Raw genomic sequence first — 56,619 nt, forward strand, 5'->3', positions numbered from 1 at the left:
CCGCCGAGGGCGACGAGGATGAAGTCGGGCAGGCCCGTCTGATACTGGTGCGGCCAGGACGTGTCCACGGTGATGTAGGCGACCAGCGAGAGCACCGCGAACGCCGCCGTGCCCCACACCCCGCAGATCGCCGCCGCGATACCGGGCACCAGCACGATCCAGGAGATGATCCGGAACTCGCCGGAGGTCTTCCAGTCGAGCACCGCGATGGCGAGGAGCAGCAGCAGCGGTGGCAGCCACGCGACGCTGCGGCCGTGCACCAGCAGCAGTTTCTGCTGTTGGACGGCGTCCGCCCGCCGCGCGCGCAGCAGTTGGTCGAGTACGGATCTGCGCCCGCCCACCTCGCCGTACCACCTTCGTTCTCGTCCTCGCCGGCCCGCGACGCGAGTCGCCGCGACCGGCATCAGTACGCGACCGACATCCGGGCGCGCGGGTGGGCGTGCTCCTCCAGCTCGTCGACGAAGGCGATCGCGTAGTCCTCGGCGCTGATCCGGCTGTTGCCGTGGTCGTCGGTGAGCATCAGGTCGCCGCCGACACGGAACGTGCCCGTACGTTCACCGGGGCTGATCTCGGCGGCGGGCGAGACGTAGGTCCAGTCGAGGTCCTCGTCGTCGAGGGTGCGGTAGAACGCGAGGACGTCGCGGTGGGCGAGGGCCTCCGGCAGATAGGCGTCGGGGAAGCCGGGCTGGTCAACCACTGCCTGGCCGGGCGCGATCTCCAGGCTGCCCGCTCCGCCGACGACCATGAGCCGCCGCACTCCGGCCTGCCGTACGCCCTCGACCAGCGCCTTGTTGAGGGCCATGAAGGGCTCGCGCGGGTCCGAAAGGTCTCTCGGCGGCACGCACGCGGAGGCCACCGCGTCCGCGCCCGACGCGACCCCGGCCACCTTCGCCGGGTCCGAGGCGTCCGCCGCCGTCGCCGTGACCCCGGGGATCGGGGACTGCCCGGACCGGCTCACCGCGATGACCTGGTGTCCGCGCGCCGACGCCTCCGTGGCGATTCGGGTCCCGACCATGCCGGTGGCGCCGAAGAGAACGAGCTTCATGAGATTCAGCGAAACACGGGGCCAAAGCCGCCGCATCCCGACTTGCCAGGCGCCCTGGCGAGGTGTGCCCTGGAAGGCGGGGGGCGAGGAGAGAGGAGTGCTCCCATGGCTCATGCGGCACCGGCGTCACCCGTCCCGAAGACACCACGCATACCAACACCCAGCACACCCGATGTCTTCGACGAGCGCACCCACGCCATCGCCCACTGGGCGATACCCATCGGCGGCGGGCTCGTCTACGGCTTCTGGGCCGCGGCCATCAACCGCAGCGGCGGCCCGATCACGGGCTGGAACGTCCTGTTCGGCTTCGTGTCCGCCATCGGGTTCGCGGCTCTCTACATCGGCGTACGCATGGTGGCGCCGTTGTTGAAGCGCGAACTGCACGCAGTGCTGTGGACCGCGTTCGCGGGCATCACGTTCGGCTTCCTGTACAGCCAGACCGGCGCGAGCGTCCTGCGGTCCATGTTCATGGCACTGGGCGTCGCGGCGGGCGTTTTCGTGGTGGCCTTCTACCGCTACTACACGCACGAGGACGCGGAGGGGCACCCCGATCCGCACTAGCGCGCGGGCTGATCCGCACCAGCGCGCGGGCGCTTTTTTCGGCAAACGGCGCTCCGCACCGGCGCGCGGGCGCTGTCGGCAAACGGCGCACGAGGCCCTGGCAAGCTGCCGGGGCCTCGTGCGTCTCCCTCACTCACCTACTGCCACCTGGGACCCAGTCCCAGGAGCCCGAGGAGGAGCCGTTCAGGTCCCGGCCGAACGAGCCGGAGACGCTGAAGCTCCAGGTTCCCGAGCCGGAGGAACTCCAGCCGGGTCGTCACAGGGGTCGCCGTACCCGGACGAGTTGTGCCCGTTGGAGTTGTCGCTCCGGCCGGAGTGGTGCGCCTATCGCCTCCTTCTCCCCAGATCCAGGAAACACCCGTTCGGGTGAGTGCTCCACCGGAGAGCCTCCCGGCCCGTGATTACTGGGGTGTCGGGCCACACGACGGTCGAACCGCGGCCGAGGCCCGGGTGAGTGACCCGCAGGCCCCGTTCGGCTTGCCCTATGCGCCCATTTGCAGGCGAACCGCTCGCGCGAGGCGGCCTGGACGCCTTGCCTGGTGGAGTGTCCCAAGGTCTCCGGAGCGCTCTGTCAGCCGCGCTGATCGTGCTCGCCTGCCTGCTCGCGCCGCTCGGCGCGCTGTCGACCTGGGCGATGTACGGGCTCGGCGACCCCGTGCGGTTCGAGGCCATGATGGCGCCGCTCGCCGCTGACGCCGACGTACGCGACGCGATCGCGGCCGGCGTGACGGACGGGATCCTGCGCGAAGTCCACGTACGGCCCCGGCTGCAGGGGCCGGTGAACCACTTCGTGCGGGACGCGGTGCGCTCGTTCACCGAGACCGAGGCGTACCGCACGGCGTGGCAGGCCGCGAACATGGCCGCGCACGACGCCGTGATGCGGGCGCTGCGCGAGGACCGCGCGGAGGCGGTGACCGTCGACCTCGCGCCGGTCACCGAGCAGGTGAAGCATCAACTCGCCGATGATCACATGCCGTTGGCGGACCGGATCCCCGTCGAACACACCGAGATCACCGTGCTGGAAGCCGAGGATCTGGCCCAGCTCCGGAAGGGGTTCCACATGCTCGAAGTCGCCGGTTTCTGGCTGCCGGTCGCGGCGGTGGTCTTCGCCCTCGGGGGCATCCTCCTGGCGGTGTGCCGCCGCCGGGCGGTGTTCGCGACCGGGCTCGGCACCGCGTTGGGCGCCGCGCTGCTCGGCGCCGGGATCGCCCTGGGGCGCCGGCTCACCCTCGCCGATCTGCCGCCCGACCTGTCGCGCACGGCCGCGGGCGCGGTGTACGACGCGCTCACGGACACCCTGCGGCTCGTCTCCTGGGGGCTGCTGGCACTGGGCCTCGCCGTGGCCCTGGGCGCCTTGCTCACGGGCGCGTACGCGCGACACCGGCGAGCGTCCGCAGAGCACCGGCAAGCTCCCGCGGAGCAGTCGACGCGAGTCCGAGCCTGACGGAGGTCCGGGCACGGGCGTCCTGCAAGCTCTCGTAGCCGTGGGCATGCGTGCCGCCAGGGGCGGGACCCGTCCCCAGGAGAGCGGCACCCTGCGAGCGCCGGTGAGCACCCCCAACGGCGAAGGCCGAACCTGGGGTGATCGCTATCCCCCGGTCCGCAGCCGCCGCCGTGAAGGTGTCCGCCCGCCAGGGATACGGCAGCTCCCACCAGGCGTAATACCCCCGCGGGTCGGAGCGCACCGTGTACTCGCCCAGGTGCTCGGTGACCAACTGCTGCCGCAGCGCCGCATCCGCCCGCTTGGCGCGGACCAGGTGGTCCACCGTGCCGTCGGCGATCCAGCGCACCGCCGCCTCCAGCGCGAACCGGCTCGCGGTCCACGCGCCCGAGCGCAGGGCCGCCGCCACCTGCTCCGCCCGCCCCTCCGGGGCGACGAGGAAACCCACCGTCAGACCCGGTGCGACGCGCTTGGAGAGGCCGTCGACGACGTACGTGCGCTCGGGGGCGTACGCGCCGAGCGGGTCGAGGGGCCCCTCGTGAAGGAAGGACCAGATGCGGTCCTCGACGACGGGGAGGTCCAAGTCCGTTATCACGTCGGCCAGTTGGCGCCTGCGCCGCTCACCCGTCGTCACCGACGTCGGATTGTGCAGGGTCGGCTGGACGTACACGGCGGAGAGCGGTGTCGAGCGGTGGGCGGACGCGACCGCCTCCGGGCGGAGCCCCTCCGCGTCCATGGGCAGCGGGACGAGGGTGATGCCCAGGCGCGTCGCGATCTCCTTGACCAGGGGATACGTCAGGTACTCGGTGCCGACGCGGCCGCCGGGCCGGACGAGCGAGGCGAGCGTGGCCGCGATCGCCTGACGGGCGTTGCCCGCGAAGGCCAGCCGGGACGGGGCGGGGCGCCAGCCCGGGGTGGCGAGCAGAGCGGCGGCAGCCTCGCGGGCGGCGGCCGTGCCGGTGGCGGGAGCGGTACGCAGGGACTCCGCGAGAACGTCGGGGCGCAGCAGCGGGGCGAGGGCGGGGGCGAGAAGCTCCGACTGGCCCGGTGCGGAGGGATAGTTGAGCTCCAGGTTGATCGGAGATGTGGTCGCCGGTTCGGCGAGTGCGTGGCCCGCGGCGGGCGGCGCGGCCCGGACGAACGTGCCCCGCCCGACCTCGCCGACGACCAGTCCGCGCCGTACCAGCTCGGCGTACACCCGCCCGGCCGTCGATCCGGCGATCCCGCGCCGCCGCGCGAACACCCGCTGCGGGGGCAGCCGTTCACCGGGCTTGAGCCGTCCGGCGGCGATGTCGTCGGCGATCCGGTCGGCGATCCGCCGGTAGTCCTCCACCATGTGGGCCCCCTGTTCCGCGCCCCGGAACAGGATTGCACCGAGGGCAATGATCTTATTGCACCGAGGAGTTGGACGAGCCTAGGGTCGTGGCCATGGCACCCTTCCTCGCGTACGAGGACCAGGGGGGCGCCGACTCGACGGCGCTGCCCCTCGTCCTGATCCACGGCCACCCCTTCGACCACACCATGTGGGCTCCGCAGATCGCCGCGTTCTCGGCGGGGCGCCGCGTGATCGCCCCGGACCTGCGCGGTTACGGCACGTCCCCCGTGGTCCCCGGGGTCACTCCGCTCTCCACCTTCGCCGAGGACATCGCGGCGCTGCTGGACGAGCTGGGGGTGGCGGAGTTCGTCGTGGCCGGGCTCTCCATGGGCGGCCAGATCGCCATGGAGTGCTACCGGCAGTTCCCGCAACGGATCCGCGGACTGGTCCTCGCCGACACCTTCCCGGCCGCCGAGACGCCCGAGGGCAAGAAGACACGGAACGACGTGGCGGACCGTCTCCTGCGCGAGGGAATGCGCGGGTACGCCGACGAGGTGCTGCACAAGATGGTCGCGCCGTACGCGGACGCGCGGGTCACGGCCCACGTGCACCGCATGATGACCTCGACGCCCGCCGAGGGAGCGGCGGCCGCCCTGCGGGGCCGGGCCGAACGCCCCGACTACCGCGAACTGCTGACCCAAGTCACCGTCCCGTCCCTGGTCGTCGTGGGCGCCGACGACGAGTACACCCCGGTCTCCGACGCGCAGGCGATGCACACGGCACTCCCCGACTCCACGCTCCACGTGATCGATTCGGCGGCCCACATGCCGAACCTGGAGCGGGCGGAGGAGTTCAACGAGGTGCTGGCGGCCTTCCTGGCGCGGCTCGAAAGCTGAGCCCCCCACGGCTCGAAATCCGACCCCTCGGCGGCTCGAACCGACCCCGTCGCAGCTTCGAAACCGACCCGCCGCGGCCGGGAGCCGACCCGGGCCGCCTCCCATGGGCAACCCTCCACCGCACCGCCCCGTCTTTGAGGGAGGATTCGGGCACCCCCACGGACGAGCGGAAGGCCGGGACTTGGACACTGCGGCGGCCGAGTGGACGGGCTCGGAGAGACCGGTCGGGGGGCGGCGGGCCGGGCGGGTGGTCGGCGCCTGGGCGGCGGGGTTGCTGCTGGCCGGGGTGAGCGTGGTCGTCGGGTGCCGGGCGGCCGACAGCGACGGGATCACGCCCGTGCCGCAGTTGCTGGCGTTTCTGCCCTGGCTGCTGGCACCCACCGGGCTCGCACTGCTGCTCGCGCTGCTCGCGCGATGGCGGCTCGGGATGGTGTGGGCGGTGCTGTTGCTGGGGGTCGTCGCGTGGTTCATCGAGCCGTACGGGAAGACCAGTGAACCCGCTGGGGCTTCGCTGGCCGAGCTGCGGGTGATGACCTCGAACGTCGAGTTCGGGCGGGGGACCGGCGCGCTGATTCCGGTGGTGCGGCGGGAGAAGCCCGACATCCTGTTCGTGGAGGAGTGCGAGTACGGGTGTTCGCGGGCGTTGCGGGACGCCTTCGGGGGGAGGGGCGGCGTGTATCCGTACCGGGAGGCGGTCGAGGGGACCGGATCCGACGGGTCCGTCATCATGAGCCGGTTCCCGCTCACCGGGGCCGACGGCGTGCGCGGGACCATGGGCATGCCGGGAGCCGTCGCCGACGTGCGCGGGCACGACGTACGGCTGCAGCTCGCGCACCCCATGCCCCCGCTCCCCGGCCAGCTCGGCGTCTGGCGGCGCGAACTCGGCGAGCTGCGTGACTACGCGGCCCACGGCAGCGGTCCGGTCATCATGGCCGGGGACTTCAACGCCTCCCAGGATCACGCCGCGTTCCGCAGCATCCTCGACACCGGCCTGCGCGACAGCGCCCGTCTCGCCGGAGACCCCCGCACCCCGAGCTGGCCCGCGAGGACCACCCCGACGCTCGGCGCGCAGATCGACCATGTCCTGGTCTCCGAGGACTTCTCGGCGAACGAAGCGACGTTCCCGCGCATCACCGGTACCGACCACCGCGCGCTGGTCGTCGATCTCACCCTCCACCAGCGCCGATGAGCCAGGGGGCGGCGCCCGGCACGGCCGTCATACTTGGTCCATGTCCCGAGAGTTCCCCATCGGCCTCACCCCTCCCGACTGGCTGGTCAGGAACCTCCAACCGCAGCAGGCGTCCGTCAATTGGGCCGCCGTCGTCCGCGCCGCGATCGCCCTGGCCCTCCCGTTCGCCATCGGCCTCGCCGCCGGCGAGCCGGGCTACGGGGCGCTCGCCTCCATGGGCGCCCTGTCCGGGGTCATCGGCGACACCGCGGACGCCTACCGCCTGCGGATCCTCCATATCGCCGTACCGCAGCTCTTCGGCGCGATCGGCGTCACGATCGGCTCGCTCGTGTTCGGGCACGGCTGGGTCGCCGTCGCCGCCGTCACCGGGGTCGCGCTGGTCTCCGGAATGATCTCGACGATCGGCGCCGTGGCGTCCGTGTCCGGACTGCTGCTGCTCCTGAACTGCTCGATCGGCGCCGGACTTCCGCTGCCGGGCCAGTGGTGGCTGGCACCGCTGCTGATGTCCGGCGGCGGGCTCCTCGTCCTCGCCCTGGCGCTGCTCGCCTGGCCGTTGCGGTCGGGAGTGCCGGAGCGGGCCGCCGTCGCGAGCACGTACCGCACGGTCGCGGACCTGCTCGCCGCGAGCGGGACCGACGCCTACGACGACCTCCGCTACACCGTCACCCAGTCCCTCAACCAGTCCTACGACGTCGTCCTCGCCCGGCGCGCCTTCCACCACGGCCGCAGCCCCGACCTCGTCCGGCTACTGGCGCAGTTGAACGCCGTCACGCCCGTCGTCGAGGCCGCCCCCGCCGCCCACCAGCACGGCAAGCCGCTGCCCGCCGAGATCCCCGCCGCCGTACGCCATCTCGCCGAGGCCGTGGAGACCGGCTACACCGGACCGATAGGGCTCCGACTGCCCGCACCGGCCAACGAGACCGCGCGCGCCGTCGACCACGCCCTGCGCTACGCCGCCGACGTCGTGACCGGCCAGGCGCCGGACCTGCACTCCATCGACGACCGCCTCGGCCGGCCCGCCGCCCTCCGCATCCGCGCCGCGCGCGCCGCCCGCAATGTCCTGCTGTCCGGCGCCTCCTGGCGCTACGGACTGCGCCTCGCCCTGTGCATCGGCCTCGCCCAGGTGCTGGTCTCGATCATCCCGGTACCGCGCTCGTACTGGGTCACTCTCACCATCACCTTCGTGATGAAGCCCGACTTCGGATCGGTCTTCTCCCGGGCGCTGCTGCGCGCGCTGGGCACGGTGGCCGGGCTCGTCGTCGCGGCCGCGGTCCTCTCCGTCGTACCGCGCGGCTGGTGGGACGTGCCCGTCCTGCTCGTCCTCGGGCCGCTCATCCCGGCGTTCACCCCGCGCGGCTACGGCTACCAGACCGCCGCCATCACCCCGGTGATCCTCCTCCTCTCCGACGCCCTCAACCACCAGGGCACGGCCCTCCTCGTCCCTCGCCTGGTCGACTCCCTGATGGGGTGCGCGATCGCGCTCGTCGTCGGGTACCTGCTGTGGCCGGAGAGCTGGCACACCCGGGTCGGCGACCAGCTCGCGGACGCGGTCGGGGACATGGCCGGCTATGTGGAGCTGGCGTTCGGGGCCGATGTCGATCCCGCCGCCCGCGCCCGCAGACGACGACGGCTCTACCGCGACCTCTCGTCCATCCGTACGGAGTTCCAGCGCGCCCTGACCGAACCGCCGCCGATCGGGCGCCGCGCCGCCGCCTGGTGGCCACTCGTCGTCGCCGTCGAACGGATGGTGGACGCCACGACCGCGGCCCGGGTCCGCGTCAAACAGGGCGCGCCCGAGCCGTCCGCTGCCGAGATCGCCCACGTCGTCCTCCAGCTGCGGGAGTTGTCCGAGGGGTTGCGCGAGACCGACGTGCTCGTCGCCGTCCGTACGGATCTCACCGGGCCCTCGGGCTCCGTCCTCGAACCGCTCCGCCAGGAGGTCGCGGCGGCGCGGGCGATCGCCTCACCGCACTGACGGGACGTTCGTCCCACACCGCTCCGAGAGCACGTCGTGGTCCCGCGGCACGGTGAAGCCGTGGGTCGAGGGAGCGAAGAAGGTACGGGGATGGGGGCGCCCTTCGAGTCGAAGTGCGCCCCCATCCCCGTATGCACGTGTACCGCTACCGCTAGACCCCTACGTCGCAGCCGTCCGCGCGCCACACCGCGACCACGGCCGGGCGGACGATCTTCCCGGGGCCGTCGGGCCAGACGCTCGCCGGCTTCTCGACGGACGCGCCGTCGATCTCGCCGGGGTGCTGCACGGCGACGAGCACGCGCCGCTCCTGGACGAGCGGGCCGCAGGTCTCCGCGCCGGTCGGCACGGTCAGGAACTGCTTCAGCTCACCGCGCCGCTCACCCTTGGTCGCGACACCGAACAGGCCGTCGTGCGAGCCGAGTTGGTTGCCGTCGGTGGAGATCCACAGGTTGCCGTATGAGTCGAAGGCGACGTTGTCGGGGCAGGAGATCGGGCTGACCTTGTCCTTCGGGAAGCCCGCGAAGTAAGTGGCCGGGTCGGCCGGGTCGCCCGCGACGAGGAACAGCGACCAGGCGAAGGTGGTGCTCTCGGCGCGGTTGCGGCGCTCGGTGAGCTCCAGGATGTGACCGTGCTTGTTGGAGTTGCGGGGGTTGGCCTCGTCGGCGGCCGCGAACCCGGTCTTGCCGCGGTTGGTGTTGTTGGTGAGGACGACGTACACCTTGCCGGTGTGCGGCGAGGGCTGGATGTCCTCGGGCCGGTCCATCTTGGTCGCGCCGACCTTGTCACCGGCGAGCCGCGTGAAGACGAAGACCTCCTCGGCCGTCATCCCGTCGACGTGCGAGACGGCGCCGTGGGCGGTCGCGGTGGCCAGCGGGATCCACTCCCCGCTCCCGTCGAACTCGCCGTCGGCCGGCAGCTTCCCGCTGCCGTCGATGTCGGTGGCCGGGGAGTCGCCGGTGAGCTTGGCGACGTACAGCGTGCCCTCGTCGAGCAGGGAGAGGTTGTGCTCGCGGACGGCCCTGCCCGCCCCCTTCTTCATCCGCTTGCTGCCGACGAACTTGTAGAAGTAGTCGAAGCGCTCGTCGTCACCGGTGTAGACGACGGGCCTGCCGTCCTCCGTCAGACGCACCGTCGCCGCCTCGTGCTTGAAGCGGCCGAGGGCGGTGTGCTTGCGGGGCGTGGACGTCGGGTCGTACGGGTCGAACTCGACGACGTACCCGAAGCGGTGCACCTCGTTCGGCTCCTGGGCGACGTCGAACCGCTTGTCGAAACGCTCCCACTTGCGCTCGGTGGCACCCGTGCCGATGCCGTACCGCTTGTCCGTGGCACGGCTGCTGTTGGCGAAGTACTGGTTGAAGTTCTCCTCACCGTGGAGGGTGGTCCCCCAGGGGGTCGTGCCGCCGGAGCAGTTGTTCAGCGTGCCGAGGACCTTGCGGCCGGTCGGGTCGGCGGAGGTCTTCAGCAGATCCGATCCGGCGGCCGGTCCGGTGAGCCGGAACTCGGTGGTGGCGGTGACGCGGCGGTTGAGTGGGTGGCGGGGGACGGCGGTGAGCTTGCCGGTGCCGTGGTCGTTCTGGACGACGACGGCGGACAGGCCGTGCGCGGCCCAGGCGACCTCGACCTGCTCGCGGGTGGGGTTCTCGGCGTCGTAGCCCCGGAACATCAGGATCTCGTCGGTGTACTCGTGATTGGCGACGAGGACCTGACGGCCCTGCTCGCCCGGCAGCGGGAGGAGAGCGAGGAAGTCGTTGTTGTAACCGAACTGGGCCGCCTGGGCCGCGGCGGTCTGGTTCTCCGGGTCGAAGTCGGGGGCGCCGCGGAGGATGGGCTCGCCCCACCGGATGACGACGTTCTGGCGGTAGCCGTCGGGTATGACGACGGCGTCGGTCGTGTTGGGAGCGACGGGCGTGAAGCGCAGCCCACGCGCCCCCTTTTCACCCTTATACGCCGTCTCGGTCGCGGCTCGGGCCTGCGGGGCGCCCGTGCCGACGACCGCCGCACCCGTCGCCGTGGCCACCGTCACGACGGCTGCGGCCCGCATCATCGAACGACGGCTGAGCGCACCGGCGATGACGTCACCGACGTAGGCGTTGTCGCTGGTGTTGGGCACCTCGTGGAAGCAGGCGTCACCACAGCGGAACCGACAGGTTATGGCGGAGCGCCCGCCGGGATGCGTTCCTGATGTCCCCGGCGTTCCGATCAACGGCAGCAGTTTGCGCACTTTACTCTCCCCATACGAACCCTTGGTGTCAGCGTGACGCTAGGGGGGCGCGCATGCAGGAACGCTGCACTCCGATGAACGAAGAGTGAACCTGTGGGAGCCGAGGGGGTATTGACACGGCGGCATCACGGCCCCCCGCCCCTGCCCAAGATCACCGGCGGCGGCCGCTAACCTTACGTGTCCGTCCTGGCCAGGGATTGACGGGCATCAACTCACGCGAAGGGTTGCGCACATGGGCATTCTCACTCTCCTGCGGAACGCGTTCGGCCGCTCACGCAAGGGTCGTGACGCCGACGCGGAGACCTCGCGAGAGGCTTCGGCTCCGACGGTTCCGGCCCCGGCCGCCGAACCGGTTCCCGCCTCCGAGGAGGCCGAGCGGGTTCCCGTACAGGAGTCCGCCGCCGAGCCGAAGATTCCGTCTCCTTCATCCGAGCCGGAGCCGACGCCGGAGGCCAAGCCGTCCGTGGTGGACGAGCTGGTGTCGGCGGCATTCGACAACGTAACGGTCCCGAAGCCGACGCCGGCGCCTCCGGCGGAGACGTTGGAGGAGACACCGGAGGCGACGGAGCCCGCGGTGGCGGAGGTGACGCCGGAGGCTGAGGCCGAGGTGGAGCCGGAGGCTAAGCCGGAGCCCGTGGCCAAGGCCGCGGCCGTGGTCGAGGCTGAGCCAGCCACCGAGGCTGAGCCCGTGGCCGAGGCCGAGCCCGTGGTCGAGGCCGAGCCCGTGGCCGAGGCCGAGCCCGTGGCCGTGGCCGAGGCTGAGCCCGTGGCCGTGGCCGAGGCTGAGCCCGTGGCCGTGGCCGAGGCTGAGCCCGTGGCCGTGGCCGAGGCTGAGCCCAAAATCGAGGCCGAGGTCGAGGCCGAGCCCGAGGCTGAGCCCGCGGCCGAGGCCGAGCCAGCCGCCGAGGCCGAGCCCGCGGCCGAGGTAAAGGCTGCAGAGCCGGAGCCGGAGCCTGTCATCGCCGAGGAGCCCGCTCCACTCGCCGCACAGGCGGACGAGCCCGCGGCCGCCGACGGCGATCAGGCTCCACAAGGGCCACCCGCAGCCGACGACGAGAGCAGCACGAGTGGTGCGGGCGGGAACGACACGGCCGAAGGCGAAGCCGAGGCCGAGCCCGAACCGACGGCCGAGGAGACCACGGAGCCGGAACCGGAACCGGTAGCCGCCGAAGGGCCCACGGCCGACGGCGAGGCCGAGGCGCCCCGCAGCCCCGCCACCCCCCTCACCCACGTCAAGGCCCACGCCCCGAGCCTGGTCACCGCGTACAGGGAAGCGGGAACCGCGCTGAAGAAGCGGGACCTCACCGGCACCCGAGCCCACCTCTACCTCGTCCTCGACCGCTCCGCGAGCATGCGCCCGTACTACAAGGACGGCTCCGCCCAGGCCCTCGGCGAACAGGCCCTCGCCCTCGCCGCGCACCTCGACCCGGAGTCCACCGTCCACGTCGTCTTCTTCTCCACGGAGCTGGACGGCACCGGCGAGCTCACCCTCACCGAGTACGAGAACAAGATCGACGACCTGCACGCAGGGCTCGGCCGCATGGGCCGTACCAGCTACCACGCCGCCGTACAGGAAGTGCTCACCCACCACGAGAAGCACCGCCCGGACTCGGAGCGGGCCCTCGTGATCTTCCAGACGGACGGCGCCCCCGACGCCAAGACCCCCGCCACCCAGTCCCTCACGGACGCGGCGAAGGACCACCCCACCGTCTTCTTCTCCTTCATCGCCTTCGGCGAGCACGACAACAAGGCCTTCGACTACCTCCGCAAGCTGAAGACCGACAACACGGCCTTCTTCCACGCGGGCCCGACCCCGCGCGAGCTGACGGACGCGGAGATCTACGACGGCGTACTGGAGAACTGGCGCCCGTAGCCGCCCCGCCCACGACGAACCGGGCCGCCCCCTTCCCACCTCTTAAAACGGGAAGCGGGCGGCCCGCCCATGTCGGCTACGATTTCAAGGTTCGTAAGACGACCGACGACACGACCTGAACCGACGATCGTCACCCCACGTAGCGACTTGGGAGCAGCCCGCGATGGCTCGACACCTCATCACCAGCGCCCTTCCGTACATCAACGGGATCAAGCACCTGGGCAACATGGTGGGGTCCATGCTCCCGGCGGACGTGTACTCCCGGTACCTCCGCCAGCGCGGTCACGACGTTCTCTACATCTGCGCGACGGACGAGCACGGCACCCCGGCCGAGCTGGCGGCCAAGGAGCAGGGCCTGCCGGTCGACGAGTTCTGCGCGCAGGCGCACGACGCGCAGAAGGCCGTGTACGACGGCTTCGAGCTGGCCTTCGACTACTTCGGCCGCAGCTCCAGCCCGGAGAACCGCGAGATCACCCAGCACTTCGCACGCCGCCTGAACGAGAACGGCTTCATCGAGGAGCGCTCGATCCGCCAGGTGTACTCGCCCGCGGACGGCCGCTTCCTCCCGGACCGCTATGTGGAGGGCACCTGCCCGCACTGCGGCTACGACAAGGCCCGCGGCGACCAGTGCGAGAACTGCACCCGAGTCCTCGACCCCACGGACCTGATCAACCCGCGCTCGGCGATCTCCGGCTCGACGGACCTGGAGGTCCGCGAGACGAAGCACCTCTTCCTCCTCCAGTCGAAGCTTCAGAGCGAGGTCTCGGAGTGGGTGGCGCGCCACGAGCACGAGTGGCCGCAGCTCGCCTCCTCCATCGCCCGCAAGTGGCTGACCGAGGGCCTGCACGACCGTGCGATCACCCGTGACCTGGACTGGGGCGTCCCGGTCCCGGCCGACACATGGCCGGAGCTGGCCGCCGAGGGCAAGGTCTTCTACGTCTGGTTCGATGCCCCGATCGAGTACATCGGCGCGACGAAGGAGTGGGCCGACCAGGACCCGGAGAACCGCGACTGGAAGTCGTGGTGGTACGAGGCGGACGACACGGTCCGCTACACGGAGTTCATGGCGAAGGACAACGTGCCCTTCCACACCGTCATGTTCCCGGCCACGGAACTCGGCGTACGTGAGCCCTGGAAGAAGGTCGACTACGTCAAGGCCTTCAACTGGCTGACGTACTACGGCGGAAAGTTCTCCACGTCCCAGAAGCGCGGCGTCTTCACCGACCACGCGCTGGACATCCTCCCCGCCGACTACTGGCGCTACTTCCTGATCGCCAACGCCCCCGAGTCGGACGACTCGTCCTTCACCTGGGAGCACTTCACGGCCACGGTCAACAAGGACCTGGCCGACACCCTCGGCAACTTCGTCAACCGCGTCCTGTCCTTCTCCAAGAAGCGCTTCGGCGAGGAGGTCCCGGCGGGCGCGGACGCGGGCGAGCCGGAGGCGAAGCTCGGCGAGGAGATCGCGACCCTCCTGGCCGAGTACGAGACCCAGATGGAAGCCCTCCAGTTCCGCAAGGCGGCGGCAGCCCTGCGCGCCCTGTGGTCGGCGGGCAACTCCTACCTGGAGGAGAAGGCCCCCTGGCTGGAGATCAAGACCAGCCCCGAGGGCGCGGCCCTGACCCTGCGCACGGCGATGAACCTGATCCACCTCTACGCGGTGGTCTCGGAACCCTTCATCCCCGCGTCCTCCCGCGCGATGCGCTCGGCCTTCGCCCTCACGGACGACACGGCCACCTGGGTCACGACCGACGAGGCCAGGTCCCTGAACTCGGTCCCGGCCGGCACCTCCTTCACGGTCCCCCCGGTCCTCTTCGCCAAGATCACGGACGAGGACCTGGAGGCGTACAAGGAGCGCTTCGGCGGCGCACCGGAGTAGCGCCAGCCACGCGACCGAGGGCCCGGGAACGAACAGTTCCCGGGCCCTCGGCGTCAGAACCTCGGAACAGCCCTGTCCGGACGGGCCTACTGCACGTCGACGTAGTCGCCGGTCGCGTTGACGGCGGGGGTGGTGGAAGTGCCGGCGAAGGACCAGCGCCAGTAGCCGTCCTCGGACGCGGTGGCCGTGGTGCTCAGGACGCCGGTGCTCGAGGTGTTCACTGTCTTGACCGTCGTATAGGTGGTGGAGCCCGCCTTGCGGAACTGAAGCTTGACCGGCTGGTTGGCGTAGCCCCGGTAGTCGAGGGTGTCCCAGTCGGCGCGGGTGAGACTGCCGCTGACGGTGAGGGTTTTGCCCTTGACGACCGGCTCCGGGCTCGCGTTGACGGTGAGCTTGGATGTGCGCTTGAGGCGGGTGGTCGCGGCGGCCCACCGCTCGGCCCGGCTGTCGTCGTTGGCCCACACCTGGACACCGGTCTTCCAGGTCCCGGCGTCGGCGCTGGTGAGCCACGAGTCCGGTTCGAAGGTAAAGGTCTTCGAGCACGTGGACGTGGTGGCACTGGAGGCGACGCAGTCCGCGGGGGTGGTGTCCTCGTTCGGCAGCACGTAGGCGGTGGCGCTGTCGTGGGGGTCGGCACCGGCCGGCCCCCGCCACAGGTAGAAGTCCGCGTCCCAGATGCCCGACGGGTCGGTGGCGGTCACGGAAACCGTGACGGTCCTGTCGGCCGTGCCGACCACGATGTCCTTGCCGCCGTTGACCAGGACCTGGTTGATCTGGATGTCACCGACGGTCTCGTCCGCCAGCGCGGCCGGAGCGGCGAAGCCGCCCAACGCGGTGGCGGTGGCGAGCACGGCGAAGATCGCGCGCCTGCGCATCTTTCTCCCTCATGTAGCGAAGAGGCACCCGCCGGGAACCGGACACGGCGGGCGGAGGAGGCCCCACTCTAAGCACGCCGCGCCCCCGCCGATTCGGCAGCCCCACCGCCGGTTCCCCCTACGCGCGGTCCACGCGCGGTGGCGGCAACAGCGGAACTATCTGGAACCACCTGCTCCTCTGTGCACACCACCTCCCAGGCTGTATACATTGCGAAGATCATGTGAAGCCATTGGCTTACTGGGACACGAGTGGACATGTGAGTCCACTGAGTGGGGGGGTTCATCCATGGCACTGTTCGGCAACGCGAGCACCATCGACCCGGCCTCGGCACAGCAGGACTTCGCGCGCCTGCTGGGTCAGAACGAGCAGGTCCACGCCGCGTACCTGCTGATACGCGACTCCATCCTGTTCACCGACCGCCGCCTCATCCTCGTCGACAAGCAGGGCATCACGGGCAAGAAGGTGGAGTACCACTCCATCCCGTACCGCAGCATCACCCACTTCGCGGTGGAGACCGCCGGCACCTTCGACCTCGACGCCGAGCTCAAGATCTGGATCTCCGGCACCGCGGCCCCCGTCGAGAAGACCTTCACCAAGGGCGTCGACATCTACGAAGTCCAGGCGGTCCTCACGCAGTTCGTGGCGAAGTAGCGCCGCGCGCCGCGACCCGGCGCGTTCCGGCTCCACCTGCGACGACGCGGCGCCCTCCCCGCGATGACCCCGCCAACCCCTGCTAGCATCCGCACACTTGTGCGAGGGTGGGGACCCTCGCGGGGAGGGAAACTTCACGTGGGCAGACACGCCCTGAGACGGGGCGGGCCGACCGCCCTCGTCTCCGCACTCGTGGTCGCCGTCGCGGCCGGATCCATCACCTTGTTCTCCGGTACGGAGGACGGCGGCGGCGCCGCGCGGGCCGCCACCACGGCAGCCACGGCCGATTCCCCGGCCGGGACCACGGAGATCGTCCTGGACGATCCGCGCACCGCGAACATCCGCAGCGACCGGCTGCTCGCCGCGGGCGAGACCGGCTTCCTGCACCGGCAGGGCGGTGTCGCGGGGCTGCTCTGGACGGACTACGACGACGGAACGACCGTCACGGTCGAGGGCCCGTCCGGGGTTTACAAGCCGACCACCACCACCTGCTGGGACATCTCGATGCGCTGCGCCTCGGGCATGTACGGGCAGTCCGCCGACACCGTGGCCCTGCCGGACCGTACCTACGGCGACCCGGTGTCGCTGTGGAGCCCGGACGGCAGTGCGCTCAGGACCGTCGACCTGCGGCAGTCGGCCGACTACATGGGCACGTACGGCAACACGCTCGTCACGACCGAGTGGAACGGCGTCGTCGACGGTCAACAGCTGGACGGCTACTGGCTGCACCTCGTCGACTTCGTCGACGGCAAGCAGCGCGACCGCGTGGTGAGCGGCTACCCGACCGGCGGGTCCAGGGGCTCGGGCGTCCCGCGCACTGGTGACGAGAACGGCTTCCTGCTGTCGTACGGCGTCGACGACCCGAACAGCGACGTCGACACGTACACCGTCAGCTACCTCGACTTCGCCACCGGTCAGCTCACCCCGGTCTTCACCGGCCTGGACGACGCGCCGGAGCTGGTCCTCACCGACGACCGCGTCGGCTGGTACACGGTCGGCTCCGGTCTGCACGTCAAGCCCCGCACCGACTTCACCGCCGCGGAGACAGTGGTCGTGCCCGAGGTGACGACCGTCGACGCCCCTGTCCCGGTCCTCGTCGGCGACTGGGTCGTACTGACCGCACCCGGCGCCGTCACCGCCGTCTCGCTGACCGACGGCTCCACCCGCAGACTCCTGAGCCGCTCGTTCGGCACCCCGCTGGCCACCCCCGAGGGCGGCGCCCTCGTCACGGGCGGCACGAACACGAGCGACTGGTGGATCCACCGGATCACCGCCGGCGCGGACGGCACCCCGCTGCTGGAGAAGCTGTACAAGGTCGCGCCGTACGAAAACCCCAAGACCGGTCTGGCGCTCAGCCGCGGCAGCCTGCGCATCGCGGAGGAGAACCCCAGCAGCACCTTGGACACCACCTCGCTGCGCACGCTCACCACCAACGGCGGAACCGAACTGACCGCGTCCGCCGCCACGGACGGATCCTCGATCGGCCCGGTGTGCCCGTACCCGGGAGCCGACTGCTCGGCGATGTGGGGCAACTACGACGGCAAGCCCCGGGACGTCCACCTGGAGACGTTCTACGACGGCGACGAGGGCGGCACCGGGCTGAGCCACGCGGACCGGCTGGCCCGTATCGGCGACGGCGCGGGCGTGCCCGACCTGGAGTTCGGCACCGAGGGCGGCGCGATCGTCGACGTCTCCGACGACTACGCCGTCTACAACTCCGGTGGCTCGACCCCCATGCAGTACGTCGGCGAGTTCGGCCAGGGCCAGAAGCTGAAGCGCTCCATCCGCGCCGCCGCCCTGAACGGCAACATCCTCTGGAGCGCCACCTCCACCGCCGGCCAGCTCACCTCGTACAGCCTCACCACCGACAAGACCCTCGCCACCGTGGCGGTCCCGAACCTCGCCTGCGTACCGAGCGAGCTACAGGCGGCGGGCCGCTGGGTGTACTGGGCGTGCGGCACGAGCTCGGCGGGCGTGTACGACACCAAGGCGCGTACGTCCGTGGCCGTCACCCCCGGTGACGTTCTCCTCGGCGACGGCTTCACCGTCCGCCACGACCACGACGCCGACCGGCTGGTCCTGACCGAGGCGGCCACTGGCACCACCCGCGTGATCGCCTCCGGCCTGCCCGACAGCGGGCTCGCCGTCGACCGCCGCTACCGCTGGACGGTCGACGAGTACACGGGTCTGGTCGCGTGGTTCGACACGTACGAGCAGACGCATGTCGCCACCACCGGCGTCACCCCGTCCGCGGTGACGGCCTTCGAGGCGGCGGCCGGCAGCTACGTGGACCCGAACGTGCCCTTCGAGGGCCGGTGGCTGCTGTCCCGCCCAGTCACCTCCTGGTCCCTGACCTTCACCTCGATCCAGAGCGGCGCGAACGGCAAGGCCACCCGCACCATTACGGGCGGCGCCTCCTCGGCGTGGGCGTCGGCGACCTGGAACGGCAAGACGGCGAGCGGGAGTTACTTCCCCAACGGCCACTTCACCTGGACCCTCAGGGCGACGGGCCTCGGCACCTCCACCGCGGCCACGGTGGTCACCGGCGACGGCTTCCTCACCCGGGGCGCCGCCGTACGCCACGACTTCACCAGCCCCGACGGCCCGGACGGCCGCGGCGACCTGCTGACCCTGAACTCCTCCGGCGGCCTCACCTTCCAGAGCGGCACCGGCACGGGCAAGTTCAACTCGAAGTACACCGGCACCGGCTGGCCCACCACCATCACGGCGATCCCCTTCGGCGACCTGAACGGCGACCGCTGCAACGACGTCCTGGTGCGCTACAGCAGCGGGGCGCTCCGCCTGTACAAGCCGGGCTGCGGCAAGGCGGTCACGCCGTCGACGTCGTACACGACCCTCGCCACCAGCGGCTGGACCCAGTACAACGCGCTCACCTCGCCCGGTGATGTGAGCGGCGACGGCCGCCCGGACCTCATCGCGCGCAACGCGTCGACCGGGACCGTCTACCTCTACAAGGGCACGAGCGACGGCAAGCTCGCCTCTCGCGTGAAGCTCTACGACAACTGGAAGGGCTACAAGAAGATCGTCGGCGTCGGCGACATCACCGGCGACGGCAAGGCCGACCTGCTCGCCCAGGACACCGCGAACACCCTCTACCGCTACGACGGCAAGGGCGACGGCACCTTCGCCGCCCGCGTGAAGCTGTTCACCAACTGGGGTGGCTCCTACAACGTCGTCGTCGGCGTCGGCGACATCACCGACGACGGCAAGGCCGACCTGGTCTCCCGCGACACCAGCGGGAACCTGTACCGCAACAGCGGGGACGGCAAGGGATCGTTCGGTTCGCGTACGACGATCGCGACCGGGTGGGGCGGATACAAGTCTCTCTCCTGAGGGACCTCACAAGCCGTAGGGCGCCCGGGACTTCACGTCCCGGGCGCCCTCGTCGTCGTACGGGCGACTACGACGCCGAAGCCGACGCCGGCACGAGCAGTTGCCGGGCCCTCACGGCAGCGGTCCGGGGGTGGCCCCCGACGCTGACATGTCCTCGCCCACCCGTATGGTTTCCGCCATGGCAGTCCCAGTCCCCGAGCTCATTCCGATCGCCTACGAGCCGAAGCACCGAACCGAGACCATCGGACGGTACGCGGACGGTCAGTTCCTGGCGTCGATCACGTATGCCTTCCCCGAAGGGTTCCGTCCCGACGACGGCTGGGAAGAGCACAAGCGCCTCTACGTGGTGCTCCACACCTTCGACTCCGCGGGCCGCTACCGCGACTCGGAGATCTGGTGCGCCGGCACCTGGGCCGAACAGCAGCGCAACCCGCACGGTGACGACTCGGTGCTCTCCCGCGCCCGGGTCCACCTGGCGAAGCTCCTGCGCAGCCTCCCGCGCCGCTCCTACACGGACATCGCGATCCGCCCCTTCCATCTCACCGTCGACGGCGTGTTGTTCGGCCTGGTGGCGGGAGAGGACGAGGGCGAGGCCTGGGCCGAGCTCTACCCGGACCGCCTCGGCTTCGGCGAGCCGTGGGACGGCACGTACGACACCTGAGCGAGGCCCCGCCGCCGCGCGGCACGGACCTCGCCCCGACTGTCTCGCCAGGGCTGATCCAAAAGGGCCCGGGACGGACGAACCGCCCCGGGCCCACACGGTTTCGTACGAGGTCACAAGGTGGGACCGGCGGTGGGAGGGGGATGCCACGGATGAGTCCTTACGTGTCTGCGGAGCACGCGCCGTGCGTGGAGCTCCCGTGAACGGGGGTTCCGACTCATCTGTGGTCGCGGGGAGCAGAAACGTTGCCGGGATTTTCAGCCGGGGCGGAGATCAGCCGACCGCCTACCGGCTACGGCGTGAAGACCTGTTCCAGGCGGTGGATGGCACCGTCGTCGCCGGTCTCATACCTGAACACCAGGCCGGAGTCGGGGTGCGCGTCGATCCAGTCGATCAGCTCCTGCACGCCGATCCGCCGGCTCTCACTGCTGTCGGTGATGGGGTTGGTGGCGGTGACATACGCGGCCTGGTCGAGGGCCCAGCGGCTGTCCTCGCCCGTGACGACGAAGGGCGCGCCGTCAGTGTCCTTCCCCGGGCATCCCCAGGCCCCGTGCTCGATGACGAGGTTCACCTTCCCGGTGCTGCCGTCGAGTTCCTCGACGCGGTAGACGGCGATCTCGTCGGGGTCGACGTGGTCCGGGCTCGGCGGCTCGTCGGTGCAGTCGGCGGTGGGCGCGCCGGTCGCGGGTGATCCGGTGGTCTTGGCGGCGGGCTTCGCGGCGGGCGTACCGCTGCCGGCCGCACCGGGCGACGAGGTGTCCGTGGCGCCCACTCCCGGCGTCGCGTCGGGCTTCCCGGCAGTCGTGCCCGGCGATGGGGTGGCCGTGGCACCCGCGCTCGGCGCCCCGTCGGCCCCGGTGGCAGAGCTGCCGTCCTGGCATCCGGTGAGCACAGCGGTCAGCGCGACGGCCGCGAGCGCGAGCACGGCGGGTCTGAGGCGGTTGGCATTCATCCGGGACGTCCCCCCTGGTCACAGGCGGCCCAATCGGCCGCCCCCCGGAGCGGGACCGTAGCAACGGCGTCGTCCCACCGCAGCACTGGAACTCCTGGTGTCACAGAGCCGGGACAAGGCCGTCACGGAGCGCGGACGGTGTCCCCCAGTGGGGGAAGTTCACCGATACGGCTCACGCTCACCCCGGTCTTCGGGCAGACCCACACCGCCACGCCCTCGACGACGGTCGCGGCCGGCGGATGCGAGTCCGGGTGGGTCGAGCAGCGCGGCCACACCGCCGGCTCGCCCTCGCCCCACAGGGCCTCCACGGCCCAGCCCTGCACCTGATCCGCAATCTCGGCGAGCCGCACACCGGGCCGGTCGTCCGGCCCCCAGTAGACGCCCTGGCCGGAGCCGTCAGGGGCGTAGAGCATGAGGCCGGGGTAGTCGTCTTCGGGCTCGCGTACGTCGGGCTGTACGGAGCACTGGGCGCGGAGGTCCCGAAGGACGGTGTCGAGAACGCGGGCGAACTCGTCGTCGCTCACGTACGGTCCCCGTGGATCTGCTCGAGCAGGGCGGCGAGGCCGTCTCGGGAGACGGGGAGTATTCGGGCGGGCTCGTCGCTTTCGCGCATGAGCAGCAGGCCGTCGCGGTGGGCGAGTTCCACGCAGGACGCCCCGTCCGAACCACTGGAGAAGCTGGACTTCTGCCACTGAGTCACGTCTTACAGCTCCTTCGCGAGGCGGTGGATGTAGTCCCGCGACAGGGCGGGCTCAAGGGATGCCGACTCCACCTTACGGAAGAGTGTTCGTACGGACTGGAGTTGCGCGGCGGCGTCCACGAAGGCCGAGCCAGAGGGCACGTCCTTCTGAACAGTGTCCAGCGCGGGTACGCGCCCGCCCGCGTAGAGCAGCGCCGCGCTCGCCCCGGCGAAGCCGTCCACGTCGAACGGAATCACCCTCACCGTGACGCCCGGGCGCTCCGACTGCCTCAGCACTTCGTCGAGTTGAGCCCGGGCCACTCGCCGGTCCGCCACGCGCGTGCGCAGCACGGACTCGTGCAGCACCGCCGTGTACGGAACCTCCCCACCTCTGGCGAGGACCTCCTTGCGGCGGAGGCGGTGCTCCACTCTCGGCTCCAGCTCACTCTCCGGGAGCTCCGGACGCCAGTATGCGAAGACCGCGCGCGCGTAGTCCTCCGTCTGGAGTGGCCCGGCGACATGGGCGGTACCGATCTCATGCACGAAGGTCGCGTGATGCTCCAACTCCGCCAGGTCCAGGAACGCGGGCGGCAGTACGCCCCGGTAGTCCTCCCACCAGCCACGCGTACGGTCCGTCGCCATCTCCACGAGGGCGTCGATCAACTTGCCGTCCGCGCAGGCGTAATGCGCGGCGAGCCGCCGTACCCGGGCCTCGCTGACTCCGGTGACCCCCGACTCGATCTGGCTCATCGTTACCGAAACCGTCCCCAACAGCCCGGCCGCCTCACGCGCCGTCAGCCCGGCCGCCTCACGCAACTTGCGCAACTCGCGCCCCAGCCGCTCCTGTCGGGCTGTCGGCTGTTTCCTCGGCACCCAGACCTCCCCACCTTCACCACTGTGAGTGACCAGATTACGACAACAGGTTGCGCCGGACTAACTTTAGTCTCTACCTTCAGTGACGCGACGCACACGCTGCGGAACCCGGGGTCACCGGAAGCGCACCGCCCCGCCATGCCATGACGGGGGCGGCATGCCACCGCCCGAAAACCACAGCTCCCCCCCAACTTCCCCTCCCTGACCAGGAGTCCCGCATGCCCGAAACCGGAGAAACCACCGACGACCAGCCCTGGGAGTACATCCTCTACGTCCCCAACGACCCGCGCGCCGTCACGATCTGCCGCCGCGCCCTCCGCCTGATCCTCGCCGCCCACGGCCTGCCCCACTTCACGGAAGCCGCCGAACTGCTGGCGACCGAGCTGGTCACCAACGCCGTACAACACACGAAGGGCCCCGCCGCCATAAAACTCCGCGCGGAAAACGGCGCCCTCCGCATCGGCGTCTGGGACGCGGACCCCACACCACCTCACCCGCCCCGACACACCGCCCCGGACGCCGAAACAGGCCGCGGCCTGACCCTGGTCCGCACCTGTGCCGACACCTGGGGCTGGGTCCCCCAACGGGACACCAAGAACATCGTCGGCACGGGCAAGTACATCTGGTGCGAACTGGCCGCGACGGCGTGAACGTTCCTTCCCTCCTCGAAAGAGTGAACGCCCCAAATCGGCCGGACGCCCCCGCCCTTGATCCACCTAGGTTGCACACATGGTCACATCAGCTCACGAGGGCATGCACCGCATCTTCCAGGAGCGGCCCGAGATCCTGACTCCCGTATTCGGGGTGCTGGGCATCGAGTTACCCGAGAAGGCGGCCGTCTACGCGGTAGCCACCGACGCCACGGAGGCCAAACCCATGGCCCGGCACATCGACACCGTGCTGCGTGTCGGGCCCTCCGACGGGGACGACTTCCTGCTCGCCGTCGAGGCGCAGGAACGACGAGACCGCAAGAAGGAGTCGAGCTGGCCTTATTACGTCGCCTATCTCCAAGCGAAATACGGCCTGCCCGTACTGCTTCTCGTCGTCTGCCGGGACCGGGCCACCACCAAATGGGCAGCCGGTCCATTCGACTGCGGAACCCGCGGCTGGACCGCGCAGCGGACGTACCCGCTGGTCGTCGGGCCGGACAACCTCCCAGTGATCGCCGACGAGAGAACCGCGGCCGAGAAGCCCGCGATGGCCGCGTTCTCCGCCCTGGCACACGCCAACAGCCCCGAGGTCGACGGCATACTGGACTCACTGGGCCGTGCCCTTGCGGGCATGGAGCCGGACGCCGCCAGCTACTTCTACCAGTTCCTGGACAGTGCCCTGGGGGCATCCCCCGCCGGAGACAAATGGAGGAACATCGTGACGTTCGTCAACTACTTCCCCGGCCGGGGCACACTGCTTGAGAAGACCTTCCTCGAAGGTGAGGCGAGGGGCGAGGCCAAGGGCATCCTGCGCGTCCTGGAGGTGCGCGGCCTCCCCGTCTCTGACGTCGTCCGCGAACGCATCACCGCATGCACCGACCTCGACCGTCTGAACGACTGGCTCGACCGGGCCGGAACAGTCGCTCACGCGGAGGACCTGTTCACCGGGGACGGCGACGCCTCGGAGGACGCCACCCCATGAAGCCAGACCTCCGGTTCGACCGGCTGAGCCCGGAACTTCAGGAGAAGTTGACGGGTCGCATGATGGTCACGACGTTCTGCATGGCCATCGGCCTGCCCACAGACCAGGCGATCGCCGACCACAACGCACACCTGAACGAAATCAGCCGACGTGAGTCCCTCGCGCTGCACGAGGTCAGTTATCTGCGTTCCAAGGCAGGAGGCTGGGCCGAGGAATACACACAGGGATGGGCCGACGGATTCGCCGAGGGGCGTGCCACGGCGGTGCTCAGGGTCCTGCAGGCCAGGAACGTCCACATCACCGGCAACACCTGGGAACGCGTCACAGTCTGCTCAGACTTGGCCACGCTCACCCGGTGGCTGAACTTGGCCTTCACTGTCACCCGTGCCGAGGACCTCTTCGCGGCGGAGCCCGGACACGTACAGGAACCCTCGCGTTGACTGTCAGTGCTACGGCTACAAGTTCCCTGTTCTGACCGTCAGGCGGAGCAATGAGTGGAGCACCCGGAGCACACGGCCCTGGGCGCTTTACAATCCCCGCGGGATGTCGGCGCACGGATGATGCGCCTGGGGGCGGAGGGGCTCACATGACAAATGCTCGCATGAACCAGAGGCCGGTGGAGAGCCGCGGCGATCGTGCTGGCCGGGGTGGTCGGGGGCGCGCTGCTGCCCGCCGCTCCCGCCGCCGCCGTGCACGGGCCTGTGCCCCGCGACTTCAACGGTGACGGGTATCGCGACGCCGTCCTGCCCGCTCCTGGCGCGAACGTGTCCGGCAAGGAAAGCGCCGGCGCGGTCGTCGTGCTGTACGGATCCGCGTCCGGGCTCTCGACGACCCGGCGGAAGACCATCACGCAGAACACCTCCGGAGTGCCGGGCACCAGCGAGGCGTACGACGGCTTCGGAACCGCCACCGCCACGGCCGACCTGAACCGCGACGGCTACGCCGACCTTGTGGTCTCGACGCCCTACGAGGACACCTCCGAAGGCGCCGACTCCGGCCTGGTCACGGTCCTGTGGGGCGGCAACGGCGGGCTGACCAGTGGGACGAACCTGCCAACCCCCTCCAACGCCCCCCGGTACTTCGGTCTCGACGTCGCCGCACTCAGCAGCGGGCCGGGCTCGGACACCGAGGTCCTGGTCAGCGGGTACGACGGATCCGTCCGCTTCCGGGGACCGTTCAGCCGTACCGGCACCTTCGGATCCGCCTCCCTGAACCAGAACACCGCATCCGTCGAAACCGTCGCGCTCGGCGACGTCAACGAGGACCTGTCGCCGGACGAGGCAGTGATCACCTCACGCATGAGCGGGCTGACCGGCGGCGAGATCTATCTGAACCCCGAGTCCGGGGCCGACCGGCCGACCTCCCTGAAGAAGGGCAACGGTCTGGTCGCGGCCTACGGCGACCTCAACGGCGACGGGTACGACGACCTGGTGGTCGGCGACCCGGATGAGCCCGAAGTCGCGGGCGCGGACGGCGTGTTGGGCGGGAGTGTCTCCGTCTGGTACGGGTCGGCGGATGGCATCGCGACCGACGCGCAGCCCGTGCGCATCTCGCAGGACACCGCAGGCGTACCCGGCACGAGCGAGAAGTACGACGCCTTCGGCGGGTCCATGGCGGTGGTCGACCTCAACCACGACGATCTTGCCGACATCGTAGTCGGGGCCCCGTACGAAAGCCTCGGCGGCGCGAAGCGTGCCGGAATGGTGACCGTGATCCCCGGCCGGGCGTCGGGCGCGCTCGGCACCGGGTCGTACTCCTACACGCAGGACACCTCCGGCATGCCGGGCAGCTCGGAGACCGACGACTTCTTCGGGACCACGGTTTCGGCCGCCGACATCAACCGGGACGGCAAGCCGGAGCTCTTCATCAGCGCATCCGGGGAGAACCTCTCGCTCGGCGCGGTCTGGGTCCTGCCCGGCGCCTCCACACGCCCCACGACCACGGGCAGCCGGATGATCCTGCCCTCCTCGGTCGGCCTCACCCAGAGCACCACGGTCCTGCTGGGCGGCAACGGCCTGCTCAATGTGATCTGAGCAGCAGGACAACCAAGAGGGCATGGGGTAGGGCCCGGAACCGTGCTGGTTCCGGGCCCTACCTGGATGGACGAAGATCAGCCGACCGACGCCGACGCGCTCGGCTGCGTGTCCGTGCTGTCGTGGGTCTCGTCCGGGGCGACGCCCATCGTCAGGTGGGCGTGGACGCCTGCCGCGCAGGTACCGCTCGTCGTCGGTGGGCTCGGAGTGGCCGCCGCCGGTGCCGCCCGAGGGCGCGCCGGACGGGGGCTCGCCCGTGGGCGTGCCGGTCGGGGTTCCGGAGGGTGCGTCCGTGGGGGCGCCCGACGGGGCACCGCCGCCACCGCCACCGCCGTTGCTCATCGCCTCGTAGCCGGAGTACACACCCATCGCCGTGCAGTGCCAGATGTCGACGGCTGCGTTCTTGACGGGCTTGCAGGTCTCCGCGTCGATCACCTTGAGCTGGAGGGTCATGGGGATGCCCTCCTGGTCCTCGGTGATGTCCTGGCGGATCTTGTCCGCGTCGATGTAGTACGGGCCCTCGGTGGTCTCCGTGGTGAGCTTGTAACACGTCTCGGCGCTCGACGACGATGACGAGGCGTCGCCGCTCGTCTCGCCCGCGAACGCGTTCACGGCGATGCCGCCGCCCACGCCCACGGCCGCGACGGCCGCTCCACCTGCGACGACGACCTTGCGTCGCGTCATGTTCCGTTTGTGCGCCGGTCCTTGGGTCTCAGTCATGCGCCGGACGCTAGGGACGGAACCTGTCAATGACGTGGGTAAGGACTGTGGTTTCGCGTGCTCACGCAAAAGTGGCTCGGAACCGGTGTCGGTTCCGAGCCACCCTCACGCGAAGTACTACTTCGGCTGCGGCTTCCGTACGGAGATGTGCAGCTCGCGCAGACGGGTCTCGTCCAGCTCCGTCGGCGCGCCCATCATCAGGTCCTGCGCGTTGCCGTTGAGCGGGAACGCGATCGTCTCGCGGATGTTCGGCTCGTCCGCGAGCAGCATGACGATGCGGTCGACGCCCGGGGCGATGCCGCCGTGCGGCGGGGCGCCGAAGCGGAAGGCGCGGAGCATGCCGGCGAACTGCTCCTCGACGGTCTCGCGGTCGTAGCCCGCGATCTCGAAGGCCTTGAGCATGATTTCGGGCTCGTGGTTCCGGATCGCGCCGGAGGACAGCTCGACGCCGTTGCAGACGATGTCGTACTGCCAGCCGAGGATGTCCAGCGGGTCCTGGGTCTCCAGGGCCTCCAGGCCGCCCTGCGGCATCGAGAAGGGGTTGTGCGAGAAGTCGATCTTCCCGTCCTCGTCCTTCTCGTACATCGGGAAGTCGACGATCCAGCAGAACCGGAAGACGTTTTCCTCGAAGTGACCGGCGCGCTTGGCGGCTTCCACCCGCACCGCGCCCATGATCTTCGAGACCTCGTCGAACTCGCCCGCGCCGAAGAAGACCGCGTGGCCGGCGGAGAGCGACAGACGCTTCGTCAGCTCCGCGACGTTCTCCTCCGTCAGGAACTTCGCGATCGGGCCCGTCAGCGAGCCGTCCTCGGCGACACGGACCCAGGCCAGGCCCTTCGCGCCCTGCGAGACCGCGAAGTCACCCAGCTGGTCGAAGAACTTCCGGGGCTGCGACGACACGTCCGGCACCGGCAGGGCGCGTACGTGCTTGCCCGCGAAGGCCTTGAACTCGGATCCCTCGAAGATGTCGGTGATGTCGGCGAGCTCCAGCTGGGCCCGCAGGTCCGGCTTGTCGGAGCCGTACTTCAGCATCGCCTCACGGAACGGGATGCGCGGGAAGGGGGACGTCACATGACGGCCGTTCCCGAACTCCTCGAAGAGTTCCGTCATGAGCGTCTCGATGGGCTGGAAGACGTCTTCCTGCTCTACGAAGCTCATCTCCACGTCGAGCTGGTAGAACTCGCCCGGCGAGCGGTCCGCGCGCGCGTCCTCGTCGCGGAAGCACGGCGCGATCTGGAAGTAGCGGTCGAAGCCGGAGATCATCAGCAGCTGCTTGAACTGCTGCGGGGCCTGGGGGAGGGCGTAGAACTTGCCCGGGTTCAGACGGGAGGGCACGACGAAGTCGCGGGCGCCCTCGGGGGAGGTCGCGCTCAGGATCGGCGTCGCCATCTCGTTGAAGCCCAGCGCCGTCATCTTGTGACGGATCGCCGAGATCACGGCCGTACGCAGCAGGATGTTGCGGTGCATGCGCTCGCGGCGCAGGTCCAGGAAGCGGTACTCCAGGCGCCGCTCCTCGTTGACCCCGTCCTCCGCGTTGATCGTGAACGGGAGCGGGGCGGCCGCGCCGAGCAGCTCGACCTCGCTCACCTCGACCTCGATCTCGCCGGTGGGCAGGTCCGTGTTCACGTTCTCCGTGCCGCGCGAGACGACCTTGCCGTCGACGCGGACCGTCGACTCCTTGGAGAGCCTGTCGAGGGCCTCGTAGGCGGGCGTGCCGGGGCGGGCGACCAGCTGCGTGATGCCGTAGTGGTCGCGCAGATCGATGAAGAGGATGCCGCCCAGGTCTCGGCGATTGTGCAGCCAGCCGCTCAGCCGGACGTCGCTTTCGACGTCAGAGGCGCGGAGCTCGCCGCAGGTGTGGGACCTGTACCGATGCATCGTCGTTCATCCAGTCTTCGCGGATTGGGGGCTGATGATCCGGATCTGCTCATCCGGGTCTGTTTCACGTGAAACGTCGGGGCCGAGGCCCGGACCTCCCAAGCGTACCGGGCACCCCAAGATCGCCGCCCCCAATACTCTCGGTGGCAAGCATCGATCACCTCTTCATACAGTGGGGCAATGCGCACTGGTGAGCCCCTGCCCGGCGTGGGGGACGTCCTGGCCGCCCTCGCGACCGGCCTGTGGCGCTGGGACAACGCCGCGGGGCTGGTCACCTTCGACGCCGAAGCCGCCCGGCTCATCGGGCTGCCCCCGGAGCCCACGACACTCACCGAGGCGGGCACACGCGCCCATTTCCATCCCGTCGACTGGAACGAGATCGACGGGGTCGTGCAGCTCGCTGTCGCCGAGGGCACCCTCGCCGAGGCCCGGATGCGGATCATGGACGAGCACGGCCGGGTGATCCGTACCGTCCGCAGCCGCTCCAAGCCGATCATCGACCCGACGACCGGGGAGTACGAGCTGATCGGCACCCTCCAGGAGGTCACCGAGCAGCCGCCGGGGGCCGCCGCGCGCACCCCCGTCACCGGCGACTGGCGCCGCTCGCGGGAGGCGTTCCTGCTGGACGCGGGACGGGCGCTCGCCGAGGCGCGGTCCACGGCGGAGGTGCTGCGGGTCGCGGCCGGCCTGTCGATGCCCGGGTTCTCGCCGGACGGGCTCGCCGTCTTCGGCGCGAAGGGCGAACGGCTGACGATCATCGGGCACCACGGGCAGCTGCCGGGGGCCGAGGAACCGTTCTCGCACATGTCCCTGACCACGGACTATCCGGCCGCCGAGGTCGTCCGCAGCGGCCGTGCCGTCTATCTCTCCTCCCCCGAGGACTACAAAGAGCGCTACCCCGTCTCCTGGCCGCTGGCTCAGACCTTCGGCCGGCAGTCCTGGGCCTTCCTGCCGCTCACCGTCGCGGGGCGCACCATGGGCGCGTGGATGGCGGCCTTCACGTATCCCGTCACCTTCACGCCCGACGAGCGCTCGGTTCTGACGACTGTCGCCCGCATGCTCGCGCAGGCCCTCTCGCGCGCCGGAGCCGCCGAGACCGAGCGGGAGCTGACCGACGGCCTCCAGCGCTCGATGCTGCCCACGCTGGGCCCCGAGATCCCGGGCATGACCGTCGCCGCCCGCTATGTGCCCACCGGTGGCGGCCTCCAGGTCGGCGGCGACTGGTACGACATGATCCCGCTCCCGACCGGCCGCTTCGCCCTGGTCATCGGCGACGTCCAGGGACACGACGTCCGCGCGGCCGGCCTGATGGGCCAGCTCCGCATCGCCCTGCGCGCGTACGCCTCCGAGGGCCACCGCCCGGACGCGGTGCTCTCCCGGGCCTCGCGCTTCCTGTCCGGGGTCACGGACTCGGTGACGTACGGGTCGAGCGGCGGCGGTGCGAACGAGCGCTCGGGCGGCAGCGGGCCCGATGGGGACGACAGCGCTGACCTGCGCTTCGCGACCTGCCTGTACGTCGAGGTCGACCCGACGACCGGGACACTCGACATCGCCCGCGCCGGGCACCCGGACCCCGCGATACGCATGGCCGACGGAACCGTGCTGATGCGGCCGACCGCGGGCGGGCTGCCGCTCGGCATCGACCCGGACGCCGACTACCCGACGACCCGGCTCGTCCTGGAGCCCGGCGAAACCATGCTGATCTGCACCGACGGGCTGATCGAGACCGGGGGCCACGACCTCGACACCGGCTGGCGGCGCATCCGCCGGACCCTCGAAGCCCACGACGGCGACATGGAGTCCCTCGCCGACGCCCTGGTCCAGGCCGTGCACGGGCCCTCCTCGCACCACACCACCGGGCCGCTGGCCGACCGGCGCGAGGACGACATCGCCGTACTGCTGCTGTGCCGGGTGGCGCCGGGCTGCGGCTGCGGCGACACGGTCACGGCCGTACGGCCGCCGATGCGGCGCACGATGCTGACCGTGGCGCAGGCCGAGCCCGAGCGGATCGCCGGGGCCCGCCAGCAGCTGCGGGAACTCCTCCACGACTGGGTCTCCGAGGACCAGCGCGACTCCGCGGTCCTGCTCGTCTCGGAGATTGTCACCAACGTCCTCGTGCACACCGACGCCGACGCGCTGCTCGTCGCCGAGGTGACGGGCGACCCGGGCAAGCGGCGGATACGGGTCGAGGTCACCGACGCCAGCGACGACCTGCCGCACCGGCGCCATCCCGGCGAACTTGCCTCCTCCGGGCGGGGATTGGTGCTCATGGAGCTCCTCGCGGAGTCGTGGGGCGTGGACCCGCGGGGCGAGGGGAAGAGCATCTGGTTCGAGTTCTACGAGCCCGCCGAGCCGTCCGGCGAGGCATAGCGCGTACGCAGCTCCGAGACGACCCCGAACGCGGCCGCGGTCAGCGGGACGGCGAGCAGCATGCCCAGGATTCCGGCGACGGACGCGCCCGCCGTGATCGCGAGCATCACCACCGCCGGATGCATCTGCACGGTCCGGCTCTGGATCATCGGCTGCAGCACATGCCCCTCCAGGACCTGCACCGCGAGGACGACCCCTAGCGCCCACAGCGCGATGACGAACCCCCGGTCCGCGAGCGCGACCAGCACGGCCACCGAGCCGGAGAGGAAGGCGCCGAGATACGGGATGTACGCGGTCACGAAGACGAGCGCACCCAGCCCCACCGCACCCGGGACACGCAGGATCAGCAGCCCGATGGTGATGCAGAGGGCGTCGATGAGCGCGATGAGCGTCGTCCCGCGCATAAACCCCTCGACGGCCTGGAAGGCGCGCCGGGCCATGGCTACGACCGTGGCGGAGGTGCCGCGCGGCGCGAGCGACCGGAGCGTGTCGCCCACGCGGTGCGAGTCCCGCAGGAAGAAGAAGACGAGCAGCAGGGCGAGTACGGCCATGGCGATGGACTCGCCCACCACGCTCACGCCGCTGATGACATTGGACGCGGCCGTGCCGCCGAACTTGGTCAGCAGTTCCTTGGAGTTGGTGGCGAGGTCGTCGAGGGAGGTGCCCGCCGCCCCGAAGTGCTCGGCGACCGACCTGGCCGCCTGTTTGAGCGAGGCGACGATCTGGTCGCCGGTGTCGATGAGCGCGGCCACGACGATGTAGACGGCGCCGCCGACGACCACGACCACGGCGACACAGGTGAGCCCGGCGGCGAGCGACCGGTTGACCCGTACCTTCACCAACTGCCCGTACAGCGGCCTGAGCAGCGCGGTCCCGAGCAGGGCGAGCAGCACCGGCACCACCGCCGTACGCAGCTCCCCGCACAGCCGGATCCCGACCCACGCCACACCGGCGACGAGCAGGAGCACGACGCACCACGCGGCCAGCCGCCGGGCGCCTTCGGGGAGGAGCTGCACGCCTCCACCCGAACACGCGCCGGGCGGGCCGTCCTGTGGGGAGGGTCCGCCCGGGTGACACAGTGTCAGCGACCGGGGCTGCGCGGCCCGGTCAGGCCGTGGCGCTCGTGATCACGGCGAAGGGCGCCCCGAACGGGTCGAGCAGCATGGCGATGCGTCCGACACCCTCGGCGTCGACGGCGGGGATGATGACCGTCGCGCCCAGCTCCTGGGCCCTGGCCACCACGGTGTCACAGTCCTCGACCTCGAAGTACGGGTGCCATTCGGAGGACGAGCCGCGCTGCATGTTCTCCGCCGGAAGCTGCATGATGCCGCCGTGCATGGTCGTCTCGCCGCCGCCCGCGGGACCGGCGATGGTGTAGACGACGTCCGGGCCCATGGGCATGTCGCGCATGTCCCACGACAGGACCGTGCGGTAGAAGTCCTTCGCCGCCGCGGCGTCCGTGGTGTAGAGCTCGATCCAGCTGAGGGTGCGCGGCTCGTTGACGACCTCCAGGCCGTCCATGTCCCGGGCTTCCCACACGGCGAACTCGCCGCCCGTGGGGTCCGTGAAGCCGGCCATCCGCCCCTCGGTGAAGATGTCCGTGGGCGGGAAGCGGACCGTGCCGCCGGCCTGTTCCACCGCTTTCGCGGTGGCGTCGGCGTCCAGGGTGCGGAAGTAGACCGTCCAGGCGGACGACGCGCCCTCCTCGGTCAGCGGGCCGACGGCGGCCAGGGTCTTGCCGTCCTTCTGCAGGAAGCCGTAGCCCCCGGCCTCCGGTCCCGCGGACTGGAACTGCCAGTCGAACGTGCCCTCGTAGAAGGCGACGGCCGCGTCGATGTCCGGTGTCCCCAGGTCGAGCCAGTTCGGCCCGCCCGGAACGTTCGTCGAGGTGAGCATGGAGCGCTCCTAGCAGGTGAGTTGCGGTGGCCCGGAAGAGAAGAGCCGGGATGCGATGACCCCGCCAACACGTCTGCCCGACAAGCTACCCGCCGAGCCCCGGACGGGCATGCCGAACAGCACGCGCGCACGGGAAAGCCCCGTCCGGTGGAACGGACGGGGCTTTCCCGTGACTCGTCCGACGGAGGCCTACAGCCCGCTCTCGGACATCCCGTGCACGGCGGGGATCGTCCCGAGCCGGCCCTTCTGGAAGTCCTCGAAGGCCTGCTGGAGCTCCTCGCGGGTGTTCATCACGAAGGGGCCGTAGTGGGCCATGGGCTCACGTATGGGCTGCCCGCCGAGGAGGACGACCTCCAGGTCCGGGCTGTTGGAGTCCTGCTTCTCGTCCGCGCGGACGGTCAGCGAGCCCCCCTTCCCGAACACGGCGGTCTGGCCGCTGTGGACCGGACGCCGGTCCGTACCGACGCTGCCGCGCCCGGCGAGGACGTACGCGAGACCGTTGAAGTCCTCGCGCCACGGGAGCGTGATCTCGGCGCCGGGCGCCAGGGTCGCGTGGACCATGGTGATCGGCGTGTGCGTGATGCCGGGGCCCTGGTGACCGTCGAGCTCACCGGCGATGACGCGCAGCAGCGCGCCGCCGTCCGGGGTGCTCAGCAGCTGGACCGTGCCACCGCGGATGTCCTGGTACCTGGGGGCCATCATCTTGTCCTTGGCCGGGAGGTTCACCCACAGCTGGAGGCCGTGGAAGAGGCCGCCGGACATGACGAGCGACTCCGGCGGCGCCTCGATGTGCAGGAGGCCCGAGCCCGCGGTCATCCACTGGGTGTCACCGTTGGTGATGGTGCCGCCGCCACCGTTGGAGTCCTGGTGGTCGAAGACGCCGTCGATGATGTAGGTCACAGTCTCGAAGCCGCGGTGGGGGTGCCAGGGGGTGCCCTTCGGCTCTCCGGGCGCGTACTCCACCTCGCCCATCTGGTCCATCATGATGAACGGGTCCAGGTACTGGTAATTGATCCCGGCGAACGCCCGGCGAACCGGGAACCCCTCGCCCTCGAAGCCGCTGGGCGCGGTCGTCACGGCGAGCACGGGACGGGCCATGGCGTCGGCCGGCGCAACCACACGGGGCAGGGTCAGCGGGTTCTCGACGGTCACTGCAGGCATGTCGGTACCTCCTTGTGCTCGGAGTTTAGTTGAGCATTGAACTTTCTGCCACCCGTAACGACGAACGCCCGGAGGGCATTCCCTCCGGGCGTCCGGGATGTCGTACGAGAGCGGGGCCTGGGGCCCCTGGGGCCTATCCGTACATACGGCGCATCGCGAAGTCCACCATCTGCTCCACGGCCTTGGCGTCGAAGACCATCCGGTGTTCGCCCTCCATGTCGAGCACGAAGCCGTAGCCGGTCGGCAGCAGGTCGATCACCTCGGCACCGGTGATCACGAAGTACTTGGACTCCTTGCCGGCGTACCGGCGCAGCTCCTTGAGCGAGGTGAACATCGGGATCACCGGCTGCTGGGTGTTGTGCAGCGCGAGGAATCCGGGGTTGTCGCCACGCGGGCAGTACACCTTCGACGTCGCGAAGACCTGCTGGAAGTCCTCCGCGGACATCGACCCCGTGGTGAACGCGCGGACCGCGTCCGCGAGGGACGGCGGGGACGGCTCCGGATACAGCGGCGGCTGCTGGCCGTAACCGCCGGGCATCTGCCCACCCGGCATCTGCCCGGGCATCTGCTGCTGGGGCGGGACGTACCCCTGCTGTGCTCCCGCGTTCTGGTCATAGCCGTACATGGCCCAAAGAGTAGTGCGCCACATATGGGCGATGCGGGGTTGCTTCTTATTACTGACGGGTAGCATCATCGTAGCTACTTGTTGGTACGTGAACTAGGTGCGAGGAGTCAGTGCCTCGCCGATCCCTTAACGGAGCCGTCGCCATGGGGCACTACAAGTCGAATCTCCGCGACATCGAGTTCAACCTCTTCGAGGTGCTCGGGCGCGACAAGCTGTACGGCACCGGCCCGTTCGCGGAGATGGACACGGACACCGCCAAGAGCATCCTCGAGGAGCTGACGCGCCTCTCGGAGAACGAGCTGGCCGAATCCTTCGCGGACGCCGACCGCAACCCGCCGGTCTTCGACCCGGAGACCAACACCGCGCCCGTCCCCGAGTCCTTCAAGAAGTCCTACAAGGCCTTCATGGACTCCGAGTACTGGCGCCTGGGCCTGCCCGAGGAGATCGGCGGCACCACCTCGCCGCGCTCCCTGATCTGGGCGTACGCGGAGCTGGTGCTCGGCGCGAACCCGGCGGTGTGGATGTACTCCTCGGGGCCGGCCTTCGCGGGCATCCTCTTCGAGGAGGGCAACGAGGTCCAGAAGCACATCGCGAAGATCGCCGTCGAGAAGCAGTGGGGCTCCACCATGGTGCTCACCGAGCCGGACGCCGGCTCGGACGTGGGCGCGGGCCGCACCAAGGCGGTCCAGCAGGAGGACGGCTCCTGGCACATCGAGGGCGTGAAGCGCTTCATCACGTCCGGTGAGCACGACATGGAGGAGAACATCCTCCACTACGTCCTCGCCCGCCCCGAGGGCCATGGTCCCGGCACCAAGGGCCTGTCCCTCTTCCTCGTCCCGAAGTACGAGTTCGACTTCGAGACCGGCGAGCTGGGCGAGCGCAACGGCGTGTACGCGACGAACGTCGAGCACAAGATGGGCCTCAAGGCCTCCAACACGTGCGAGATGACGTTCGGCGACCGTCACCCCGCCAAGGGCTGGCTGATCGGCGACAAGCACGACGGCATCCGCCAGATGTTCCGCATCATCGAGTTCGCCCGCATGATGGTCGGCACGAAGGCGATCTCGACCCTGTCGACGGGTTACCTGAACGCTCTTGAGTACGCCAAGGAGCGCGTCCAGGGCCCGGACCTCGCGAACTTCATGGACAAGACCGCGCCCAAGGTCACCATCACGCACCACCCGGACGTGCGCCGCTCGCTGATGACGCAGAAGGCGTACGCGGAGGGCATGCGCGCCCTGGTGCTGCACACCGCGGCGATCCAGGACGACATTCAGGTCAAGGAGGCCGCGGGCGAGGACACCGCCGCCCTCGAGGCCCTCAACGACCTGCTCCTGCCGATCGTCAAGGGCTACGGCTCCGAGAAGGGCTACGAGCAGCTCGCCCAGTCGCTGCAGACCTTCGGCGGCTCCGGGTTCCTCCAGGAGTACCCGATCGAGCAGTACATCCGCGACGCCAAGATCGACACCCTGTACGAGGGCACGACCGCGATCCAGGGCCAGGACTTCTTCTTCCGGAAGATCGTCCGCAACCAGGGCACGGCGCTGAACTCCCTCGCCGAGGACATCAAGAAGTTCCTGGCGCTCGGCACCGGCGGCGAGGAGCTCTCCACCGCCCGTGAGCAGCTCGCCAAGGCGGCCGTCGAGCTGGAGGCCATCGTCGGCCTGATGCTCACCGACCTCGCCGCCACCGAGCAGGACGTCAAGAACATCTACAAGGTGGGCCTGAACACGACCCGCCTGCTGATGGCCTCCGGCGACGTGGTCGTCGGCTACCTGCTGCTGCGCGGTGCCGCAGTGGCCGCCGAGAAGCTGGAGACCGCCTCCGCCAAGGCTGTGCCTGCTAAAGATGTGCCCTTCTACACCGGCAAGATCGCGGCCGCGAAGTTCTTCGCCGCCAACGTCCTGCCGGGCGTCACCGGCGCCCGCAAGCTCGCCGAGGGCGTGGAGCTGGACCTGATGGAGCTGGACGAGGCGGCGTTCTGACCCGCAGGGCTGCGGGCATGCGTGCCGCGCCGGTGCGCATGCCACCGTCCTCGCCGCGGGCAGGCGCGCCGCAAGGGGCGGCTGCCCACCCGGCAGCGGCAAAGGGCTGCCGCCGTGACCGTCGCAGCGCGGGCAATCATGCCGCTGGGGCGGCACCCGTCCCACGGAGAGCGGCACCCGGTCAGCGCCGGTAAGCGCATCCACCCCGAGCTCAGCCCCCACTCCGGGTACCGGGTAAGCCCGGATCACCCCACCCGGGACGGGGTCGGGCCACTGAACGGACCCTGTCCGTCCGGTCAGCCGCCGAACCCTCCACATCCCCCTTACGAAGGCCCGCTTCCCATCCTTGGGGAGCGGGCCTTGTGCGTCGTTAAGGTGAACCCATGAGCGCACCCTCCCGCTTCGACCGCGGCCATACCGACGACCTCATGTCCTTCCTGGCGGCGAGCCCGACGCCGTACCACGCGGTGGCGAACGCCGCCGAGCGGCTGGAGAAGGCCGGATTCCGTCAGGTCGCCGAAACCGACGCGTGGGAGGGCACGAGCGGCGGGAGGTACGTGCTGCGCGGCGGTGCGATCGTCGCCTGGTACGTGCCGGAGGGCACGGAGCCGCACACCCCGTTCCGGATCGTGGGCGCACACACCGACTCCCCGAACCTGCGGGTCAAGCCGCTGCCGGACAGCGGCGCGCACGGCTGGCGGCAGGTGGCCGTGGAGATCTACGGCGGACCGCTGCTGAACTCCTGGCTGGACCGCGACCTGGGCCTCGCGGGACGCCTGTCGCTGCGGGACGGCTCGACCCGCCTGGTGAACATCGACCGCGCCCTGCTGCGCGTGCCCCAGCTCGCCGTCCACCTGGACCGTTCCGTCAGCACCGACGGGCTCAAGCTCGACAAGCAGCGCCATCTGCAGCCCATCTGGGGGCTCGGCGATCCCCGCGAGGGCGACCTGATCGCCTTCCTGGAGGAGGAGCTGGGGCTGGCCACGGGCGAGGTCACCGGCTGGGACCTGATGACCCACTCCATCGAGCGGCCCTCCTACCTGGGCCGCGACAAGGAGCTGGTGGCGGGTCCGCGCATGGACAACCTGCTCTCCCTGCACTCGGGTACGGCGGCGCTGGTCGCTGCGGCGGCGGGCGACTCCGGGCTCCCGTACATCCCCGTACTCGCGGGCTTCGACCACGAGGAGAACGGCTCGCAGAGCGACACCGGCGCCGACGGGCCGCTGCTCGGCAGTGTGCTGGAGCGTTCGGTGTTCGCGCGCGGTGGCTCGTACGAGGACCGGGCGCGCGCCTTCGCGGGCACGGTCTGTCTGTCCTCCGACACCGGCCACGCCGTCCACCCCAACTACGCCGAGCGGCACGACCCGACGCACCACCCGCGCGCCAACGGCGGCCCCATCCTCAAGGTGAACGTCAACAACCGCTACGCCACGGACGGTTCGGGCCGCGCCATCTTCGCCGCCGCCTGCGAGAAGGCCGGAGTGCCCTTCCAGTCCTTCGTCTCCAACAACTCGATGCCCTGCGGCACCACCATCGGCCCCATCACCGCGGCCCGGCACGGCATCAAGACCGTCGACATCGGCGTGGCCATCCTCTCCATGCACAGCGCCCGCGAACTCTGCGGCGCCGACGACCCGTTCCTGCTGGCCAACGCGCTGGTGGCGTTCTTGGAGGGATAGGCCTCCGCCGTTCCCCCACGGTCAACTCCGCATGGCACGTGAGCTCACGGGTACTCGGCTCCCGCCCGGAACACCTGAACCGGGCAGGGAGGCGAGACTCATGGGCCTGGGCGGATGCATCATCCTGATCGCCGCGGGAGCGATCCTCACGTTCGCGACCGACTGGAACATGCAGGGAGTCAACCTCGACCTGGTCGGGGTCATCTTCATGATCGTCGGGCTGATCGGCGTGGCGACGTTCAGCAGCATCGCCCGGCGCAGGCGGGTGGTCGTGCCGCCGGCCACCCCGGTGGTCGAGGAGGAACGACACCACCGGGGCGGCTACAGCGACGGGTACGGCGCATAGGCCTTCGAGCCCGGCCGTGCGTCAGTCGTCCATACCCGCGAGGACGAGCAGCAGCCGGTCCGCGCCGCCCTCGGTGAGGCGGACCGGTACGGCCCAGTCCTGCTGGTGGACGTGGCAGGCCGGGTACTCATTGGCAGGGCCCGCGGCGGAGCCGCCGTCAGATGCTGTGTCGCAGGACGCCGCCATCGCGGAGACCTGCAGAACCCCTTCGGTGACGGCCGGGTTCAGCTCCAGGACACGGGAGAGATCGGTTCCCGCGCCCTCGCCCTTGAGCAGCAGCTCGGGCGGGGTCGAGGCGACCAGCAGCCGGGTGGACGGGCCGATGGGGGTCCCCCCGCTCGAGCGAAGCCGAGAGTGGGGGAGGGTGTCCAGCCTCTGGCCGGCCGGAGCCTGGAAGATGACGTCCAACCGGAGCCCGCCCGGGGCGACTTCGGTGGCCGCGCGCTGCGTGCGGTGCGCGACCGACTCGACCCGTACGGCCTCCTCGGGGAGCCGCAGCCGGGTCAGCCGGTGGCGGGCGGACTCGACGACCACGATGTCGTCACCGACGAGCACCGCGTCGCTCGGCTCCCGCAAGTCCGTGGCCAGCGTGGTCACTTCGCCGGTCGCCGGGTCGTAGCGGCGCAGCGCGTGGTTGTAGGTGTCGCTCACCGCCACCGAGCCGTCCGGGAGCGCGGTGACGCCCAACGGGTGCTGGAGCAGCGCCTGTTCGGCCGCACCGTCGCGGTGTCCGAAGTCGAAGAGCCCGGTGCCGACGGCGGTGTGCACGACGCCGTCGAGGTCGACCCAGCGCAGCGCGGACGTCTCGGAGTCGGCCAGCCAGAGCCGGTCGGCGGTGGCGGCGAGCCCCGACGGCTGCGCGAACCAGGCCTCGGCCCCCGGCCCGTCGACGAGCCCCTCGTTGGTCGTACCGGCGGCGACCCCGACGGTCCCTCCTCCAGAGCCAGAAGCCTGGGAGGTACCCTCAGCCGGGTCGTACACCCACAGCTGGTGCACACCGGCCATGGCGATCCACACGCGCCCGTCGAACACGGCCACATCCCACGGCGAGGACAGGTCGACCTCGCGCGCGGGCCCGGACGTCGGCGAGCCCTGCCACCACTGGCTGCCCGTCCCCGCGAGGGTCGTGACCTCGCCGGTCGTGAGATCGAGGCGGCGCAGGGCGTGATTCACGGTGTCGGCGACGACCACGGACCCGTCGTCCAGCAGCGCCAGCCCCTGCGGCTCGCTGAACCCGGCCGTCTCGGCCGCGCCGTCCACGAAGCCCCGTACGCCGGATCCGATACGCCGTACGACGGTCTCGCCGTCGGCCTCCAGCTCCACCAGTTGATGCCGGGTCGTGTCGCTGACCAGCAGGTTCCCGCTCGGCAGGGCGAGCGCCTTGCCGGGGAATCGGAGCGCCGTGGGCTCGGGCTCCGGCGCCACGTACGGTCCGTCGCCGCGCCGCAGGGTGCCCTTCGCCGCGTGCTCGGCCTCCAGTTCCTCCACCAGCCGGGCGATCGCGTGCGCATGCCCCTCGCCGGCGTGCTGTGCGACGACGTACCCCTCGGGGTCGATCACGACGAGCGTCGGCCAGGCGCGCACGGCGTACTGCTTCCAGGTCGCGAGCTCGGGGTCGTCGAGAACCGGGTGTTCCACCCCGTACCGCTCGACGGCGTCGACGACCGCCTGGTGCTCGGCCTCGTGCACGAACTTCGGCGAGTGCACCCCGATGATCACCACCGTGTCCCGGTGCTTCTCCTCCAGCTCCCGCAGCTCGTCCAGGACGTGCAGACAGTTGATGCAGCAAAACGTCCAAAAATCCACAACAACGCACTTGCCTCGCAGGTCGGCGAGGGTGAGCTCAGTGCCTCCGGTATTGAGCCAGCCGCCCTTGCCGATCAGCTCGGGGGCACGGACACGGGCGCGGCGGCGGGGCGCGGGGGTGGGCGCCGAGGCGGCATCGTTCATACTTCAAGCTTGTCATCCGCTGCCAGGATCCCGATATTTCTTCGCGGGTCGGCGAGGTGTACTCCTCATCTCCCGCCGCAGGGTGGTCACTGTGCGTACTCGCGATCCCACCGGATGCGCACGGCCCGTGCCGGAGAGATGCTCTACACACGCAGGGGGGCCACTGCGAAGGAGCAGTTTCCATGGCACGCAAGCCCAAGAACCCCGGTACGCGCGACTCCGGGATGCGCCGCGACTCCGGCATGCCCGACTCCCAGATGCGCGACTCCGGCAAGAGCGACGCCGCCGTGCGGGACCGCGGCGGCAAGCGGATGCGGGACGACGACCGGACGGAGCGCCGCGGGCCGGGCTCCGGCATGCGGGACGACGACAGGCGCGACTCGGACATGCGCGACGCCGACCTGCGCGACCGCGCCATCGGCGACGACCACGCCGCCGAGGACGAGGAGCACATACGGCGGGACGGCTTCTAGCAGCCGCGCCACGGAACGAGTCGAGTCCCCCGCCGCCACGGCAGCGGGGGACTCGACCGCGTCCGCTCTCAGGCCAGCGCGCGCCCCGTCGTCGCGTCCACGTGGTCCGGCACCTCGTCGTGGCGGTCGCCGACCGTGAGGGTGCCCGTGGGTTCGAACATCAGGATCGCGGCGCCGGCCGGGGCGTACGGCTTGTGCTCGGTGCCGCGCGGGACGGTGAAGACCGAGCCCTTGGGGAGTACGACGGTGCGCTCGCCGCCCGGCTCGCGCAGCGCGATGGTCAGCTCGCCCTCCAGGACCAGGAAGAACTCGTCCGTGTGGTCGTGGACGTGCCAGACGTGTTCGCCTTCGACCTTGGCGATGCGCACGTCGTAGTCGTTGACGGCGGTGACGATGCGGGGGCTCCACAGGTCGGTGAAGGAGCCCAGGGCTGCGGGGAGGGAGACGGGTTCGCTGCGTGGGGCCGGTTCGCTGCGCAGGGCCGGTTCGCTGCGTGGGGCGGGTTTGCTGATCGGCTCGGGTTCGCTGCTCATAGGGGGATCCTCGGCGGTGGCCGGGCGTCGCCGCGAGTGCTAGAAATCGCACATGCCGCAAGGATCCTCTCAAGCCCCGGTCGAAGAGGCCGCTCAGCTGTCACCGAAAAGCGCCGCCCCCGCAGTGCCCCTCCGCGGCGCCGCCCACCGCGTCGTCCTCGTCGTCGACGAGAACTCGAATCCGTTCGAGATGAGTTGCGCCATTGAGATCTTCGGGCTGCGCAGGCCCGAACTCGGACGGGAGCTGTACGACTTCCGGCTGTGCGCCGCCGAGCCGCGCACCCGGATGCGGGACGGGTTCTTCACGCTCACCGATGTCGCCGGGCTCGACGCGGCCGAGAGCGCGGACACGCTGATCGTGCCGAACCGGCCCGACACCGACGCCCCGCGCTCCCCCGAGGTGCTGGACGCCGTGCGCCGGGCACACGAGCGGGGCGCCCGGCTCATCGGCTTCTGCTCCGGCGCGTTCACGATCGCGGAGGCCGGACTGCTGGACGGGCGGCGGGCGGCCTGCCACTGGATGTGGGCGGAGTCCTTCCGGGCGCGGTATCCGCGGGTGCGCCTGGAGCCGGACGTCCTCTTCGTCGACGACGGGGACATCCTCACCGCGTCCGGCAGCGCGTCCGCGCTGGATCTCGGGCTGCACGTCGTACGGCGCGACCACGGCGCGGAGATCGCAAACGCGGTCTCCCGCCGACTGGTCTTCGCCGCGCAACGCGACGGCGGTCAGCGCCAGTTCGTCGAACGGCCCGTGCCCGACGTACCGGACGAGTCCCTCGCACCCCTGCTCGCCTGGGCACAGGAGCGGCTCGGCGAACCGCTGACGGTCGCGGACCTGGCGACGCGGGCGGCGGTCAGCCCGGCGACCCTGCACCGGCGCTTCCGCGCCCAGCTGGGGACGACCCCCCTCGCGTGGCTCACCGGCGAGCGGGTCGCGCTCGCCTGCCGGCTCATCGAGCGCGGGGAGGAACGGCTGGACGTGGTGGCGGAGCGCAGCGGTCTGGGGACCGCCGCGAACCTGCGGGCGCGACTGCGCCAGGCGACCGGACTCAGCCCGTCGGCCTACCGACGGCGTTTCGGACCGCCCACCGGGGAACCGGTGATGGCATGAGATACCTCGTACGCGACCGGCTCCTCGGCTTCGGTGAGGACTACTGGATCGAGGACGACCGTGGCAACAAGGTCTTCCTCGTCGACGGCAAGGCCATGCGGCTGCGGGACACCTTCGAGCTGAAGGACACCGGCGGGCGGGTTCTGATCGACATCCACCAGAAGATGTTCGCCCTGCGCGACACGATGATCATCGAGCGGGACGGCGATCCGCTGGCGACCATCAAGCGCAAACGCCTGTCCCTGCTCCGCAACCACTACCGAGTGTCCCTCGTCGACGGCACCGAACTCGACGTCAGCGGCAAGATCCTCGACCGCGAGTTCGCCATCGACTACGACAACCAACTCCTCGCCCAGATCTCCCGCCGCTGGCTCCACATCCGCGAGACGTACGGCGTCGACGTCGTACGCGACGACACGGACCCCGCCCTGCTGATCGCGGTGGCGGTATGCGTCATCCACCTGGCGGAGAAGGAACGGTCGGAGGACTGACGCCGGCTCAGCTGCGGGCAGGCGTGCGGCGAGGGACGGCACCACACCCACCCGTCACAGCTGCGGGCGGACGTGCGGCGAGGGACGGCACCACACCCACCCGTCACAGCTGCGGGCGGACGTGCGGCGAGGGACGGCACCCCACCCACCCGTCACAGCTGCGAGCAGGCGTGCCACCAGGGGCGGCACCCGTCCCAAAGAGAGCGGCACCCCGTACAGCGCCGGACCGCGCAACCCACCCCGAGCTCAGCCCCGACGCCGGGTGCCGAAGCAGTCAGCGGCGAGGAGCGGCAAGCCCCAGCAACCGATCTTTCAGCGCCGGGAACTGCTCCCGCGTCACGCCGACCTTCGCGGGGTCGAAGTCCACGGTGAGGACCTCCTCGCCGGCCCCCGCCTCGGCGAGAACCTCCCCCCACGGGTCGACCACGATCGAATGCCCCGCCTGGGGAACCCCCGCATGCGTACCCGCAGTCCCGCAGGCCAGCACGAACGCCTGGTTCTCGACAGCCCGCGCCCGCGCGAGCAGCGTCCAGTGCGAGCGCCTCCGCTCGGGCCACCCCGCCGGGATGACAAATGTCTCGGCGCCCGCGTCGACAAGCCCGCGGAAGAGCTCCGGGAACCGCAGGTCGTAGCACGTGGCAACCCCGACCACCGTCTCCGGCAGCCGCACCGTCACCAGCTCGGCCCCCGCCCCCATCAGCACGGCCTCACCCTTGTCGAAGCCGAACCGATGGATCTTCCGGTAGGCGGCGGCGAGTTCACCGGAGGGCGAGAAGACGAGAGAGGTGTTGTACAGGGGCCCGTCACCCGCGGCGGAGCCGCTGTCGGATGCGGCGCGCTCGGGAATCGAACCCGCGTGCAGCCACACCCCCGCGTCGCTCGCCGCCTTGGCCATCACCTCGTACGTGGGCCCCTCCAGCTGCTCGGCCTCCGTCCCGAACCCCTCGTACGCGAACGCCCCGGTCGTCCACAGCTCGGGCAGCACCACAAGATCGGCACCGGCTTGTTCCCGTACGAGAGACGCCACACGCCGCCGACGCGCATCGACCGATTCGGCCTCGTTTACGTCGATCTGGAGGAGAGAGGCGCGCACACTACCACCGTCCTGGCATTCGAGCCGTCCATACGGGCCTACGATCGTCACACGAAAGCACTGCCGGGGTGCCTCACAGCAGCGTAACTTAGCGTCCCAAGACACCCGCTGCCTGTGCACTGCCCGCGTCCAACCGCCCGAGGGGTCCCGTTCCGTGAGTCTGCATCCCAGCCTTCAGTCCTACGCCGACGCCTGGACCCATTCGATCGAAGCGATATCAGAGCTGGTGCAGCCCCTTGTGGAAGGCGAGTGGAACCGCCGGACCCCGTGCCCCGGCTGGTCCGTCCGCGACCTCGTCTCGCACATCATCGGGATGGACTGCGAGATGCTCGGCGACCCGCGGCCGATCCACACGCTCCCCCGCGACCTGTACCACGTGACGAACGAGCACCAGCGGTACATGGAGATGCAGGTCGACGTACGCCGCCACCACACCGCGCCGGAGATGACCTCCGAGCTGGAGTACACGATCATCCGCCGCAACCGCCAGCTGCGGAACGAGTCCCGGCAGCCCGACACCAAGGTGCGTGGCCCCCTCGGCACCGAGATCACCCTCGAGCAGGCCATGCGGAACCGCGCGTTCGACGTCTGGGTGCACGAGCAGGACCTCCGCGCCGCCCTCGGCCGGCCGGGCAACCTCGACTCCCCGGGCGCGCTCATCGTCCGCGACGAACTCCTCGCCGCCCTCCCGAAGGTGGTTGCCAAGGACGCCGGCGCCCCGGCGAACTCGGCGGTCGTCTTCGACATCCACGGGCCGGTCGAGTTCCTCCGCACGGTCCGCGTCGACGCCGACGGGCGCGGCTCCATAGACGGAGCCCCCTCCCTGGGCCCGGCCGCCACCCTCGTTCTCGACTGGGAGACCTTCGTCCGCCTGACCTGCGGCCGCGTCCACGCCGACGCCGTCGCGGACCGCATCAAGGCAGAGGGCGACCCGGACCTGACGGCAGCAATCCTCAGGTCACTGGCCATCACGCGGTAGGGAGTCTTCAGCCCGTCCGGTGTTTGAGGACGAGGCCGTCAGGGCCGAAGCGGGAGTCTGGGGGCGGCAGCCCCCCAGATACGGGACGGGCAGGGGCGGAGGGGGCGAAGAAACTACTACCTCCACCCCCGCGAACCTACCCTTCCCCCCATGACCGACCCCGCGGATCCGCCCCGCCTCACCCGCCTCACCTTCCACGGCCCCCTCTCCGAGGCACGCGCGGCACGCCTGGTGCAGCGCCTGACCCGGACGAACCCCGCCACCGCCGTGCCTGGATGAGCTACCGCGGCGTCCTGGGCCTGGCCTACCTCACGCTGGTCCCCACGACCTGACGTACCGCCGGGCACCGACGTAGCGCTGCGTACCGACGCATCGCTACGCGGGCACGTGCACCGTCTCCACCCGGCTCGCGACCAACCGCTCGCGCTCCCTGCGAGCCGCCTGCTTCCGCAACCGGAAGATCTGGCTCAGGCCGAGCGCCTGGAGGACGAACACGGCGGCGAAGGCGACACGATAGTTGTCGCCGGTCGCGTCGAGGAGCACGCCGATGGCCAGCAATGTCGTCATGGAGGCGACGAAACCGCCCATGTTGGTGATGCCGGAGGCGGTGCCCTGACGCTCGGGCGGATTGGCGGGCCGGGCGAAGTCGAAGCCGATCATCGAGGCCGGGCCGCAGGCCCCCAGCACGACGCACAGCACGATCAACAGCCACATGGGGTCGTGCTCGGCGGGATAGGCCAACGCCGCCGCCCAGACGACCGCCGTCGCCGTCACCGTGCCGAGCGCCAGCGGAAGCCGCGCCGCGTGATGCCGGGCGACGATCTGCCCGTAGACCAGGCCGACCACCATGTTGGAGAGGACGACGAGCGTCAGCAGCTCACCCGCCGTCGCCCGGCTGAGCCCCTGCGCCTCTACCAGGAACGGCAAGCCCCACAGCAGCAGGAACACCATCGCCGGGAACTGCGTCGTGAAGTGCACCCACAGGCCGAGCCGAGTGCCCGGCTCCCGCCAGGACGCGGCGATCTGGCGACGGACGTACGCGGCCCCCTGGTGCGGGAACGGCTCCGGCTCGTGTCCGTCGGGGTGGTCCTTCAAGAACAGCAGCAGGAGTACGAGGACCACGATGCCGGCGAGCGCGCTGCCCGCGAACGCCGCCGTCCAGCCCACCCCGTGCAGCAGCCGCGCGATGACGAGGGTCGAGACCAGGTTGCCCGCCATGCCGACCAGACCGGCGAGCTGCGCCACCAGCGGACCGCGCCGGGCCGGGAACCACCGGGTGCCGAGCCGCAGCACGCTGATGAACGTCATCGCGTCGCCACAGCCCAGCAGCGCGCGCGAGGCCAGCGCCATGCCGTACGAGGAGGAGAACGCGAAGCCCAGCTGCCCGGCCGTGAACAGCAGGACGCCGATGGTCAGCACCTTCTTGGTACCGAGCCGGTCGACCAGCAGGCCGACGGGTATCTGCATGCCCGCGTAGACGAGAAGTTGGAGGATCGAGAAGGTGGACAGCGCGGAGGCGCCCACATGGAAGCGGTCGGCGGCGTCGAGCCCGGCCACCCCCAGCGACGTACGGAAGATGACGGCGACGAAGTAGACAGAGACACCGATGCCCCAGACGGCGATCGCGCGCCGACCGCCGGGCGGGTCTCCGGGCAGCGACACGGCGGAGCCGGAGCTCATCGGACCTCGCCCCGCGCCAGGTTGGAGAACCAGCTGACGTGCCGGTGGATGATGCCGACGACCGCCTCCGCGTCACCGGAGCGCAGCGCTTCGAGGATCTGCTGGTGCTCGGCGAGCGTCTTGGTGATCCGGTCGGGGTGCGCGTGCATGACGGCGACTCCCATCCTCAACTGCCGGTCGCGGAGCTGGTCGTAGAGCCGGGAGAGGATCTCGTTGCCGCCGCTGCGGACGATCTCCGCGTGGAAGCAGCGGTCGGTGACCGCGGCCCCCGCCAGATCCCCGGCGGCGGCCTGCTCCCTCTGCTGCTCCAGCAACTCCTCCAGACGTGCGATGAGCTGGGGCGAGGCCGGTACGGCCTTGCGCGCGGCGTGCTCCTCGACGAGCTGCCGGGTCTCGACCACGTCCGCGATCTCCTGTGCGGAGACGGGCAGGACGAGCGCGCCCTTCTTCGGGTAGAGCTTGATCAGCCCCTCGACCTCCAGCCGGAGCAGCGCCTCGCGCACCGGCGTGCGCGAGACCCCCACGGCCTCGGCGAGCTCGCCCTCGGTGAGCAGCGTCCCGCCCTCGTAACGGCGTTCCAGGACACCCTGCTTGACGTGCGCGTAGACACGGTCGGCGGCGGGGGGTTGCTTCATGGGCTGCGTCAGCGACTGGTTCGCGGACACGGATGGGGCTGAGGGCATGCGCACATCATAGATACAACACGTACACATGGTCGCGGATATTCCAGCATGCGGACCTCGGGAGACGCCCGTGCGTCACGCGAGGCTTCCGATGTAACCCGCGTCACACAACTCTCACCCCTTCGCCGTACATCCCTTTCCGCGCTTCGCGAGTCCGTACGTGAGACGGCACTGCCATGTGCCGCTCTCCCAGGGGCATTTCGCGCATTCGGAGCGTTCATTTTGATTACCGGCATTAAGGGCACGCGTTTCCGCAGGGCCGCCGCTGTGACTCTCACGACCGGCGCCGTGCTGGCCGCCGGCGCCTTCGGCGCGGCGCCCGCGGTCGCCGTGACCACGCCCACGATCGCCGCCGCGGGCGGCTACGTGATGAACAACGGCACCGGCACGACCCTCTACACCAAGGCCGCGGACACCCGCCGTTCCACCGGCTCCACCACCAAGATCATGACCGCCAAGGTGGTGCTGGCCCAGTCGAACCTCAACCTGGACGCCAAGGTCACCGTCCAGAAGGCGTACAGCGACTACGTCGTCGCCAACAATGCCTCACAGGCGCACCTGATCGTCGGCGACCAGGTCACGGTCCGTCAGCTCCTGTACGGGCTGATGCTGCCGTCCGGCTGTGACGCCGCCTACGCGCTCGCCGACAAGTTCGGCAGCGGCACGACCCGTGACGCGCGCGTGAAGTCGTTCATCGGCAAGATGAACGCCGCCGCGACGAGCCTCGGCCTGAGGAACACGCACTTCGACTCGTTCGACGGCATCGGCCACGGTTCGAACTACTCGACGCCGCGCGACCTGACGAAGATCGCCAGCAGCGCGATGAAGAACTCGACCTTCAAGTCGATCGTGAAGACGGTCAGCACGCAGCAGAAGGTCACCACCAAGAGCGGCGGCTATCGCTACTACAACTGGGAGAACACCAACAAGCCGCTGCTGACCGGCTACACCGGCACGATCGGCGTCAAGACCGGTTCCGGTCCCGAGGCCAAGTACTGCCTCGTCTTCGCCGCCACTCGCAACGGCAAGACGGTCATCGGCACGGTCCTCGCCTCCACGTCCATCGACGCCCGCACGGCGGACGCGAAGAAGCTGCTGAACTACGGCTTCGCCAAGTAGCTCCTCAGTAGCTCAGGCATACGCCGAAGGGGGCCCGCCGCTTACGAGCGGCGGGCCCCCTTCGGCGTACTCGTACGGGCGCTACGCCCAGGTGATCAGTCGCTTCGGCTGCTCCAGGATCGCCGCCACGTCGGCGAGGACCTTGGAGCCGAGCTCGCCGTCGACCAGGCGGTGGTCGAAGGAGAGCGCCAGCGTGGTGACCTGGCGGGGCTTGACCTTGCCCTTGTGGACCCAGGGCTGGAGCTTGATCGCGCCGATCGCGAGGATCGCGGACTCGCCGGGGTTGAGGATCGGCGTGCCCGTGTCGACGCCGAACACGCCGACGTTCGTGATGGTGACCGTGCCGCCCTGCATCGCGGCGGGCGAGGTCTTGCCCTCCCGGGCCGTGGCCACCAACTCGCCCAGCGACTCGGCCAGTTGGGGCAGGGTCTTGGCGTGCGCGTCCTTGATGTTCGGCACGATCAGGCCACGGGGCGTGGCCGCGGCGATGCCCAGGTTCACATAGTGCTTCTGGACGATCTCCTGGTTGGCCTCGTCCCAGGACGCGTTGACCTCGGGGTTGCGCTTGATCGCGACCAGCAGGGCCTTGGCGATGAGCAGCAGCGGGTTCACCCGCAGCCCCTGCATCTCCTTGTCCTGCTTCAGCTCCTCGACGAGCTTCATCGTGCGCGTCACATCGACCGTCACGAACTCGGTGACATGCGGCGCGGTGAACGCCGAGCCGATCATGGCCTGAGCTGTCGCCTTGCGGACGCCCTTGACCGGGATACGGGTCTCACGCGCCGTGTCGTACGTGACGACCGGGGCGGGCGCCTGGGCGCGAACGGGAGCCGGGGTCTCCTCCACGACCGGGGCCTGGGCCGGGGCGGGTGCCGGGGCCACCGCCGCGTGCACGTCCTCGCGCGTGATGATGCCGTCCGGGCCCGACGGGGTGACCGTCGCCAGGTCGACGCCGAGGTCCTTGGCGAGCTTGCGGACCGGGGGCTTGGCGAGGGGGCGCTGCTTGGTGTGTCCGTGGCCGTTGAGCTCGCCCTGGATCGCTGTGGCCGCAAGGAACGGCTCGGGCTGCTGGGCGGGGACCTCGACGCCCTTGCGGGGGCGGCGCTTGGTGGAGGACTCGGCGACGCCGTACCCGACGAGGACCGGCTTGCGGCCCTCGGGCTTGGGCTCCTCGGCGGGGGCCGGCTCTTCGGTGACGGTCTCCTGGACCGGGACCTGCTCGGCGGGCGCCCCACCGGCCAAGTCCACCGCGATGATCACCTGGCCCACGTCCACCGTCGTCCCCTCGGGGAAGCGGAGTTCGCGCACCACGCCGTCATAGGGAATGGGCAGCTCCACCGCGGCCTTGGCGGTCTCGACCTCGCAGACGACCTGGCCATCGGTGACCTGGTCACCGGGCTGGACGTACCACTTGAGGATCTCCGCCTCGGTGAGTCCCTCGCCCACGTCGGGCATCTTGAACTCGCGGAGCCCCGACGCGTTCTCAGTCATCGTCGTCACGACCCTCTCCTCAGTACGCCAGCGAGCGGTCGACGGCGTCGAGCACCCGGTCCAGGCCCGGAAGGTACTCCTCCTCCAGGCGCGCCGGCGGATACGGGGCGTGATAGCCACCGACCCGCAGGACGGGTGCCTCCAGGTGGTAGAAGCACCGCTCCGTGATGCGGGCGGCGATCTCCGCGCCCGTACCGAGGAACACCGGGGCCTCGTGCACCACGACCAGGCGGCGGGTCTTCTCCACCGAGGCCTGGACGGAGTCGAAGTCGATGGGGGACATCGAGCGCAGGTCCAGGACCTCCACCGACTTGCCCTCCTCCTGGGCGGCCGCGGCGGCCTCCACACACACCTTCACCATCGGGCCGTACGCGACGAGCGTCACATCGGCGCCCTCGCGCGCCACCCGGGCCTTGTGCAGGGGGGAGGGAATCGCGTCCTTGTTGACCTCGGACTTGTCCCAGTAGCGCCGCTTGGGCTCGAAGAAGATCACCGGGTCGTCGCTCTGGATGGCCTGCTGCATCATCCAGTACGCGTCGGACGCGTTCGACGGAGAGACCACCTTCAGCCCCGCCACGTGGGCGAACAGCGCCTCGGGGGACTCGGAGTGGTGCTCGACGGCGCCGATGCCACCGCCGTAGGGAATGCGGATCACGACGGGGAGCTTGATCTTGCCGAGCGCCCGCGCGTGCATCTTCGCGAGCTGCGTGACGATCTGGTCGTACGCCGGGAAGACGAAACCGTCGAACTGGATCTCCACCACCGGGCGGTAGCCGCGCAGCGCGAGGCCGATCGCCGTGCCGACGATGCCCGACTCGGCCAGCGGAGTGTCGATCACCCGGTCCTCGCCGAAGTCCTTCTGCAGGCCGTCGGTGACCCGGAAAACACCACCGAGCTTGCCGACGTCCTCGCCCATGATCAGGACCTTGGGGTCGGTGTCGAGGGCCGTGCGCAGCGACTCGTTGATCGCCTTGGCCAGCGCCATCTTCTCTGCAGCCATCGCTACTTGCCCTCCCCTGCATCCGCGAACGACGCCTGATAGGCGGCGAACTGGGCTCGCTCCTCGTCGACGAGCGCGTGCCCGTCCGCGTACACGTTCTCGAAGATGGCGAAGTGGTCCGGGTCCGGCATGGCCCGTACGACTTCGCGTACTCGTTTGCCCAACGCTTCGCTCTCCGCTTCGAGTTCCGCGAAGAATCCCTCGTCCGCGTGGTTTGAGGCTTCGAGGTACGTGCGCAGGCGCAGGATCGGGTCCTTCGCCTCCCAGGACTCGCGCTCCTCGTCGGCCCGGTACTTGGTCGGGTCGTCGGAGGTGGTGTGCGCGCCCATGCGGTAGGTGTACGCCTCCACCAGCGTCGGGCCCTCGCCGCGGCGGGCCCGCTCCAGCGCCCACTTGGTGACGGCCAGGCAGGCGAGGACGTCATTGCCGTCGACGCGGACGCCCGGGAAGCCGAAGCCCTGCGCGCGCTGGTAGAGCGGGACGCGGGTCTGCTTCTCGGTCGGTTCGGAGATGGCCCACTGGTTGTTCTGGCAGAAGAACACGACGGGGGCGTTGTAGACCGCGGAGAAGGTGAACGATTCGGCGACGTCGCCCTGGCTGGAGGCGCCGTCTCCGAAGTACGCGATCACGGCCGAGTCGGCGCCGTCCTTGGCGACGCCCATGGCGTAGCCGGTGGCGTGCAGCGTCTGCGAGCCGATGACGATCGTGTAGAGGTGGAAGTTGTTGCTGTTCGGGTCCCAGCCGCCGTTGTTCACGCCGCGGAACATGCCGAGCAGGTTGGTCGGGTCGACCCCGCGGCACCAGGCGACGCCGTGCTCGCGGTAGGTCGGGAAGACGTAGTCGTCCTCGCGGGTGGCCCGGCCGGAGCCGATCTGGGCGGCCTCCTGGCCGAGCAGCGAGGCCCACAGGCCCAGCTCGCCCTGGCGCTGCAGGGAGGTGGCCTCGGCGTCGAAGCGACGGGTCAGCACCATGTCCCGGTACAGGCCGCGCAGCTCCTCGGGGGTGATGTCGGCGACATACGGGTCGTACGTCGCGTCCTTGACCCGCTTGCCTTCCGGGGTCAGCAGCTGAACGAGCTCGGGCTCGGCGCCCGTCGTACCCGGTGACTTCTTGGCGGCCGGGCTGGTGCGCTTGGCACCGGCGCTCGCGGCGCTCTTCGTACCGGCGCTGCGTCGCGGCTTGCGCGCGGCAGTGCTCTCCACGGTCACGTGTGCTCCTCCGTCGGTCCGGCCCCCGGGGTTGCCGGGTGGCCAGTGCGGCTCGCCTGTTCCAGTACCCGTGCACGGGGTGGGTGCACTCGGCCGGGAACAGGCGTGACAGGTGCCCCGGCGAGCGCCCTGCAACAGTCACGTTACCCAGTGCTTCACAATTCTGTGAAACCCCTCCTGACCTGCGTTTTTGCTTGGATTTCCAAGTACTTTTTAGTCGGATTTCCAAGTAATTCGCGTTCGTCGGGAACAGTCGCTGGTCACAGCACTGGTCACAGCCTTGCAGGAGGCCGGAACACCGGCACGTTATCCCGGCCACCCCGGACTCGGGAAGAGTTCACTTCGGGCAGGGCCGATGGCTGTGTGTGACACTGACTTTGTGCGCGAAGACGGAAAAATCACCGTATTTCTTCTCGACGACCATGAGGTGGTGCGCCGGGGAGTTCATGAACTGCTCTCGGTGGAGGACGACATCGAGGTGGTCGGCGAGGCCGGCACGGCGGCCGACGCGCTGGTGCGGATTCCCGCCACCCGACCGGACGTGGCCGTCCTGGACGTACGGCTCCCGGACGGCAGCGGCGTGGAGGTCTGCCGCGAGATCCGGTCCCAGAACGAGGACATCAAGTGCCTGATGCTGACCTCGTTCGCCGACGACGAGGCCCTCTTCGACGCGATCATGGCGGGCGCCTCGGGCTATGTCCTCAAGGCCATCCGCGGCAGTGAACTGCTCTCGGCCGTACGGGACGTCGCCGCCGGAAAGTCCCTGCTCGACCCGGTGGCCACCGCCCGCGTCCTGGAACGGCTGCGTGACGGCGGCAGCGCCAGGAGCGACGACAAACTCGCGCACCTCACCGAGCAGGAGCGCAAGATCCTCGACCTGATCGGCGAGGGCCTCACCAATCGGGCAATCGGGGAACGGCTGCACCTCGCCGAGAAAACGATCAAGAATTACGTGTCGAGTCTGCTGTCCAAGCTGGGCATGGAACGGCGGTCCCAGGCGGCGGCGTATGTGGCGCGGGTGCAGGCGGCGAAGCAGAACCACTGAGCGGGCATTTCTTGCACGCCGCCGATTGATTCGGGACTTTCGGCCCCCCACCGAGGGGCGGGTGCCCCTTTTCCGGCGCCCCGGGGTGCCGGAGATTGGAAGCCATGCCCACCGACGAACGGCCCGCCGACGAGCGGTCCGCCGACGAAAAGCTCGCCGTGGAACTGATCGGCCGCACCGATTACGGCCGGGTGGCCACCAGCATGCGCGCACTGCCCTTCCTCGCGTTCGCCCGCCATATCGTGGTCGACGGCCGCGTGCTGCTGCGGATGCCCCGGAACTGCGGCTACCACCACGCCTGCGCCGGCAGCGTCGTCGCGTACGGCACCGACAACCTGAGCTCCGCGCGACCGGGCGAGAGCCTGTGGTCCGTGCAGATCGTGGGCCAGTGCGAGCCCATCGAGCCGACCGCGGCCGAACGGGAGCTCTTCGGTCCCGCTCCGCGTTTCGTCGACGGCGAGCCCTTCGAGCCGGTCTATCTGGGCATCGAACCGCGGTTCGCCACCGTGCACTCCACAGACGGTGGCCCGGAACGGCAGTTCCAGCACATCCTGTGACTCTCTCGTGATCGAAGACGACTGTCTGTGACAACCGCGAGGTCAGGGCACCGGCTCGTGCCCTAGCATCTGGCGCGTGCCGCGCTCATCTGTACCACCCGCTGTGTCTCACGCGCCCCCTCTGGGCGCCCTCCTCCGCCAGTACGCCGCCGGGTCCGCGCTCACCTGCGACCGCGTCGACCAGGGGTTGCTCAACCGCGGCTACCGGCTGTGCACCACCCGCGGCCGGTACTTCCTCAAGCACCACTTCGACCCCGAGACCGCCGACCCCGCCGCCATCGCCCGCCAGCACCGGGCGACCCAGCGCCTCGCGGACCTCGGCGTCCCGGTCGCCCCACCGCTGACCGGCACCGACGGGCGCACGGTCGCCGTCGTCGGGGGCCACGCCTACGCGCTGCACCCGTGGATCGATGGCCGGCACCGGCACGGCGGCCAGCTCACCACGGCGCAGTGCGCGCGCCTGGGGGCGCTCCTGGGCGTCGTACACGCGAGTCTGGAACGGGTGATGCCGGCGCAGGGGCGCGCGGCGGCGAGACCGGCCGACGGCGAGTCCACGGAGGGCGCCGGGACCACGGAAGGCGTCGATCCCGCCCGGGGTGCCGACCCCGCCGACACCTTCGCGCTCATCGACCGCCTGCTCGCCCAAGTGCGCCGACACCGTCCCTCCGACGCCTTCGACGAGCTGGCCCGGCACCGGCTCCTGGAACGGCGCGCCCTCCTGGAGCGGCACGCCCACCGACGGCCCCCGCAGGGCGGCTCGGTGGGCTGGGTGCACGGCGACTTCCACCCGCTCAACCTGCTGTACCGCGACGGCGAACCGGCCGCGATCGTCGACTGGGACCGGCTGGGCGTCCACCCCCGCGCCGAGGAAGCGGTCCGTGCCGCGGTGATCTTCTTCGTACGCCCCGTCGGCACACTCGACCTCACGAAGGTGCGGGCCTACGCGCGCGCGTACCGGCGCGCCGCGGGTGCCACACCCTGCGAACTCACGGCCGCCGTGCACCGCGTGTGGTGGGAGCGCCTCAACGACTTCTGGATACTGCGCTGGCACTACGAGCGCGGGGACACCCGCGCCGATCCGCAGTTCCCGGCGGCCTCGGCGCTGGCGGTGTGGTGGACCCGGGAGTACGAGTCGGTGTGCGAGGCGTTCGTGGGGTGATCCTCATGCACCGGGCGGCCTGGTCGAACGGCACGCGCGCGTGGAGCCCGATTCGGGCCGCACGCGCGCGTGGAGGGTGTTTTCGCTCAGCGGGTCCGCGGAACAGCGCGGGTCAGAGACCCCCGGCGCCGGCCGTCGTGCCACCGTTGTCGACGCCGCCGTCCGTCGGATCCGTTGTCGTCGGATCTTCCGTCGGCGTCGTCGGGTCGCCCGTCGGTTCCTCAGTGGTCGGCGTCGTGTTGGTCGGCTCGTCGGTCGGCTGGTCCGTCGGCTGGCTGGTGTCGCTCGCGGACGGCGTGTCCGACGGGGTGTAGTCCGTGCTGCCGCCGGTGCTGGTGGAGTTGTCCGTGGAGGTGTCCGTGGTCTCGTCGGTCGGCTCGTCGCTCGGCGTCTCGGTGGACTGGTCCTCGGTACTGGAGTGCGTGGTGGTCGGCGACTGCGTCGTGCCCGTGCCCCCGCCGCCGCCACCACCGCCTGTGTTGTGGAGCGCGAGCGCGACACCCGCCGCGATCGCGATCACCGCGAGCACCGCGAGAATCCACAGCTTGCCGCGGCCGCCGCCCCGGTTGCCGTGCCCCTCGAAACCGCCGTCGTCCCCGCCGCCGTACCCGGCGGGCAGGATCGGCTGCGGGATCTGTGTGGTGCCCGAGTCGGCGGGGTGGGGCAGCGCCGTCGTGCCCGCGAAGCCCGCCGCCGGAGTGTGCCGGCCCTCGTGCACGGTGACCGGGCCGGTGTTCCACGTGCCGGTGTGGCTGCCCTGGTCGTACAGCATCTGCAGCCCGTACTGGACGAGTCCGCGCATCTCCTCGGCGGTCTGGAACCGGTCGTCCGGCTCCTTCGCGAGCGAGCGCATGACGAGCCCGTCGAGCTCCGGCGGCGCCGCGTCCGAGGCCTCGGACGGGGGTACCGGAATGTCCTGGACATGCTGGTAGACGACCGACAGCGGCGTCTCGCCGGTGAACGGGGGCCGCAGCGCGAGGAGTTCGTAGAGCAGACAGCCGGTCGCGTACAGGTCGGAGCGGTGGTCGACGGCCTTGCCGAGCGCCTGCTCCGGGGAGAGGTACTGCGGCGTGCCCATGACCATGCCGGTCTGCGTCATCGTCGACTGCGCGCCGTGCAGGGCGCGCGCGATGCCGAAGTCCATCACCTTGACCGCGCCGGAGTGCGTGATGATCACGTTCGCCGGCTTGATGTCGCGGTGCACGATGCCGTGCTGGTGCGAGTAGGCGAGCGCTTCGAGCACACCCGAGACGATGATCAGCGCCTGCTCGGGCCCGGGGG

General features: G+C 70.3%; 50 protein-coding genes and 1 pseudogene (2 of these 51 cut by a window edge). 27 read left to right on the top strand and 24 right to left on the bottom strand.

The features are described 5' to 3' along the window. Positions 1–341 carry the beginning of a PP2C family protein-serine/threonine phosphatase gene (locus ACZ4RZ_RS33300; protein WP_467750304.1) on the bottom strand. Its footprint begins 826 nt before the window's first position, so only the first 341 of its 1,167 coding nucleotides appear in the window; the start codon lies at positions 339–341; its stop codon lies off the left edge, out of view. A 62-nt stretch (positions 342–403) separates the two neighbouring features. Continuing rightward, positions 404–1,045 carry an NAD(P)-dependent oxidoreductase gene (locus ACZ4RZ_RS33305; protein WP_467750306.1) on the bottom strand — a complete coding sequence of 214 codons (642 nt, stop codon included), beginning with the start codon at positions 1,043–1,045 and terminating at the stop codon, positions 404–406. Between the two features lie 105 nt (positions 1,046–1,150). Between ACZ4RZ_RS33305 and ACZ4RZ_RS33310 the strand changes: the two genes are divergently transcribed. Together ACZ4RZ_RS33310 and ACZ4RZ_RS33315 are read left to right on the top strand one after the other, a co-directional pair. Beyond that, a complete protein-coding gene (locus tag ACZ4RZ_RS33310) occupies positions 1,151–1,606 on the top strand; it encodes a hypothetical protein (protein WP_467750307.1) in 456 nt (151 codons plus the stop codon). A gap of 544 nt (positions 1,607–2,150) precedes the next feature. After that, on the top strand, positions 2,151–3,050 hold the full coding sequence (locus ACZ4RZ_RS33315) for a hypothetical protein (protein WP_467750308.1): 900 nt from the start codon (positions 2,151–2,153) through the stop codon (positions 3,048–3,050). On the opposite strand, the gene ACZ4RZ_RS33320 is transcribed toward ACZ4RZ_RS33315, so the two are convergent. Then, positions 2,965–4,380 carry an aminotransferase-like domain-containing protein gene (locus ACZ4RZ_RS33320; RefSeq protein ID WP_467750459.1) on the bottom strand — a complete coding sequence of 472 codons (1,416 nt, stop codon included), beginning with the start codon at positions 4,378–4,380 and terminating at the stop codon, positions 2,965–2,967. The genes ACZ4RZ_RS33315 and ACZ4RZ_RS33320 overlap by 86 nt on opposite strands. A 95-nt stretch (positions 4,381–4,475) precedes the next feature. Here ACZ4RZ_RS33320 and ACZ4RZ_RS33325 point away from each other — a divergent pair, with 95 nt between their 5' ends. The 3 genes from ACZ4RZ_RS33325 to ACZ4RZ_RS33335 all read left to right on the top strand — a co-directional run bounded on the left by ACZ4RZ_RS33325 (position 4,476) and on the right by ACZ4RZ_RS33335 (position 8,422). Continuing rightward, positions 4,476–5,258 (top strand): alpha/beta fold hydrolase, encoded by a 783-nt coding sequence (locus ACZ4RZ_RS33325; RefSeq protein WP_467750310.1) that lies wholly within the window; start codon positions 4,476–4,478, stop codon positions 5,256–5,258. Positions 5,259–5,439: 181 nt separating this feature from the next. Then, a complete protein-coding gene (locus ACZ4RZ_RS33330) occupies positions 5,440–6,447 on the top strand; it encodes an endonuclease/exonuclease/phosphatase family protein (protein WP_467750312.1) in 1,008 nt (335 codons plus the stop codon). A gap of 40 nt (positions 6,448–6,487) precedes the next feature. Next, positions 6,488–8,422, top strand: a complete 1,935-nt coding sequence (locus ACZ4RZ_RS33335) for an FUSC family protein (protein WP_467750314.1) — start codon at positions 6,488–6,490, stop codon at positions 8,420–8,422. A gap of 151 nt (positions 8,423–8,573) precedes the next feature. On the opposite strand, the gene ACZ4RZ_RS33340 is transcribed toward ACZ4RZ_RS33335, so the two are convergent. Next, positions 8,574–10,643, bottom strand: a complete 2,070-nt coding sequence (locus ACZ4RZ_RS33340) for a PhoX family protein (RefSeq protein ID WP_467750316.1) — start codon at positions 10,641–10,643, stop codon at positions 8,574–8,576. Positions 10,644–10,875: 232 nt separating this feature from the next. On the opposite strand from ACZ4RZ_RS33340, the gene ACZ4RZ_RS33345 reads away from it, so the two are divergent. Next, positions 10,876–12,516: a VWA domain-containing protein gene (locus ACZ4RZ_RS33345; RefSeq protein ID WP_467750317.1), complete on the top strand. Its 1,641-nt coding sequence runs from the start codon at positions 10,876–10,878 to the stop codon at positions 12,514–12,516. Positions 12,517–12,679: 163 nt separating this feature from the next. Then, positions 12,680–14,395, top strand: coding sequence for a methionine--tRNA ligase (gene metG / locus ACZ4RZ_RS33350; RefSeq protein WP_467750319.1), 1,716 nt, complete (start codon positions 12,680–12,682; stop codon positions 14,393–14,395). Positions 14,396–14,481: 86 nt separating this feature from the next. Here metG and ACZ4RZ_RS33355 read toward each other — a convergent pair whose 3' ends face one another. After that, positions 14,482–15,270, bottom strand: a complete 789-nt coding sequence (locus ACZ4RZ_RS33355) for a DUF5707 domain-containing protein (protein WP_467750321.1) — start codon at positions 15,268–15,270, stop codon at positions 14,482–14,484. A gap of 286 nt (positions 15,271–15,556) precedes the next feature. Here ACZ4RZ_RS33355 and ACZ4RZ_RS33360 point away from each other — a divergent pair, with 286 nt between their 5' ends. From ACZ4RZ_RS33360 to ACZ4RZ_RS33370, 3 genes are all read left to right on the top strand, one after another. Further along, positions 15,557–15,922, top strand: coding sequence for a PH domain-containing protein (locus tag ACZ4RZ_RS33360; RefSeq protein WP_467750323.1), 366 nt, complete (start codon positions 15,557–15,559; stop codon positions 15,920–15,922). 138 nt (positions 15,923–16,060) lie between these two features. Next, positions 16,061–19,276 (top strand): FG-GAP repeat domain-containing protein, encoded by a 3,216-nt coding sequence (locus ACZ4RZ_RS33365; protein ID WP_467750324.1) that lies wholly within the window; start codon positions 16,061–16,063, stop codon positions 19,274–19,276. A 178-nt stretch (positions 19,277–19,454) separates the two neighbouring features. Beyond that, a complete protein-coding gene (locus ACZ4RZ_RS33370; RefSeq protein WP_467750326.1) occupies positions 19,455–19,937 on the top strand; it encodes a hypothetical protein in 483 nt (160 codons plus the stop codon). 292 nt (positions 19,938–20,229) lie between these two features. Here ACZ4RZ_RS33370 and ACZ4RZ_RS33375 read toward each other — a convergent pair whose 3' ends face one another. The 4 genes from ACZ4RZ_RS33375 to ACZ4RZ_RS33390 form a co-directional block, all read right to left on the bottom strand. Beyond that, positions 20,230–20,889: a hypothetical protein gene (locus ACZ4RZ_RS33375; RefSeq protein WP_467750327.1), complete on the bottom strand. Its 660-nt coding sequence runs from the start codon at positions 20,887–20,889 to the stop codon at positions 20,230–20,232. A gap of 122 nt (positions 20,890–21,011) precedes the next feature. Beyond that, positions 21,012–21,413 carry a hypothetical protein gene (locus ACZ4RZ_RS33380; RefSeq protein ID WP_467750329.1) on the bottom strand — a complete coding sequence of 134 codons (402 nt, stop codon included), beginning with the start codon at positions 21,411–21,413 and terminating at the stop codon, positions 21,012–21,014. Then, positions 21,410–21,589 (bottom strand): DUF397 domain-containing protein, encoded by a 180-nt coding sequence (locus ACZ4RZ_RS33385; protein ID WP_467750331.1) that lies wholly within the window; start codon positions 21,587–21,589, stop codon positions 21,410–21,412. Before ACZ4RZ_RS33385 ends, ACZ4RZ_RS33380 begins: the two co-directional genes overlap by 4 nt. A 3-nt stretch (positions 21,590–21,592) precedes the next feature. After that, positions 21,593–22,441, bottom strand: a complete 849-nt coding sequence (locus tag ACZ4RZ_RS33390) for a helix-turn-helix domain-containing protein (RefSeq protein WP_467750333.1) — start codon at positions 22,439–22,441, stop codon at positions 21,593–21,595. Positions 22,442–22,659: 218 nt separating this feature from the next. Between ACZ4RZ_RS33390 and ACZ4RZ_RS33395 the strand changes: the two genes are divergently transcribed. The 4 genes from ACZ4RZ_RS33395 (at position 22,660) to ACZ4RZ_RS33410 (ending at position 26,106) form a co-directional block, all read left to right on the top strand. After that, positions 22,660–23,091, top strand: a complete 432-nt coding sequence (locus ACZ4RZ_RS33395) for an ATP-binding protein (RefSeq protein ID WP_467750335.1) — start codon at positions 22,660–22,662, stop codon at positions 23,089–23,091. A gap of 79 nt (positions 23,092–23,170) precedes the next feature. After that, positions 23,171–24,073 carry a hypothetical protein gene (locus ACZ4RZ_RS33400; RefSeq protein WP_467750336.1) on the top strand — a complete coding sequence of 301 codons (903 nt, stop codon included), beginning with the start codon at positions 23,171–23,173 and terminating at the stop codon, positions 24,071–24,073. After that, a complete protein-coding gene (locus ACZ4RZ_RS33405) occupies positions 24,070–24,513 on the top strand; it encodes a hypothetical protein (protein WP_467750338.1) in 444 nt (147 codons plus the stop codon). Before ACZ4RZ_RS33400 ends, ACZ4RZ_RS33405 begins: the two co-directional genes overlap by 4 nt. A gap of 195 nt (positions 24,514–24,708) precedes the next feature. Further along, positions 24,709–26,106 carry a VCBS repeat-containing protein gene (locus ACZ4RZ_RS33410; protein WP_467750340.1) on the top strand — a complete coding sequence of 466 codons (1,398 nt, stop codon included), beginning with the start codon at positions 24,709–24,711 and terminating at the stop codon, positions 26,104–26,106. Positions 26,107–26,277: 171 nt separating this feature from the next. Here the strand turns inward: ACZ4RZ_RS33410 and ACZ4RZ_RS33415 are convergent. Together ACZ4RZ_RS33415 and aspS are read right to left on the bottom strand one after the other, a co-directional pair. Then, a pseudogene (locus tag ACZ4RZ_RS33415) lies at positions 26,278–26,826 on the bottom strand (dioxygenase family protein); the annotation flags it as partial. 117 nt (positions 26,827–26,943) lie between these two features. Further along, positions 26,944–28,704: an aspartate--tRNA ligase gene (aspS, locus tag ACZ4RZ_RS33420; RefSeq protein WP_467750341.1), complete on the bottom strand. Its 1,761-nt coding sequence runs from the start codon at positions 28,702–28,704 to the stop codon at positions 26,944–26,946. 180 nt (positions 28,705–28,884) lie between these two features. Here aspS and ACZ4RZ_RS33425 point away from each other — a divergent pair, with 180 nt between their 5' ends. After that, positions 28,885–31,074, top strand: a complete 2,190-nt coding sequence (locus ACZ4RZ_RS33425) for a SpoIIE family protein phosphatase (RefSeq protein WP_467750343.1) — start codon at positions 28,885–28,887, stop codon at positions 31,072–31,074. Here the strand turns inward: ACZ4RZ_RS33425 and ACZ4RZ_RS33430 are convergent. The 4 genes from ACZ4RZ_RS33430 to ACZ4RZ_RS33445 form a co-directional block, all read right to left on the bottom strand. Continuing rightward, positions 31,041–32,090, bottom strand: a complete 1,050-nt coding sequence (locus ACZ4RZ_RS33430; protein ID WP_467750345.1) for an AI-2E family transporter — start codon at positions 32,088–32,090, stop codon at positions 31,041–31,043. The two genes, ACZ4RZ_RS33425 and ACZ4RZ_RS33430, sit on opposite strands and share 34 nt — an antisense overlap. Before the next feature lie 91 nt (positions 32,091–32,181). Continuing rightward, positions 32,182–32,970 carry a VOC family protein gene (locus ACZ4RZ_RS33435; RefSeq protein WP_467750347.1) on the bottom strand — a complete coding sequence of 263 codons (789 nt, stop codon included), beginning with the start codon at positions 32,968–32,970 and terminating at the stop codon, positions 32,182–32,184. Positions 32,971–33,159: 189 nt separating this feature from the next. Continuing rightward, entirely contained in the window at positions 33,160–34,131 is a 972-nt protein-coding gene (locus tag ACZ4RZ_RS33440) for a pirin family protein (protein WP_467750349.1), read from the bottom strand. A gap of 133 nt (positions 34,132–34,264) precedes the next feature. Next, on the bottom strand, positions 34,265–34,756 hold the full coding sequence (locus ACZ4RZ_RS33445; RefSeq protein WP_467750351.1) for an SseB family protein: 492 nt from the start codon (positions 34,754–34,756) through the stop codon (positions 34,265–34,267). Positions 34,757–34,899: 143 nt separating this feature from the next. Between ACZ4RZ_RS33445 and ACZ4RZ_RS33450 the strand changes: the two genes are divergently transcribed. The 3 genes from ACZ4RZ_RS33450 to ACZ4RZ_RS33460 all read left to right on the top strand — a co-directional run bounded on the left by ACZ4RZ_RS33450 (position 34,900) and on the right by ACZ4RZ_RS33460 (position 38,766). Further along, positions 34,900–36,741, top strand: a complete 1,842-nt coding sequence (locus ACZ4RZ_RS33450) for an acyl-CoA dehydrogenase (RefSeq protein WP_467750353.1) — start codon at positions 34,900–34,902, stop codon at positions 36,739–36,741. Positions 36,742–37,124: 383 nt separating this feature from the next. Further along, positions 37,125–38,420 carry a M18 family aminopeptidase gene (locus ACZ4RZ_RS33455; RefSeq protein ID WP_467750355.1) on the top strand — a complete coding sequence of 432 codons (1,296 nt, stop codon included), beginning with the start codon at positions 37,125–37,127 and terminating at the stop codon, positions 38,418–38,420. 100 nt (positions 38,421–38,520) lie between these two features. Continuing rightward, a complete protein-coding gene (locus ACZ4RZ_RS33460; protein ID WP_467750357.1) occupies positions 38,521–38,766 on the top strand; it encodes a DUF6458 family protein in 246 nt (81 codons plus the stop codon). Between the two features lie 21 nt (positions 38,767–38,787). Here ACZ4RZ_RS33460 and ACZ4RZ_RS33465 read toward each other — a convergent pair whose 3' ends face one another. Continuing rightward, entirely contained in the window at positions 38,788–40,716 is a 1,929-nt protein-coding gene (locus tag ACZ4RZ_RS33465; protein ID WP_467750359.1) for an NHL domain-containing thioredoxin family protein, read from the bottom strand. Between the two features lie 182 nt (positions 40,717–40,898). Here ACZ4RZ_RS33465 and ACZ4RZ_RS33470 point away from each other — a divergent pair, with 182 nt between their 5' ends. After that, positions 40,899–41,189 carry a hypothetical protein gene (locus ACZ4RZ_RS33470; RefSeq protein WP_467750361.1) on the top strand — a complete coding sequence of 97 codons (291 nt, stop codon included), beginning with the start codon at positions 40,899–40,901 and terminating at the stop codon, positions 41,187–41,189. A 68-nt stretch (positions 41,190–41,257) separates the two neighbouring features. Here ACZ4RZ_RS33470 and ACZ4RZ_RS33475 read toward each other — a convergent pair whose 3' ends face one another. After that, positions 41,258–41,722 (bottom strand): cupin domain-containing protein, encoded by a 465-nt coding sequence (locus ACZ4RZ_RS33475; RefSeq protein WP_467750363.1) that lies wholly within the window; start codon positions 41,720–41,722, stop codon positions 41,258–41,260. A 52-nt stretch (positions 41,723–41,774) separates the two neighbouring features. Between ACZ4RZ_RS33475 and ACZ4RZ_RS33480 the strand changes: the two genes are divergently transcribed. Together ACZ4RZ_RS33480 and ACZ4RZ_RS33485 are read left to right on the top strand one after the other, a co-directional pair. Continuing rightward, positions 41,775–42,833 (top strand): GlxA family transcriptional regulator, encoded by a 1,059-nt coding sequence (locus ACZ4RZ_RS33480; RefSeq protein ID WP_467750365.1) that lies wholly within the window; start codon positions 41,775–41,777, stop codon positions 42,831–42,833. After that, entirely contained in the window at positions 42,830–43,324 is a 495-nt protein-coding gene (locus ACZ4RZ_RS33485; protein WP_467750367.1) for an LURP-one-related/scramblase family protein, read from the top strand. The genes ACZ4RZ_RS33480 and ACZ4RZ_RS33485 overlap by 4 nt, the downstream gene beginning before the upstream one ends. Before the next feature lie 274 nt (positions 43,325–43,598). Here ACZ4RZ_RS33485 and ACZ4RZ_RS33490 read toward each other — a convergent pair whose 3' ends face one another. Then, positions 43,599–44,417: a carbon-nitrogen family hydrolase gene (locus tag ACZ4RZ_RS33490; protein WP_467750369.1), complete on the bottom strand. Its 819-nt coding sequence runs from the start codon at positions 44,415–44,417 to the stop codon at positions 43,599–43,601. A gap of 154 nt (positions 44,418–44,571) precedes the next feature. On the opposite strand from ACZ4RZ_RS33490, the gene ACZ4RZ_RS33495 reads away from it, so the two are divergent. Both ACZ4RZ_RS33495 and ACZ4RZ_RS33500 read left to right on the top strand, forming a co-directional pair. After that, positions 44,572–45,396 carry a maleylpyruvate isomerase family mycothiol-dependent enzyme gene (locus ACZ4RZ_RS33495; RefSeq protein WP_467750371.1) on the top strand — a complete coding sequence of 275 codons (825 nt, stop codon included), beginning with the start codon at positions 44,572–44,574 and terminating at the stop codon, positions 45,394–45,396. Positions 45,397–45,546: 150 nt separating this feature from the next. After that, entirely contained in the window at positions 45,547–45,675 is a 129-nt protein-coding gene (locus tag ACZ4RZ_RS33500; RefSeq protein ID WP_467750373.1) for a hypothetical protein, read from the top strand. A 96-nt stretch (positions 45,676–45,771) separates the two neighbouring features. On the opposite strand, the gene ACZ4RZ_RS33505 is transcribed toward ACZ4RZ_RS33500, so the two are convergent. Continuing rightward, positions 45,772–47,076 (bottom strand): MFS transporter, encoded by a 1,305-nt coding sequence (locus ACZ4RZ_RS33505; protein ID WP_467750375.1) that lies wholly within the window; start codon positions 47,074–47,076, stop codon positions 45,772–45,774. Further along, positions 47,073–47,759 (bottom strand): GntR family transcriptional regulator, encoded by a 687-nt coding sequence (locus tag ACZ4RZ_RS33510; RefSeq protein WP_467750377.1) that lies wholly within the window; start codon positions 47,757–47,759, stop codon positions 47,073–47,075. Before ACZ4RZ_RS33510 ends, ACZ4RZ_RS33505 begins: the two co-directional genes overlap by 4 nt. A 222-nt stretch (positions 47,760–47,981) precedes the next feature. Between ACZ4RZ_RS33510 and ACZ4RZ_RS33515 the strand changes: the two genes are divergently transcribed. Continuing rightward, complete coding sequence (locus ACZ4RZ_RS33515) at positions 47,982–48,878, top strand: D-alanyl-D-alanine carboxypeptidase family protein (protein ID WP_467750379.1); 897 nt, start codon at positions 47,982–47,984, stop codon at positions 48,876–48,878. Between the two features lie 81 nt (positions 48,879–48,959). On the opposite strand, the gene ACZ4RZ_RS33520 is transcribed toward ACZ4RZ_RS33515, so the two are convergent. From ACZ4RZ_RS33520 to pdhA, 3 genes are read right to left on the bottom strand one after another with little or no spacing between them, the layout of a single operon-like run. Continuing rightward, positions 48,960–50,378, bottom strand: coding sequence for a dihydrolipoamide acetyltransferase family protein (locus ACZ4RZ_RS33520; RefSeq protein WP_467750381.1), 1,419 nt, complete (start codon positions 50,376–50,378; stop codon positions 48,960–48,962). A 10-nt stretch (positions 50,379–50,388) separates the two neighbouring features. Next, a complete protein-coding gene (locus ACZ4RZ_RS33525; RefSeq protein ID WP_467750383.1) occupies positions 50,389–51,369 on the bottom strand; it encodes an alpha-ketoacid dehydrogenase subunit beta in 981 nt (326 codons plus the stop codon). A gap of 2 nt (positions 51,370–51,371) precedes the next feature. Then, a complete protein-coding gene (gene pdhA / locus ACZ4RZ_RS33530; RefSeq protein ID WP_467750385.1) occupies positions 51,372–52,577 on the bottom strand; it encodes a pyruvate dehydrogenase (acetyl-transferring) E1 component subunit alpha in 1,206 nt (401 codons plus the stop codon). 379 nt (positions 52,578–52,956) lie between these two features. On the opposite strand from pdhA, the gene ACZ4RZ_RS33535 reads away from it, so the two are divergent. From ACZ4RZ_RS33535 to ACZ4RZ_RS33545, 3 genes are all read left to right on the top strand, one after another. After that, the gene (locus ACZ4RZ_RS33535) at positions 52,957–53,622 is read left to right on the top strand and encodes a response regulator (RefSeq protein WP_467750386.1); all 666 of its coding nucleotides are present in this window, start codon (positions 52,957–52,959) and stop codon (positions 53,620–53,622) included. A 104-nt stretch (positions 53,623–53,726) separates the two neighbouring features. Then, on the top strand, positions 53,727–54,179 hold the full coding sequence (locus tag ACZ4RZ_RS33540) for a pyridoxamine 5'-phosphate oxidase family protein (RefSeq protein ID WP_467750388.1): 453 nt from the start codon (positions 53,727–53,729) through the stop codon (positions 54,177–54,179). Positions 54,180–54,282: 103 nt separating this feature from the next. Further along, positions 54,283–55,338 (top strand): phosphotransferase, encoded by a 1,056-nt coding sequence (locus ACZ4RZ_RS33545; protein ID WP_467750390.1) that lies wholly within the window; start codon positions 54,283–54,285, stop codon positions 55,336–55,338. A gap of 112 nt (positions 55,339–55,450) precedes the next feature. Here ACZ4RZ_RS33545 and ACZ4RZ_RS33550 read toward each other — a convergent pair whose 3' ends face one another. Further along, positions 55,451–56,619, bottom strand: partial view of a protein kinase domain-containing protein gene (locus tag ACZ4RZ_RS33550; RefSeq protein ID WP_467750392.1) — the 3' portion only. 406 nt of this gene lie beyond the right edge of the window; only the last 1,169 of its 1,575 coding nucleotides appear in the window; its start codon lies beyond the right edge, outside the window; it ends in the stop codon at positions 55,451–55,453.

The organism is Streptomyces sp. NPDC027189 (genome assembly GCF_055566975.1).

Excerpts from the sequence above, each read along its gene's own strand:
- ACZ4RZ_RS33305 (WP_467750306.1), bottom strand. The coding sequence starts at position 1,045 with ATGAAGCTCGTTCTCTTCGGCGCCACCGGCATGGTCGGGACCCGAATC.
- ACZ4RZ_RS33310 (WP_467750307.1), top strand. The coding sequence starts at position 1,151 with ATGGCTCATGCGGCACCGGCGTCACCCGTCCCGAAGACACCACGCATA.
- ACZ4RZ_RS33325 (WP_467750310.1), top strand. The coding sequence starts at position 4,476 with ATGGCACCCTTCCTCGCGTACGAGGACCAGGGGGGCGCCGACTCGACG.
- ACZ4RZ_RS33335 (WP_467750314.1), top strand. The coding sequence starts at position 6,488 with ATGTCCCGAGAGTTCCCCATCGGCCTCACCCCTCCCGACTGGCTGGTC.
- ACZ4RZ_RS33345 (WP_467750317.1), top strand. The coding sequence starts at position 10,876 with ATGGGCATTCTCACTCTCCTGCGGAACGCGTTCGGCCGCTCACGCAAG.
- metG (WP_467750319.1), top strand. The coding sequence starts at position 12,680 with ATGGCTCGACACCTCATCACCAGCGCCCTTCCGTACATCAACGGGATC.
- ACZ4RZ_RS33355 (WP_467750321.1), bottom strand. The coding sequence starts at position 15,270 with ATGCGCAGGCGCGCGATCTTCGCCGTGCTCGCCACCGCCACCGCGTTG.
- ACZ4RZ_RS33360 (WP_467750323.1), top strand. The coding sequence starts at position 15,557 with ATGGCACTGTTCGGCAACGCGAGCACCATCGACCCGGCCTCGGCACAG.
- ACZ4RZ_RS33370 (WP_467750326.1), top strand. The coding sequence starts at position 19,455 with ATGGCAGTCCCAGTCCCCGAGCTCATTCCGATCGCCTACGAGCCGAAG.
- ACZ4RZ_RS33375 (WP_467750327.1), bottom strand. The coding sequence starts at position 20,889 with ATGAATGCCAACCGCCTCAGACCCGCCGTGCTCGCGCTCGCGGCCGTC.
- ACZ4RZ_RS33395 (WP_467750335.1), top strand. The coding sequence starts at position 22,660 with ATGCCCGAAACCGGAGAAACCACCGACGACCAGCCCTGGGAGTACATC.
- ACZ4RZ_RS33400 (WP_467750336.1), top strand. The coding sequence starts at position 23,171 with ATGGTCACATCAGCTCACGAGGGCATGCACCGCATCTTCCAGGAGCGG.
- ACZ4RZ_RS33405 (WP_467750338.1), top strand. The coding sequence starts at position 24,070 with ATGAAGCCAGACCTCCGGTTCGACCGGCTGAGCCCGGAACTTCAGGAG.
- aspS (WP_467750341.1), bottom strand. The coding sequence starts at position 28,704 with ATGCATCGGTACAGGTCCCACACCTGCGGCGAGCTCCGCGCCTCTGAC.
- ACZ4RZ_RS33425 (WP_467750343.1), top strand. The coding sequence starts at position 28,885 with ATGCGCACTGGTGAGCCCCTGCCCGGCGTGGGGGACGTCCTGGCCGCC.
- ACZ4RZ_RS33435 (WP_467750347.1), bottom strand. The coding sequence starts at position 32,970 with ATGCTCACCTCGACGAACGTTCCGGGCGGGCCGAACTGGCTCGACCTG.
- ACZ4RZ_RS33440 (WP_467750349.1), bottom strand. The coding sequence starts at position 34,131 with ATGCCTGCAGTGACCGTCGAGAACCCGCTGACCCTGCCCCGTGTGGTT.
- ACZ4RZ_RS33445 (WP_467750351.1), bottom strand. The coding sequence starts at position 34,756 with ATGTACGGCTATGACCAGAACGCGGGAGCACAGCAGGGGTACGTCCCG.
- ACZ4RZ_RS33450 (WP_467750353.1), top strand. The coding sequence starts at position 34,900 with ATGGGGCACTACAAGTCGAATCTCCGCGACATCGAGTTCAACCTCTTC.
- ACZ4RZ_RS33455 (WP_467750355.1), top strand. The coding sequence starts at position 37,125 with ATGAGCGCACCCTCCCGCTTCGACCGCGGCCATACCGACGACCTCATG.
- ACZ4RZ_RS33460 (WP_467750357.1), top strand. The coding sequence starts at position 38,521 with ATGGGCCTGGGCGGATGCATCATCCTGATCGCCGCGGGAGCGATCCTC.
- ACZ4RZ_RS33465 (WP_467750359.1), bottom strand. The coding sequence starts at position 40,716 with ATGAACGATGCCGCCTCGGCGCCCACCCCCGCGCCCCGCCGCCGCGCC.
- ACZ4RZ_RS33470 (WP_467750361.1), top strand. The coding sequence starts at position 40,899 with ATGGCACGCAAGCCCAAGAACCCCGGTACGCGCGACTCCGGGATGCGC.
- ACZ4RZ_RS33475 (WP_467750363.1), bottom strand. The coding sequence starts at position 41,722 with ATGAGCAGCGAACCCGAGCCGATCAGCAAACCCGCCCCACGCAGCGAA.
- ACZ4RZ_RS33480 (WP_467750365.1), top strand. The coding sequence starts at position 41,775 with ATGCCGCAAGGATCCTCTCAAGCCCCGGTCGAAGAGGCCGCTCAGCTG.
- ACZ4RZ_RS33485 (WP_467750367.1), top strand. The coding sequence starts at position 42,830 with ATGAGATACCTCGTACGCGACCGGCTCCTCGGCTTCGGTGAGGACTAC.
- ACZ4RZ_RS33500 (WP_467750373.1), top strand. The coding sequence starts at position 45,547 with ATGACCGACCCCGCGGATCCGCCCCGCCTCACCCGCCTCACCTTCCAC.
- ACZ4RZ_RS33505 (WP_467750375.1), bottom strand. The coding sequence starts at position 47,076 with ATGAGCTCCGGCTCCGCCGTGTCGCTGCCCGGAGACCCGCCCGGCGGT.
- ACZ4RZ_RS33510 (WP_467750377.1), bottom strand. The coding sequence starts at position 47,759 with ATGCCCTCAGCCCCATCCGTGTCCGCGAACCAGTCGCTGACGCAGCCC.
- ACZ4RZ_RS33525 (WP_467750383.1), bottom strand. The coding sequence starts at position 51,369 with ATGGCTGCAGAGAAGATGGCGCTGGCCAAGGCGATCAACGAGTCGCTG.
- ACZ4RZ_RS33540 (WP_467750388.1), top strand. The coding sequence starts at position 53,727 with ATGCCCACCGACGAACGGCCCGCCGACGAGCGGTCCGCCGACGAAAAG.